Origin of the sequence: Undibacterium sp. RTI2.2 (assembly GCF_035018705.1) — a bacterium.
Classification (GTDB): domain Bacteria; phylum Pseudomonadota; class Gammaproteobacteria; order Burkholderiales; family Burkholderiaceae_D; genus Undibacterium.
Genome location: NZ_JASJXN010000015.1, coordinates 57,672 through 115,016 on the forward strand (window position 1 = coordinate 57,672; position 57,345 = coordinate 115,016).

Annotated in this window: 60 protein-coding genes, 1 tRNA gene, 1 pseudogene and 1 riboswitch (2 of these 63 running past the window's edge); of the genes and pseudogenes, 21 read left to right on the forward strand and 41 right to left on the reverse strand. The window is 47.1% G+C overall.

The window, feature by feature from the left end; genetic code table 11:
- The 3 genes from QN395_RS10150 to QN395_RS10160 form a co-directional block, all read left to right on the forward strand.
- On the forward strand, positions 1-1,410 hold the 3' portion of the coding sequence (locus QN395_RS10150) for a DUF1800 domain-containing protein (protein WP_322119690.1). 396 nt of this gene lie to the left of the window's left edge; 1,410 of the gene's 1,806 nt are visible here — the last part of the coding sequence; its start codon lies beyond the left edge, outside the window; the stop codon is at positions 1,408-1,410.
- A gap of 27 nt (positions 1,411-1,437) precedes the next feature.
- Positions 1,438-2,838: a DUF1501 domain-containing protein gene (locus QN395_RS10155; RefSeq protein ID WP_322119689.1), complete on the forward strand. Its 1,401-nt coding sequence runs from the start codon at positions 1,438-1,440 to the stop codon at positions 2,836-2,838.
- Positions 2,839-2,959: 121 nt separating this feature from the next.
- Complete coding sequence (locus tag QN395_RS10160; RefSeq protein WP_322119688.1) at positions 2,960-3,160, forward strand: hypothetical protein; 201 nt, start codon at positions 2,960-2,962, stop codon at positions 3,158-3,160.
- Between the two features lie 203 nt (positions 3,161-3,363).
- On the opposite strand, the gene QN395_RS10165 is transcribed toward QN395_RS10160, so the two are convergent.
- The 3 genes from QN395_RS10165 to QN395_RS10175 all read right to left on the reverse strand — a co-directional run bounded on the left by QN395_RS10165 (position 3,364) and on the right by QN395_RS10175 (position 5,723).
- Complete coding sequence (locus QN395_RS10165) at positions 3,364-4,353, reverse strand: ornithine cyclodeaminase family protein (RefSeq protein WP_322119687.1); 990 nt, start codon at positions 4,351-4,353, stop codon at positions 3,364-3,366.
- A gap of 160 nt (positions 4,354-4,513) precedes the next feature.
- Entirely contained in the window at positions 4,514-4,933 is a 420-nt protein-coding gene (locus QN395_RS10170) for an organic hydroperoxide resistance protein (RefSeq protein ID WP_322119686.1), read from the reverse strand.
- A gap of 304 nt (positions 4,934-5,237) precedes the next feature.
- Positions 5,238-5,723, reverse strand: a complete 486-nt coding sequence (locus QN395_RS10175) for a MarR family transcriptional regulator (protein ID WP_322119685.1) — start codon at positions 5,721-5,723, stop codon at positions 5,238-5,240.
- A gap of 200 nt (positions 5,724-5,923) precedes the next feature.
- Between QN395_RS10175 and pyrF the strand changes: the two genes are divergently transcribed.
- Positions 5,924-6,745 (forward strand): orotidine-5'-phosphate decarboxylase, encoded by an 822-nt coding sequence (pyrF, locus tag QN395_RS10180; protein WP_322119684.1) that lies wholly within the window; start codon positions 5,924-5,926, stop codon positions 6,743-6,745.
- Positions 6,746-6,832: 87 nt separating this feature from the next.
- Here the strand turns inward: pyrF and QN395_RS10185 are convergent, their stop codons facing one another.
- The 6 genes from QN395_RS10185 to thiL all read right to left on the reverse strand — a co-directional run bounded on the left by QN395_RS10185 (position 6,833) and on the right by thiL (position 12,442).
- Positions 6,833-7,741 (reverse strand): EF-hand domain-containing protein, encoded by a 909-nt coding sequence (locus QN395_RS10185; protein WP_322119683.1) that lies wholly within the window; start codon positions 7,739-7,741, stop codon positions 6,833-6,835.
- A gap of 192 nt (positions 7,742-7,933) precedes the next feature.
- Complete coding sequence (locus tag QN395_RS10190) at positions 7,934-9,061, reverse strand: ATP-binding protein (protein WP_322119682.1); 1,128 nt, start codon at positions 9,059-9,061, stop codon at positions 7,934-7,936.
- 3 nt (positions 9,062-9,064) lie between these two features.
- The gene (locus tag QN395_RS10195) at positions 9,065-9,961 is read right to left on the reverse strand and encodes a response regulator transcription factor (protein WP_323491935.1); all 897 of its coding nucleotides are present in this window, start codon (positions 9,959-9,961) and stop codon (positions 9,065-9,067) included.
- 73 nt (positions 9,962-10,034) lie between these two features.
- On the reverse strand, positions 10,035-10,520 hold the full coding sequence (locus QN395_RS10200) for a CinA family protein (RefSeq protein WP_322119680.1): 486 nt from the start codon (positions 10,518-10,520) through the stop codon (positions 10,035-10,037).
- Between the two features lie 386 nt (positions 10,521-10,906).
- A complete protein-coding gene (locus QN395_RS10205; RefSeq protein WP_322121620.1) occupies positions 10,907-11,374 on the reverse strand; it encodes a phosphatidylglycerophosphatase A in 468 nt (155 codons plus the stop codon).
- 99 nt (positions 11,375-11,473) lie between these two features.
- Positions 11,474-12,442 carry a thiamine-phosphate kinase gene (thiL, locus tag QN395_RS10210; RefSeq protein WP_322119679.1) on the reverse strand — a complete coding sequence of 323 codons (969 nt, stop codon included), beginning with the start codon at positions 12,440-12,442 and terminating at the stop codon, positions 11,474-11,476.
- A gap of 715 nt (positions 12,443-13,157) precedes the next feature.
- On the opposite strand from thiL, the gene QN395_RS10215 reads away from it, so the two are divergent.
- The 3 genes from QN395_RS10215 (at position 13,158) to QN395_RS10225 (ending at position 14,756) form a co-directional block, all read left to right on the forward strand.
- The gene (locus QN395_RS10215) at positions 13,158-13,427 is read left to right on the forward strand and encodes an EAL domain-containing protein (RefSeq protein ID WP_323491940.1); all 270 of its coding nucleotides are present in this window, start codon (positions 13,158-13,160) and stop codon (positions 13,425-13,427) included.
- 90 nt (positions 13,428-13,517) lie between these two features.
- Positions 13,518-14,024, forward strand: a complete 507-nt coding sequence (locus QN395_RS10220) for an N-acetyltransferase (RefSeq protein WP_322121618.1) — start codon at positions 13,518-13,520, stop codon at positions 14,022-14,024.
- Between the two features lie 99 nt (positions 14,025-14,123).
- The gene (locus QN395_RS10225) at positions 14,124-14,756 is read left to right on the forward strand and encodes a response regulator transcription factor (RefSeq protein WP_322119678.1); all 633 of its coding nucleotides are present in this window, start codon (positions 14,124-14,126) and stop codon (positions 14,754-14,756) included.
- 80 nt (positions 14,757-14,836) lie between these two features.
- On the opposite strand, the gene QN395_RS10230 is transcribed toward QN395_RS10225, so the two are convergent.
- Positions 14,837-15,277, reverse strand: coding sequence for a response regulator transcription factor (locus QN395_RS10230; RefSeq protein ID WP_322119677.1), 441 nt, complete (start codon positions 15,275-15,277; stop codon positions 14,837-14,839).
- Positions 15,278-15,498: 221 nt separating this feature from the next.
- Between QN395_RS10230 and QN395_RS10235 the strand changes: the two genes are divergently transcribed.
- Positions 15,499-16,887 carry a CHASE3 domain-containing protein gene (locus QN395_RS10235; RefSeq protein WP_322119676.1) on the forward strand — a complete coding sequence of 463 codons (1,389 nt, stop codon included), beginning with the start codon at positions 15,499-15,501 and terminating at the stop codon, positions 16,885-16,887.
- Positions 16,888-16,890: 3 nt separating this feature from the next.
- On the opposite strand, the gene QN395_RS10240 is transcribed toward QN395_RS10235, so the two are convergent.
- The 5 genes from QN395_RS10240 to argA all read right to left on the reverse strand — a co-directional run bounded on the left by QN395_RS10240 (position 16,891) and on the right by argA (position 22,108).
- Positions 16,891-17,712 carry a Crp/Fnr family transcriptional regulator gene (locus QN395_RS10240; protein WP_322119675.1) on the reverse strand — a complete coding sequence of 274 codons (822 nt, stop codon included), beginning with the start codon at positions 17,710-17,712 and terminating at the stop codon, positions 16,891-16,893.
- Positions 17,713-18,261: 549 nt separating this feature from the next.
- A complete protein-coding gene (locus QN395_RS10245) occupies positions 18,262-18,921 on the reverse strand; it encodes a response regulator transcription factor (protein ID WP_322119674.1) in 660 nt (219 codons plus the stop codon).
- Positions 18,918-20,315, reverse strand: coding sequence for a cache domain-containing protein (locus QN395_RS10250; RefSeq protein WP_322119673.1), 1,398 nt, complete (start codon positions 20,313-20,315; stop codon positions 18,918-18,920). The genes QN395_RS10245 and QN395_RS10250 overlap by 4 nt, the downstream gene beginning before the upstream one ends.
- Positions 20,316-20,468: 153 nt before the next feature.
- Entirely contained in the window at positions 20,469-20,741 is a 273-nt protein-coding gene (locus QN395_RS10255) for an oxidative damage protection protein (protein WP_322119672.1), read from the reverse strand.
- Between the two features lie 56 nt (positions 20,742-20,797).
- Positions 20,798-22,108 carry an amino-acid N-acetyltransferase gene (gene argA, locus QN395_RS10260; RefSeq protein ID WP_322119671.1) on the reverse strand — a complete coding sequence of 437 codons (1,311 nt, stop codon included), beginning with the start codon at positions 22,106-22,108 and terminating at the stop codon, positions 20,798-20,800.
- 261 nt (positions 22,109-22,369) lie between these two features.
- On the opposite strand from argA, the gene hrpA reads away from it, so the two are divergent.
- Complete coding sequence (gene hrpA / locus QN395_RS10265) at positions 22,370-26,251, forward strand: ATP-dependent RNA helicase HrpA (RefSeq protein ID WP_323491941.1); 3,882 nt, start codon at positions 22,370-22,372, stop codon at positions 26,249-26,251.
- 78 nt (positions 26,252-26,329) lie between these two features.
- Here the strand turns inward: hrpA and QN395_RS10270 are convergent, their stop codons facing one another.
- The 3 genes from QN395_RS10270 to QN395_RS10280 form a co-directional block, all read right to left on the reverse strand.
- Positions 26,330-26,683: a hypothetical protein gene (locus QN395_RS10270; protein WP_322119670.1), complete on the reverse strand. Its 354-nt coding sequence runs from the start codon at positions 26,681-26,683 to the stop codon at positions 26,330-26,332.
- A 527-nt stretch (positions 26,684-27,210) separates the two neighbouring features.
- Complete coding sequence (xth, locus tag QN395_RS10275; RefSeq protein ID WP_323491936.1) at positions 27,211-27,975, reverse strand: exodeoxyribonuclease III; 765 nt, start codon at positions 27,973-27,975, stop codon at positions 27,211-27,213.
- A 248-nt stretch (positions 27,976-28,223) separates the two neighbouring features.
- A complete protein-coding gene (locus QN395_RS10280; RefSeq protein WP_322119658.1) occupies positions 28,224-29,723 on the reverse strand; it encodes a leucyl aminopeptidase in 1,500 nt (499 codons plus the stop codon).
- A gap of 49 nt (positions 29,724-29,772) precedes the next feature.
- On the opposite strand from QN395_RS10280, the gene lptF reads away from it, so the two are divergent.
- From lptF to QN395_RS10295, 3 genes are read left to right on the forward strand one after another with little or no spacing between them, the layout of a single operon-like run.
- A complete protein-coding gene (gene lptF, locus QN395_RS10285) occupies positions 29,773-30,915 on the forward strand; it encodes an LPS export ABC transporter permease LptF (RefSeq protein ID WP_322119657.1) in 1,143 nt (380 codons plus the stop codon).
- Entirely contained in the window at positions 30,912-32,042 is a 1,131-nt protein-coding gene (gene lptG / locus QN395_RS10290) for an LPS export ABC transporter permease LptG (RefSeq protein ID WP_322119656.1), read from the forward strand. The genes lptF and lptG overlap by 4 nt, the downstream gene beginning before the upstream one ends.
- Before the next feature lie 2 nt (positions 32,043-32,044).
- On the forward strand, positions 32,045-32,419 hold the full coding sequence (locus tag QN395_RS10295) for a CbiX/SirB N-terminal domain-containing protein (protein ID WP_322119655.1): 375 nt from the start codon (positions 32,045-32,047) through the stop codon (positions 32,417-32,419).
- 65 nt (positions 32,420-32,484) lie between these two features.
- Here QN395_RS10295 and cobA read toward each other — a convergent pair whose 3' ends face one another.
- From cobA to QN395_RS10335, 8 genes are all read right to left on the reverse strand, one after another.
- Positions 32,485-33,204, reverse strand: coding sequence for a uroporphyrinogen-III C-methyltransferase (gene cobA, locus QN395_RS10300; protein ID WP_322119654.1), 720 nt, complete (start codon positions 33,202-33,204; stop codon positions 32,485-32,487).
- 15 nt (positions 33,205-33,219) lie between these two features.
- Positions 33,220-34,560, reverse strand: coding sequence for a sulfate adenylyltransferase subunit 1 (locus QN395_RS10305; RefSeq protein WP_322119653.1), 1,341 nt, complete (start codon positions 34,558-34,560; stop codon positions 33,220-33,222).
- A complete protein-coding gene (gene cysD / locus QN395_RS10310; RefSeq protein ID WP_322119652.1) occupies positions 34,560-35,495 on the reverse strand; it encodes a sulfate adenylyltransferase subunit CysD in 936 nt (311 codons plus the stop codon). Before cysD ends, QN395_RS10305 begins: the two co-directional genes overlap by 1 nt.
- 73 nt (positions 35,496-35,568) lie before the next feature.
- Entirely contained in the window at positions 35,569-36,318 is a 750-nt protein-coding gene (locus QN395_RS10315) for a phosphoadenylyl-sulfate reductase (protein ID WP_322119651.1), read from the reverse strand.
- The gene (locus QN395_RS10320) at positions 36,315-36,848 is read right to left on the reverse strand and encodes a DUF934 domain-containing protein (RefSeq protein ID WP_323491937.1); all 534 of its coding nucleotides are present in this window, start codon (positions 36,846-36,848) and stop codon (positions 36,315-36,317) included. The genes QN395_RS10315 and QN395_RS10320 overlap by 4 nt, the downstream gene beginning before the upstream one ends.
- 23 nt (positions 36,849-36,871) lie before the next feature.
- On the reverse strand, positions 36,872-38,578 hold the full coding sequence (locus QN395_RS10325; protein WP_322119649.1) for a nitrite/sulfite reductase: 1,707 nt from the start codon (positions 38,576-38,578) through the stop codon (positions 36,872-36,874).
- Positions 38,579-38,614: 36 nt separating this feature from the next.
- Positions 38,615-39,388 carry a sulfite exporter TauE/SafE family protein gene (locus QN395_RS10330; RefSeq protein ID WP_322119648.1) on the reverse strand — a complete coding sequence of 258 codons (774 nt, stop codon included), beginning with the start codon at positions 39,386-39,388 and terminating at the stop codon, positions 38,615-38,617.
- Positions 39,389-39,567: 179 nt separating this feature from the next.
- Positions 39,568-39,789 (reverse strand): hypothetical protein, encoded by a 222-nt coding sequence (locus QN395_RS10335; RefSeq protein ID WP_322119647.1) that lies wholly within the window; start codon positions 39,787-39,789, stop codon positions 39,568-39,570.
- 93 nt (positions 39,790-39,882) lie between these two features.
- A riboswitch (FMN riboswitch) is annotated at positions 39,883-40,069 on the forward strand.
- Positions 40,070-40,193: 124 nt separating this feature from the next.
- Here QN395_RS10335 and ribB point away from each other — a divergent pair.
- Positions 40,194-40,823 carry a 3,4-dihydroxy-2-butanone-4-phosphate synthase gene (gene ribB / locus QN395_RS10340; protein ID WP_416200161.1) on the forward strand — a complete coding sequence of 210 codons (630 nt, stop codon included), beginning with the start codon at positions 40,194-40,196 and terminating at the stop codon, positions 40,821-40,823.
- Between the two features lie 126 nt (positions 40,824-40,949).
- Positions 40,950-41,150 (forward strand): hypothetical protein, encoded by a 201-nt coding sequence (locus QN395_RS10345; RefSeq protein WP_322119645.1) that lies wholly within the window; start codon positions 40,950-40,952, stop codon positions 41,148-41,150.
- A gap of 199 nt (positions 41,151-41,349) precedes the next feature.
- Here the strand turns inward: QN395_RS10345 and QN395_RS10350 are convergent, their stop codons facing one another.
- Positions 41,350-41,841 (reverse strand): pilin, encoded by a 492-nt coding sequence (locus QN395_RS10350; protein WP_322119644.1) that lies wholly within the window; start codon positions 41,839-41,841, stop codon positions 41,350-41,352.
- A gap of 276 nt (positions 41,842-42,117) precedes the next feature.
- Between QN395_RS10350 and QN395_RS10355 the strand changes: the two genes are divergently transcribed.
- Both QN395_RS10355 and QN395_RS10360 read left to right on the forward strand, forming a co-directional pair.
- Positions 42,118-43,128 carry a peptidylprolyl isomerase gene (locus QN395_RS10355; protein WP_322119643.1) on the forward strand — a complete coding sequence of 337 codons (1,011 nt, stop codon included), beginning with the start codon at positions 42,118-42,120 and terminating at the stop codon, positions 43,126-43,128.
- 28 nt (positions 43,129-43,156) lie between these two features.
- Positions 43,157-43,615, forward strand: coding sequence for a hypothetical protein (locus tag QN395_RS10360; RefSeq protein WP_322119642.1), 459 nt, complete (start codon positions 43,157-43,159; stop codon positions 43,613-43,615).
- A 183-nt stretch (positions 43,616-43,798) separates the two neighbouring features.
- Here the strand turns inward: QN395_RS10360 and QN395_RS10365 are convergent.
- The 6 genes and pseudogenes from QN395_RS10365 to QN395_RS10390 all read right to left on the reverse strand — a co-directional run bounded on the left by QN395_RS10365 (position 43,799) and on the right by QN395_RS10390 (position 47,001).
- A pseudogene (locus tag QN395_RS10365) lies at positions 43,799-44,263 on the reverse strand (DUF2269 family protein).
- A gap of 116 nt (positions 44,264-44,379) precedes the next feature.
- Positions 44,380-44,820 (reverse strand): SDR family NAD(P)-dependent oxidoreductase, encoded by a 441-nt coding sequence (locus QN395_RS10370; protein WP_322119641.1) that lies wholly within the window; start codon positions 44,818-44,820, stop codon positions 44,380-44,382.
- A gap of 53 nt (positions 44,821-44,873) precedes the next feature.
- A complete protein-coding gene (locus QN395_RS10375) occupies positions 44,874-45,404 on the reverse strand; it encodes a hypothetical protein (RefSeq protein ID WP_322119640.1) in 531 nt (176 codons plus the stop codon).
- Positions 45,401-45,898, reverse strand: coding sequence for a cell division protein (locus tag QN395_RS10380; RefSeq protein ID WP_322119639.1), 498 nt, complete (start codon positions 45,896-45,898; stop codon positions 45,401-45,403). The genes QN395_RS10375 and QN395_RS10380 overlap by 4 nt, the downstream gene beginning before the upstream one ends.
- A 76-nt stretch (positions 45,899-45,974) precedes the next feature.
- Positions 45,975-46,397: a thiol-disulfide oxidoreductase DCC family protein gene (locus QN395_RS10385; protein ID WP_322119638.1), complete on the reverse strand. Its 423-nt coding sequence runs from the start codon at positions 46,395-46,397 to the stop codon at positions 45,975-45,977.
- A 76-nt stretch (positions 46,398-46,473) separates the two neighbouring features.
- Positions 46,474-47,001 carry a GbsR/MarR family transcriptional regulator gene (locus QN395_RS10390; protein WP_322119637.1) on the reverse strand — a complete coding sequence of 176 codons (528 nt, stop codon included), beginning with the start codon at positions 46,999-47,001 and terminating at the stop codon, positions 46,474-46,476.
- A gap of 534 nt (positions 47,002-47,535) precedes the next feature.
- Here QN395_RS10390 and QN395_RS10395 point away from each other — a divergent pair.
- The 3 genes from QN395_RS10395 to QN395_RS10405 are packed head-to-tail and all read left to right on the forward strand — an operon-like array spanning position 47,536 to position 49,263.
- Positions 47,536-47,958 carry a hypothetical protein gene (locus QN395_RS10395; protein ID WP_322119636.1) on the forward strand — a complete coding sequence of 141 codons (423 nt, stop codon included), beginning with the start codon at positions 47,536-47,538 and terminating at the stop codon, positions 47,956-47,958.
- Positions 47,959-47,963: 5 nt separating this feature from the next.
- Entirely contained in the window at positions 47,964-48,581 is a 618-nt protein-coding gene (locus QN395_RS10400; RefSeq protein WP_322119635.1) for a hypothetical protein, read from the forward strand.
- 52 nt (positions 48,582-48,633) lie between these two features.
- Positions 48,634-49,263: a hypothetical protein gene (locus QN395_RS10405; RefSeq protein ID WP_322119634.1), complete on the forward strand. Its 630-nt coding sequence runs from the start codon at positions 48,634-48,636 to the stop codon at positions 49,261-49,263.
- Between the two features lie 74 nt (positions 49,264-49,337).
- On the opposite strand, the gene QN395_RS10410 is transcribed toward QN395_RS10405, so the two are convergent.
- The 8 genes from QN395_RS10410 to QN395_RS10445 all read right to left on the reverse strand — a co-directional run bounded on the left by QN395_RS10410 (position 49,338) and on the right by QN395_RS10445 (position 56,263).
- Positions 49,338-49,499, reverse strand: a complete 162-nt coding sequence (locus QN395_RS10410) for a hypothetical protein (RefSeq protein ID WP_322119633.1) — start codon at positions 49,497-49,499, stop codon at positions 49,338-49,340.
- 123 nt (positions 49,500-49,622) lie between these two features.
- Positions 49,623-49,934, reverse strand: coding sequence for a hypothetical protein (locus tag QN395_RS10415; protein WP_322119632.1), 312 nt, complete (start codon positions 49,932-49,934; stop codon positions 49,623-49,625).
- Between the two features lie 486 nt (positions 49,935-50,420).
- Positions 50,421-51,464 carry an aldo/keto reductase gene (locus tag QN395_RS10420; RefSeq protein WP_322119631.1) on the reverse strand — a complete coding sequence of 348 codons (1,044 nt, stop codon included), beginning with the start codon at positions 51,462-51,464 and terminating at the stop codon, positions 50,421-50,423.
- A gap of 101 nt (positions 51,465-51,565) precedes the next feature.
- Entirely contained in the window at positions 51,566-52,618 is a 1,053-nt protein-coding gene (locus tag QN395_RS10425; protein ID WP_322119630.1) for a quinone-dependent dihydroorotate dehydrogenase, read from the reverse strand.
- A gap of 166 nt (positions 52,619-52,784) precedes the next feature.
- Positions 52,785-53,507: an arginyltransferase gene (locus tag QN395_RS10430; protein ID WP_322119629.1), complete on the reverse strand. Its 723-nt coding sequence runs from the start codon at positions 53,505-53,507 to the stop codon at positions 52,785-52,787.
- 41 nt (positions 53,508-53,548) lie between these two features.
- Positions 53,549-54,277: a leucyl/phenylalanyl-tRNA--protein transferase gene (gene aat, locus QN395_RS10435; RefSeq protein WP_322119628.1), complete on the reverse strand. Its 729-nt coding sequence runs from the start codon at positions 54,275-54,277 to the stop codon at positions 53,549-53,551.
- A 28-nt stretch (positions 54,278-54,305) separates the two neighbouring features.
- Positions 54,306-55,496 carry a YbfB/YjiJ family MFS transporter gene (locus QN395_RS10440; protein WP_322119627.1) on the reverse strand — a complete coding sequence of 397 codons (1,191 nt, stop codon included), beginning with the start codon at positions 55,494-55,496 and terminating at the stop codon, positions 54,306-54,308.
- Between the two features lie 197 nt (positions 55,497-55,693).
- Positions 55,694-56,263, reverse strand: coding sequence for an NUDIX hydrolase (locus QN395_RS10445; protein WP_322119626.1), 570 nt, complete (start codon positions 56,261-56,263; stop codon positions 55,694-55,696).
- A 240-nt stretch (positions 56,264-56,503) separates the two neighbouring features.
- Between QN395_RS10445 and QN395_RS10450 the strand changes: the two genes are divergently transcribed.
- Both QN395_RS10450 and QN395_RS10455 read left to right on the forward strand, forming a co-directional pair.
- A tRNA-Met gene (locus QN395_RS10450) sits at positions 56,504-56,580 on the forward strand.
- Positions 56,581-56,714: 134 nt separating this feature from the next.
- A protein-coding gene (locus QN395_RS10455) for a site-specific integrase (protein WP_323491938.1) crosses the window boundary here: on the forward strand, positions 56,715-57,345 show its 5' portion. 365 nt of this gene lie beyond the right edge of the window; the window shows 631 of its 996 coding nt (coding positions 1-631); its start codon is at positions 56,715-56,717; its stop codon lies beyond the right edge, outside the window.

A 57,345-nucleotide genomic window follows, 5' to 3' on the forward strand; every position in this document is an offset into this window, starting at 1 on the left:
TTGCCTGCATCGACTGCCCGGTTTGATTGGCTGGTAGCTAAGGGGTTTAATGCCGCTACTTATCAGAACTCAGAAGCGGGTTTTGATTCTGCTGCGTGGTCCAAGCTACTTTCATCTCCCGATACATTACGACAGCGCCTGACCTTTGCTATTTCTGAAATCACGGTAGCGGCGATTGATGGTTTGATCGGAGGTGGCTGGCGCGCCTTTTCGGCGGCTGCCTATCTTGATTTATTAGAAACCAATGTGTTTGGTAATTATCGTACTTTGTTACAGCAAATTTCGACCAGCGCTGCGATGGGACAGTTTCTGACTTTTCGCGGTAACGTTAAATACAATCCGGCCACCGGTGCGCTGCCAGATGAAAACTATGCACGCGAATTAATGCAATTGTTCAGTATTGGTTTGCTAAAGCTAAATCAAGATGGTTCGGTGCAGCAGGTCAACGGCGTCTCGCAAGAAACTTATGTTCTGAGCGATATCACCGGGTTGGCAAGAGTGTTCACAGGCTGGGACTTTAATCTGGATGCGTTGAAAACCACCACGCCAGATTTTTTACGTCGGCCAATGACACAAATACCCGCTCGTCACGAGCTGGGTGAAAAAGATTTTTTGGGCATCACTATCCCGGCAGGTACCAATGGAGTCGATAGTTTGCAAATGGCCTTGGATGGCATTTTCGCACATCCCAATATTGCGCCCTTTATCAGCCGCCAGCTAATACAGCGCTTAGTTACAAGCAACCCAAGTACAGCGTATATACAACGTGTTACGACCGCATTTAGTAATGACGGCACCGGTGTCAAAGGTAATTTAAAAGCAGTCATCAAAGCAATTTTGCTAGATACCGAGGCGCGTAGTGATGGCGGGATTACCGATCCCAACTTTGGAAAATTGCGTGAGCCGATTTTGCGCTTTACCGCCTGGGCCAGAGCATTTAATGCCAGCTCGGCAACCAATGCCTGGCAAATTGGCGACACTACAAATCCCGCCACCGCATTAGGACAAAGTCCTTTGCGCTCGCCATCGGTATTTAATTTTTTTCGCCCCGGTTACGTCCCACCTAACACGGGATTTGACAGCGCATCCTTAGTCGCACCAGAGTTTCAGATCACGAATGAATCAACCGTCATCGGCTATGTCAATTATATGCAGCGTGCGGTCAGTACCGGGATTGGCGATGTAAAAGCCGATTACAGCAGCTTATTACCATTGGCTGACAACGCGCAATCCTTGCTGGACGAATTGAACTTGGTTCTGGTTGCCAGCCAGTTGAGCAGCACGACATATAGCCTGATTCTCAATGCGATTAATGGCATGCCAAGCGGTAGCGACGCGGTGCGGTATAACCGGATTTATGCAGCGCTGACGATGATCCTGGCGTCGCCAGATTTCATTGTACAAAAGTAGTCCATCTAAAAAAAGCAAAGGGAAATCATGAAAAACATTATTCGGATGGATGCATCACGCCGGGCATTTTTAAAAAAGGCCAGCGCCTTGTCATTAGCTGGTGTCGCTACGCCATGGGCGATTAATTTAGCCGCGATGGCAGAGGCCTCAGCAGCGAATGCGACCGATTACAAAGCGACTGTTTGTATTTTTTTATACGGTGGCAATGACTATGGCAACACGCTGATACCTTATGACACCACCAACTACTCTTTGTATCAACAACTGCGCCCAACCTTGTGTTACGCCCGCGACAGTTTGAGCTCCACAATTCTGGTGCCGAAAGTCGCCCCCGTCGATACCGCAGGCGTGAGCCGGCAATATGCGTTGGCACCAGAGCTGGCACCATTGCTACCGATTTTTAATGCAGGGAAAATGGGCGTGATGCTGAACGTCGGCACCTTAGTACAACCGACGACCAAGCTGCAATACACCAATAAATCGGTGTTATTGCCACCTAAATTATTTTCACATAATGATCAGCAATCGGTATGGCAATCGTCGGCGCCAGAAGGTGCGGTGTCTGGCTGGGGCGGACGCATGGGTGACTTGTTTGAGTCCAGTAATGGCAATACGACTTTTACTTGCGTCAACGTATCTGGCAACGCAGTCTATTTGTCGGGTAACACAGCAGTGCAATATCAGGTTTCTACCAGCGGTTCTGTCCCCTTAAATGCCAGTACCAAGCCCTTGTTTGGATCAGCCGCATGCTCGACTGCGCTGCAAACACTGATGACACAAACGGGCAGCAATTTATTTGCGACAGAATACAACCGGGTGACCAGACGATCTATGGATGCCAACCAAATTCTGACTAGCGCCTTAGCGGGTGCGCCGGCTTTAACGACGGTTTTCCCGACGAATAATAATTTGGGTGATCAGCTCAAAATGGTGGCAAAAATGATTTCTGCTGCCAGTAGTTTAGGCGCAAAACGGCAAGTGTTTTTTGTATCTATGGGGGGCTTTGATACGCATGACGGTTTGCTCGACATCCACCCAGGTTTGCTGACCAGTGTGGCAGATGCGATGTCGGCATTTTATAAAGCGACCCAAGAATTAGGTGTGGCGAACAATGTCACCAGTTTCACCGCGTCTGATTTTGGGCGAACATTAAGCGGCAACAACGACGGTTCAGATCATGGTTGGGGCAGCATGCATTTTATGATGGGGGGCGCAGTCAATGGCCAAAGTTTTTATGGCACACCACCGATTGTTGCTAGCGACGGGCCAGACGATGTAGGCCAAGGACGCTTGTTGCCAAGCACCTCGGTAGACCAGTACGCGGCAACGCTGGGTAAGTGGATGGGCGCGTCGGATTCTGACTTGCTGACGCTATTGCCGAACCTGCATAATTTTGATGCGAGTAAACGTAATCTTGGATTTGTGTAGATGGCTAGGGACTGAATTTAAGAATGAGTTGATGAGTGCGGATAACATCATGCTAGAGTCCTGTCTTAGCGACTTCCTGTTTTAAAGGGACGCTTTATTTTGACTACAAGGGTGATGACAAATGGCAAAGAAAGAAGAAATAGATCCAGAAACCGCTGCCCTCATCGCATGGTGTACTGAGGTAGAAGGTTTTCTGGTCAAAGGCGGCGCGACTTTGCGTCAGGCACAGGATCATATTGAAGAGGAGATCGATTGGTTTACTGATTTATTCTTTGATGGTTTGACGCCAGAGCAGGCGGCTAAAGAAGCATTGAGCGAGTAATAAAGATAAGGGGAGATTTTAATATACTCCCCTTATTTTTTTATAAATATGCCTTATTGTCCATAGATTATATGGACAATGTAAATATACTAATATCCAGTATGTGTAGATTGTCAGCGAAAAATAGTGATCGCTGCGCTCCCAAAAGTAAGATTTTTTAGTGACACAACTTGTCGTCACCACTGACAAAAGTTCGCTCCTAATTATTCGATACCACGCTGATGCACTTGCCAGGCTAAATTAGCACCGCATAAATCCTCTATCGCCGTCCCCACAGATTTAAATACCGTGATTTGCTGATCATCACTGCGCCCTGCATGCTGCTGGCTGACCAACTCTGCCAGCTCGGCGACGATGGCGCTGCGTTGCAGGCTGCCGTTGCTCAAAGTTTGGGTCAGGTCGCCGGCTTCCGCGATCGCACCTTCGTAGGTGTCTACAAACACAGTTGCTTTGGACATCAGCAGATCGTCAACCTCCCGCATGCCAGGAGTAAAACCGCCGACCAGATCGATATGAGTTCCGGCTTTGACCCATTCACCCATTACAATCGGCGTGGTGCTGGTGGTGGCGCAACTGATCACATCTGCTTGACTGACAGCGCTTGCCAGATCGGTGGCGATGCTAAGCCGGATATGCGCAGGTAATTCTGTCTGTGCTTGAATGGTCTTAAGGGTTTGCGCCGCTTTATCTGTCGACCGGCCCCAGACCGTAATTTGTTTGATTGCCCGTACTTGGCTATGGGCGCAGGCAAGGTAAGGAGTTAGGCTGCCGGTACCAACCATCAACAGATGTTCGCTGTCAACACGTGACGCATAGCTGGATGCCAGCGCAGATGCGGCTGCCGTGCGCCGTAAGGTTAACTCCTCACCATCGATCAATGCCAGCGGCACACCACTCACGGTATCAAACAATATAAATACCGCATGCACAGAGGGCAACAAGGTATTTTGCGGAGCCACTGTTACCAGCTTCACACCGGTCGTGCCTTGTGGCTGCCATACCGGCATCAACAGCAAAGTAGAAACCGGCTGTTCAGACAAGCTATATACATGCCTTTTTGGCGCAATGATGTTGCTGGCAAATGCAAGTTTTAAAGCAGGTATCAGATCAGCATAAGTCAAAGTCTGCTGCAGAGTTTGCTTGTTGATGTAGGGAATGGTGCTGGGAATCTTATTGGACTCGGTATTGGACATGGATGACAGCCTTGTTTGGCGATTGGTTTAGTCGCCTTGGTTGTGACAGTAATCCTTCATTCTAGCAACATCGGAGACAGGTAATAAAAAAGACCGGACAATTAAAAAAGCCCGAACGACTCGGGCTTTAACTGACATTTAATTCGATCCAACTTACTTTTTACAGCACAGTGACTTTGACATCAATATTGCCGCGGGTTGCATTTGAATATGGGCAAACTTCATGCGCCTTAGCAACCAGGGCTTCTGCAGCTGCGCGATCCATGCCAGGGATGGAAACATTTAATGCGACTTCTAAACCAAAACCGCCTTTGTCATTTGGGCCAATACCGACTAAGCCGTTGACGGATGTATCCGCTGGCAATGCTACTTTAGTTGCAGCGGCGACAAATTTCATTGCGCCAATAAAACAAGCGGAATAACCAGCAGCGAACATTTGCTCCGGGTTAGTACCTTCGCCGCCTGCACCGCCTAGTTCTTTAGGTGTGCTCAGTTTAACGGCGAGGTGATTGTCGTTACTAGCTGCTGTGCCATCACGACCACCAGTTGCTGTTGCGTTTGCTGTGTAAAGTACTTGCATGTGATTCTCCGGTTGGATTGGACTAATGAGTTTAGTCCAAATAAATAATTGATCAAGCTGAAATAAATGTTGCTGCGACTAATGTTCGATCTACTTACTCTGAAATTCTAACTACGTCGTTTTGGCATTATCGCTGCCAGTGAAAATATAATAGTACACAATTAAATTGTGCGCAATCTAAATTTACAGAAATATTTAATAAACTTATTTAAAACCGGTATTTAAAAAGCATATTTAAAAATCTGACCATGCAAATATCTCAAGCAATTCTTTTGGGTAATATTTGTTGAACAATACTGCTCGGTTAGCCTAAGTTGCTCTCCGTTAAATCACCTCTGATTTGCGATAACTGAGACCGCAGATTGATTAAGGTTTCTTTAGTTTGTCCACTGGCGCACATAATTTGCAGAGGGATTTCTTTGGCAGCTTTTTTTAGTTGCTTACCTTGTTTAGTTAGCGTGATCCTGACCTGGCGTTCATCGACCTCGTCGCGTGTACGCTGCAGCAGATCGGCGGCTTCCATCCTCTTTAACAGTGGCGTTAACGTGCCGGAATCCAGGAATAGCGCCTCGCCTATATCTTTGACTAGAATACCGTCATGCTCCCACAGCACGATCATGACCAGGTATTGCGGATAGGTCAGGCCGATTTTTTCTAACAAGGGTTTATACGTCTTGGTCATCGCCAGGGACGCAGAATACAGCGCGAAGCAAAATTGATTGTCTAGCGCTAGTAAATCGACTTCAGTAGTAGTACTGTCTTTAGAACTATTTTTAGAGGTATTTTTCATTGCTGTATTAATACGCTGATGATGGTGGATCTGAATGTCACGTCTTGCCAGAAATTGCATAAAGTGTGCATGAATTATCGGCGCTCCGGGTCAGATTATCAAATAAAGACTTTAGCGTTGCCACGATGCAGCGGCAGGTTTGAGTAAGTCCTAATAATGTCACACGTTATAATGCAGACTATTTCATATTAAGGTAAATCGTGACGTTCATCGAAAAACTCTCCGCCGCGTGGGCGAAAAATAATTCTTTGTTGTGTGTCGGGCTTGACCCTGATGTATCTCGCTTCCCCGCAGAGATCGCGCAGCAACCAGATGCAATTTTTGCATTTTGTAAAACTATGATTGATGCGACCGCGGATCTGGCCTGTTCATTCAAGCCACAAATTGCGTATTTTGCTGCCTTGCGGGCAGAAGATCAGTTAGAAGCTATTTGCCGCTATATCAAAACAACCTATCCGGCGATCCCGATTATTTTAGATGCTAAGCGTGGCGATATCGGCGCAACCGCCGAGCAATATGCGCGTGAAGCATTTGAGCGCTATGACGCCGATGCTGTGACAGTCAATCCGTACATGGGTTTTGATTCAGTCGCGCCTTACATGGAATGGAAAGACCGTGGCGCGATCGTTTTGTGCCGCACCTCCAATGCAGGCGGATCGGATTTACAGTTCTTAGATGTCGGTGGCAAACCGCTGTATCAGCATGTCGCCCAATTGGTAGCCGACAAATGGAATACTAACGGCCAATGCGCCTTGGTCGTCGGCGCAACTTTTCCTGCGGAGCTGGCGCAAGTACGTCAGATCATTGGTGATATGCCTTTGCTAGTGCCGGGGATCGGTGCGCAAGGCGGCGATATTGCAGCGACAGTGGCCGCCGGTAAAACGGCTGGCGGGACTGGGATGATGATCAATTCGTCCCGAGCGATCTTGTATGCCAAACCGCAAGCCGAGGAAAACTATAGCCGAGCTGCGAGACGGGTTGCGATGGAAACCAGAGATGCGATTAATGCCTGTCGTATTTAAGTAAAAGCGTTTGATTGAAGAGTTAAAAAGGGAGCCTGGCTCCCTTTTGTCATTACAGCTTATCGGTCTTAAAAACAGACTTACAGCCTAAGCACTGACAGAAATACTACTTCCAGAGCCGGTATTGCCAGACTGAAAAGGATCGGAGTAGGCTTGCAATAACTGCAATGCCTTTCTGAATAAGGTGGCATCGCTGCTGGTGCTGGCGTTGCCGCTACTGTCGGAAGTGGTGCCGGTTGATCCCGTGCTGGACGATGCTGCATTGGACGACGTTGCCGCTATTCCAGTAGCGCCCGTGGCATTGGTGCTGCTGGCGGTACCTGATGAGCTGGTACCCGACGTTGCTGAGCTAGATGTTACGTTTAGCTTGGCCTCGGCGGCGGCTAACAGTTTCTCTGCATAGGCTAAACTCTCTTTGGTTGAAACCGTGCCATCTTCATTAGTGTCTGCCGGGTCATAGGTTTTTGTCGCACTGCTGCTGGCGGTTGCACTGGCAGCGCCACCGCCACCACCGCTTTGTTCGCCAGAATCAGCTGATTGAGCCTGACCAGAGCCCGCGCTTTGGGTTGTTGGTGGAGGTGGGGCTTGATTGCTGACATCGCTAGTGCCTGCACCAGAAGTGCGGCGGGCGTTGAACTGGCTTTCTAGTTCATCGCTGAGTTTTTGCAAACCAGAGCTGAATTCCTGTTTAGTGACTTTACCATCGCTGTCACTATCTAGTTTTTTGAAAAGATCGCTAATCTCGGTCGTGCTGCTTGAGCTGCTGCCAGAAGCGGTAGTGGCATTGGAGGAGGTCGTAGCGGAAGTGGCGGAGGACGAGGAAGATAGTTTGCTAAAAGCCGACTGCAAATCAGCTTCGCTTAAATAGCCCTGATTATTGGTATCAAGCTTACTAAAAACATCGTCCGCAATCTGCGTCGGGTCTGGCTTTTGTTTTTGTACATTGCTGGAATAATTATAGGCCGAGGTAGTGCCTATGCTTCCTATTGAACTCATGATGTCGCTCCCTTCTGATTGATGACGTTAGTAAGCAAAGTGCTGCGAAAAAACTGATAGTGCCAGTTTCTCGCAGTGATGTTGCTTAGCTGTGTCTGCTTTGTATCAGAATCGACATATTTAAAACGAACACAAGAAGTTGAGTATGTTCAGAACAATCACTCAATAGAATTTAATTAGAATAATTTTTTGCTAAAAAGGCAATTTTCTCGGCAGGCTGATTTGCGCAGTCAGGCCGCGGCGGCCAGTATTATTGAACAAAACTAAATCGCCAGCATGCTGGCGCGCGATTTCTCTGGCGATACTTAAGCCCAGGCCAACACCGCCGCTATTTCTATTTCGTGATTCTGATAAACGGACAAATGGTTCAAACACCTGCAGTAACTGATCTGGCGGAATACCTGGTCCATCGTCGACAACCTGGATTAAAAGTTGATCGGGACTATCGTGCAAAATAACCTCGACTTCTTTGCCATGACTGAGCGCGTTTTCTAAGAGGTTAGAAATACAGCGGCGCAAATCAGAAATAATCGCAAAGAGTGGCTGAGCATCGCCTGAAAAATGTACCTGATGTCCTTGCTCTTGTGCATTATCAACCAAGGCTTCCACCAAAGCTTGCACGTCCAATAATTGTCCCGCTACGGTCGCTTTGCCATTACTGCGCAGGTACTCCAAAGTCGCATCCAGCATCAAGCGCATTTCTTCTATATCTTGTTGCAATTTATCTTTGGCGGCATCGTCGTCCAGATGCTCTATCCGTAATTTCATGCGGGTTAAAGGTGTACGCAAATCATGCGACACCGCAGCTAAAAAGCGACCTCGCTCTTCTAATTGCAATCGAATCCGTTCCCGCATTTTATTAAACACGTTGGCTGCCTGACGCGCCTCTGCTGGGCCGGTTTCCAGCAAAGCTGGCGCATTCAAATTGTCACCAATCTGGCTTGCGGCATGTGCCAGACTTTGTATCGGTTTTGCCAAGTTGCGTGAGCCATACCAGGCAGCAATTGCAAGAATTAAAAATTGCATAGACATACTCAGAAAAAATCCCAACATCGGTCCCGGGAAGTGATCCTCGTGCGGTGGCAGATGCCTTAGCGAAGCCAGATTATCGGGCGGTACCGTTTGTATTTGTGCAGAAAGCGGTAACCTGTTTTCTGCACGCGGATGTGGAAAACGGTCACCCAAAAATACAAATAGCAAGATGAAGGTCATGATATGACTGACGATCACCGCGCCCATTGCCAATCCGAACAAACGCGTAAAAATCGTATCAGAGAAAAAACGACGTAATCCCAATCTTGTTGCCGATGTTGTCGTCATTATTTAATTCGAGGAAGGATGAGGCAAGGATGGCGATGGCAGCAGTGTCGCTGTAACTGTTTTCGATGTAGATGCAGATGCCGGTGGCTGAAACATATAGCCTTCGCCGCGTATAGTTTTTAGCATTGATGGTTGGCGCGAATCCTCACTGAGTTTTTGCCGTAGTCGTGAGACCAGCAGATCGATACTACGATCAAATGCCAAAGACGATTTGCCACGTGCGATATCCAATAACTGATCGCGGCTAAGAACTTGCCCCGGGCGCTTTACAAAAGTGAATAGCAAACGGAACTCTGCATTGGACAGCGGCACCACTAAATTGTCGGGTGTATTGAGCTGGCGCGTGTGGCAATTAAGACGCCAGCCATGGAACGTAATTTCTTCTTCGGTACGGTTATTGTGCGGGCTAATTTGGTTGCTCAGGTTGGTCTGACTAGTCTGACCAACCTGTGTCCGGCGCAAAATCGTATGGATACGCGATACCAGTTCCCGGGTATCAAAGGGCTTCACTACGTAGTCGTCTGCACCAAGCTCTAAGCCAATAATTCTGTCGGCAGATTCGCCGCGTGCGGTCAACATCAGGACGGGGATTTGGCTGTCTTTGCTATTTCGCAGACCTCGCAATAAAGAGAGACCGTCTTCATCAGGCAACATCAGATCAAGCAAAATAATATCGATCTGGGTAGTCGCTAATTGTTGACGCATCGCTTTACCATCGGCGACCGTGATGCAGCGGATACCAAATTTTTCTAAATAGCGTGCTAACAGTTCACGGATGTCAGCATCATCATCGACCAGCAGGGCATTAATGTGCGGCTCCGGCAGCGTTGCCTGCGAGTGGGCTTTACTGGCGTTGGGGCTCGTTGTGAGTGCATCAGTGTGTATATTAGTCGTAGACAAATCGATTTCCTTCACACTATCTTTGACAGGACTTGCGCTACATTATTCCGGCGAAGTTCTTTAAAATTTTTTGCTACGCTTCTTTAACATAGCGTAGCAACTTATCTAAAGCATGCACTATCGTTTGCTCACGTACAGCGTGACGATCACCGCTAAATACTTTGCGTTCAGTATGCGTGATGCCTCCAACCAGCCAGGCAAAACAGACTGTGCCAACCGGCTTGCCCGGTACTGCACCGCCCGGACCAGCGATGCCCGTGGTGGAGAGCGAGACATGGGCCTCAGAATTGGCTAGCGCACCTTCTGCCATGGCCGCGGCAATTTCTTCACTGACCGCACCGTGCTGTGCAATCAATGCGTCGGAGATATTTAATAATTCCGTTTTGGAGGAGTTGGAGTAAGTGATAAAGCCGCAATCAAACCATTCCGAGCAACCAGCGATTTCGGTAATGGCTTGGCAAACGCCGCCGCCAGTGCAGGACTCTGCGACCGACAATAAAAGTTTTTTGGATTGCAGGGCTGAGCCGACTTCGGTAGCGAGTTGAATAGCGTTTAGCATGGCATGGTCTCCTGAGGTGAATTAGCTCAATTAGTCGAATAAACGAATCAAGTTGATGAATTACTTTACCACTTTGTCCATGCGCATTGATAGCGACTTGATGAAGTTTCAGCTTTGTAAAGTGGATTTTTACAAACGGGCAAAATCAGATCTTTAGCTAACACTACTGGCTGAAACAGTTTGCCTGTAGACGTTGAAAGAGCGTAAAAAAGTACGTATTTGGAATACTTTTTTAGTTTTTATAACAAGGATTGGATTGAGATGATTTTATATACTCATGGTGAGTATATTTTATTGTCCAGGTAATATCTGGACAATTAGCCATATTTATTAAAAGTAAGGGGGAGTATATTCAATTTAATGAGGAGTTTAACGCAATGAAGCCGTCAGATTACTCGCCACAGAGCAAATAGCAACAAGGTATAAAACGCGGCCAGAATATCGTCCCACATCACACCAAAACCACCTTTGAGCTGGCGATCAAAATAGCCTATCGGTGGTGGCTTGACCATATCAAATACCCGGAACCAGAAAAATGCCCAGCATTGGGTAGAAAAACTGGCAGGCGTGACAAACAGCAATACCAGCCAAAACGCGATGATCTCGTCCCACACCATGCTGCCATGATCTGCCACGCCCATATTGCGCCCGGTTACCTGGCATGCCCATACACCTACTACAAAACCCAGCACAATAATCCACGCCCATGAGCTTGGCGTGAAAAAATCTGGCCAGCGCGTGCTCAGCACATTAAAACTTAGCCAGGCGAATAAGGTACCGCTGGTACCAGGCATGATGGGCGAGAGTCCGCTGCCAAAGCCTTGCGCGAGGATATGTGCCGGATGGCTTAGCATAAAGCGTGCGCTTGGTTTGACTGTTTTTATGCCGTCGGTGCTAGAGGTGCTAGAGGTGCTAGAGGTGTTAAATATGCTCATGGACTGATTCTGTCTCGGCTATGGACTACTAAAATGATCAAAAGAGGTCAATGATAAAACTAACGGCTGCCCGCTGGCATCCAGCAAGCGTAAGCCAAGATCAGTCTCAATCCGGCCAACACGTGTGACCGTAGTCTGGCTGTGGCGTCCCGCCTCCGCAACCGCATCGCGTTGGCTAGCAGGGGCGGTAAAACATAATTCGTAATCATCACCACCCGCAAGACAAAACTCGCGGCGCTTGGTTTGATCTTGTTTGCGCAGTGCCAAACCTGCTGGCAAATCATCCACCGCCAAGCTGGCACCAACACCAGATTTTTTTAGAATATGCCCAAGGTCGCCGATCAAACCGTCCGAGATATCCAATGCCGCATGCGCAATACCCTGCAATGCCGTGCCCAGCGCAATACGTGGTGTAGGCTGATGCATGCGTGGTGCGGCAATCGCCAGATCAGCGTCACTCAAGCGCATCTCACCCCAATAGTGCGCCAATGCCAGACGCGCATCGCCTAAAGTACCAGAAACCCAGATGTCATCGCCGACCTGCGCAGCATCGCGGCGCAAAGCTCGTCCGGGCGGTAATTCACCAAAAATCGTGATGCAAATTGTCAGCGGACCTTTAGTTGTATCGCCACCGATCAAAACACAGTCGTGTTGCTCCGCCAGCGCCAGCAAGCCGCCAGAAAATTCTGCCAACCAATCTGGTTTTGCTTCTGGCAAGGCTAGCGCCAGGGTAAACGCAACGGGTTTGGCACCCATCGCTGCGAGGTCAGACAAATTCACCGCCAAACATTTATGCCCCAGCATGCGCGGATCGGCGTCAGGAAAAAAGTGCCGGCCTGATACCAGCATATCGCTGGAAATCGCCAATTGCATGCCGGGTGAAGGCTGGAGTAAAGCGCAGTCGTCACCTATCCCCAGCGCAATCCGGCGGTCGCTGCTGGCGGGTGTGACGAAATACTGTTGGATAAGGTCGAATTCAGAGAGCATGCCGGATTGTACCGAATCCCTTTTGTTGATCAAGTGAATAATGATTAGCGATTTACTCACTTGAGTCTGGCTCACCAAAGCCAAATTAGTTTCATTGAATTTCTTACTTCAGAAATGAGCTAACACATCCAGATTGATGTTGTAGTTTGTACCCAAATGAATGAATATAAACTTTCCGTAGGGAAAAACCTGAATCTTCGGGTTAGAATTCGACGCACTTGATTATTGTCGAATATGCAACTTTATTTAAAGTTTCAATGCGATTTAAAGTTTAATCCGCAATCAAATTTTTAATTCGACAAGCGAGGCTATTTTTTTACACTATTCGTCACCCGGTCACCCATTGGGGTACGTTGCAGTTGTTATCCACATCCCGATACCTACTGACTTTATTGATTCGTGTACAAACTAAAAAACTATTTCCGTACTTGGCGACTAAAGGGTGTGTATTTCCGCCTTTATTTTCCGTTGGCATTATTAATCGTTCTTGTTTGTGGGTTTAGATATTATTTGTTGATCGGGGCCGAAACGGAAGATGTTAAGCAGCGTTGTTCTAACGAGATGCGACAAGTAAGTCATTTCTTAATAACCTCACTGAAAGAGTTGTCGACCAAGCATCAATCCAGTTAGATAGCACAATTAATCTAGCGCGAAACAAGTAGTAGCGACCAGATTATAAAAACACCTGGCAAGATAAATATGATCAATCTTAAAAATCGATCAGAGTTTTGTCAGAAACATGCTAGAAGACCAAGAAGACCTTGCGTTAATCAGTGCGGTTATCGGCCTTGCTGATGCTTTTAAACGCGAGGTAATTGCCGAGGGTGTTGAGACAGCAGAGCAGGGCGTCTCCTTAATGCGACTTGGTTGTGATTATGCGCAAGGGTATGTCATTGCGCATCCCATGCCAGCGCACACAGTAGAGTCTTGGGTAAGAACATATAGACCAGCATCTGAGTGGAGTCTGCAAGCCAAACTTGCCTAGCGGAGTGTTGGCGCAATGTTGGCTTAAGGACGGCCGCTATGCAGTAGGATGTCGGTTACTAATTTTTTTGATTAAATGACCTTAATAATGATGATCTCTATACGTCGCTACCTTGCAACTGACTGGAACAGTATTTGGCCGATCTTGCAGACTACTTTTGCGCAAGGTGATACCTATGCTTATGATACTCAAAGCACCGAGGCAGAGATACATAGCGCGTGGATTAAGACACCTGCCGCTACTTATGTCGCCTGCGCAGCAGATGGACAGATATTGGGTACTTATATCCTCAAACCCAACCAGCCAGGTTTAGGTAGCCATGTCTGCAATTGCGGTTATGTGGTCGCGCCAGATGTACAAGGCAAGGGTGTCGCTTCTGCAATGTGTGAACATTCGCAGTCAGAGGCAATCGCGATGGGGTTTCTTGCTATGCAATTTAATTTGGTGGTGTCTACCAATGAGCGCGCCGTGCGCCTTTGGCAGCGACTGGGCTTTAGCGTGATTGGTACTCTGCCTCTCGCTTTTAAACACCGTCAACTTGGTTATGTTGATGCTTTTGTGATGTTTAAGACCTTGGTAAGTCCACCATCTGATTAGATGTGGACAGGATTATGCGCTGATAGACCAACACACCTTAAGACAGCCAGTGCATAATCCTGAGTGCCTGCTATAGGTTAAATATTCTCAAGGACTACAATGATACGTGTTGCCATTTGTGATGATCATCAAATTGTTCGTGCTGGATTTAAGCAGATTTTTTCTGAGGTAGCCGATATTGAGGTCGTGGCTGAGGCAAGTACCGGTAGAGAAGCGTTGGATATTGCGCGGAATAAGTTGTGCGACGTAATGCTGCTCGATATCAGCATGCCAGATCAGAGTGGCATTGATACTTTGCGCACCATCAAGCAAGGGCAGCCAGAATTACCGATTTTGATTTTAAGTGGTTACCCAGCTCAGCAATACGCGGTCAATTTATTCAAAATGGGTGCCAACGGTTATCTGAATAAAGAGTGTGACACCGACGAGCTGATTAAAGCTGTTCGCACGGCCGCGACCGGACGGCGTTATGTGAGTGCAGAGGTGGGAGAAATATTGGCGCAGGGCTTTGATCAGGATGTTACTGCAGCTTTACACACAGAATTATCTGATCGGGAGTTTCAGGTATTTTTGCGCTTGGCGAAAGGAGAATCGGTGTCTGATATCGCGCTTGTTTTATCGCTTAGTGTAAAAACGATCAGCACCTACCGTGCTCGCGTGATGGAAAAAATGCACTTGCATTCAAACAGTGATCTGACGTATTACGCTTTAAAAAATAATTTGCTGGATTAAAAATTACTTAAAAAAATCGTCAGCTATCTCAATAAATTTACTTGTATCGCAAGCTTGTTTTCCCATTAATTTTCAAGACTTTAATGTAGCAAGTCCCGAATACGGCTTACCAGCAAATCCATCTCACGCGACTTATCAAAAAAATCTTCAGCACCGTATTTAAGACTGTGGGTTCGCAATGCTGGCGTAGGATGATTGGTAAATACAAAGCGCTTTCCGTAATCACGAGCATCATTTTGTAAGGCGGCTAACACGGCTAAGCCATTACCTTCGCTCAAACTGATATCTACAATCGCAACGTCCCATTCACTAGCCCTCAATTGCTTTAAAGCGTCTTTTTCGTTCTCAGCAAAACCTACCACTTCGATCTGTTCCGTGTCATGCAACATGTCGATCAGGACAGTACGGATTCGCTGAGAATCCTCTATTAAGAACACTTTAAGTTTTTTCCTTACATCCATAATTTCGACCTCACGTAACATCGCTGAAGATGTTGACGATTTTTCAGTTATTTGCTGCATTGCGGCTCCAATTCGCGATTTCCATTTATGATCTCGCTTTAGAGTCATTGTAAACAGGGTGATAAGTGCTTGCAATCAGCGTAAACTGAAGATGATGTAGGAGTGTTCCTACGTGCAGATTTTTCGTACTATTTCGTGCTTAGTTTTATTAATAATCGCCAGCTAAAATTTTAAAAAAACGCATAACAGTCGCCACATCCATAGCAAATTAGGATATTCGTGTGAATAAAACTTCCTCCACTTCACTGCCGCTGTACATCACAGCTTTATTTGTCGTTTGTTTAATTACCTTGATTGGTAACGCGATATCTGATTATCAAAATCTGCAAAAGCTGAAAAATAATACCGATTGGATCGAGCACACCTGGAATATTAAAGATCATTTAAAAAATGTGAATTTGCTCATCATGGATGCCGAGAGCAGCATGCGTGGTTATTACTTGTCAGGCGATGAGGTATTTTTGGGGCCGAAGAAAAATGCCGCTATTCAGCTTAATCAGGAATTTCTGTTACTGAATAGTTTAGTCAAAGATAATCCAGCTCAAATCAAAAACCTATCTCAGTTGCGCGAGATGTTTGATCGGAAAATGAAAAAATTTGATCAAGGTATTGCGCTATATAAAGATGGTGGTTTAGATGAGGTTGTTAAGGTAATTCGGCTAGGTGAGGGCAGAGAAATCATGGATGAGATCCGTCTTCTGGATGTCATCATGGAGAAAGAAGAATTGGAGTTATTATCTAATCGCCGTACTCAATTTTTTAATGAGCATAATCAGGCGCTATGGATAGGTAATCTGATCAATATCATTGCTATTCTGGTGCTAATGCTTTTTTATCGGCTGATACAAAAGAGCTTTGCAAAACAAAGAGAGGTGGAGGCAGAATTAAAAACGACAAACGATAATCTTGAGTCTACGGTCATGGCACGTACTGAACAGCTGTCAGTTTTGTCGCATCATCTGCTGCGTGTATCTGAGGAAGAAAAAGCAAAATTAGCCCGAGAACTACATGACGAAATGGGGGCTAGCCTGACCGCTATCAGTATGGATGTATCAATGTTGACGGAGAAATTAAAGATCAAAGAGCCAGCTTTGTCTCTTCAGCTACAAAGAGCAAAAACCACCTTGTTAGAAGTGGTTGATCTTAAGCGTCGCATTATCGAAGATCTGCGTCCCAGTATGTTGGATAACCTTGGTCTGGCAGCATCCATACAAAATTATTGTGACGAGGCGGCGCGTATCGCTGGCTTGCAACTGGTGATGGATATTGATGAGGATATCGACAGAATAGATCCAGCCTGGTCTATTGCTTTATTTAGAATCGCGCAAGAATCGCTGACGAATGTGATCAAGTATGCCAAAGCAAAAAAAGTCACAGTCAGTTTAAAAAGAGAGCGGTCGGTACTGTATTTACAGATTTTAGATGACGGTATTGGTATCTCTATTGACGCTATTAAAAAGCCGCGCTCACATGGATTGCTGGGGATGCGTGAGCGTACTCTGCTATTGGGCGGAACGTTTACGATCAAACCAGGTAAGGACGATACGGGTACATTAGTTGAGGCGCGTATTCCCTACCCGGGACAAAGTCCTGCTAGCGAAATGATCTGACGGCTATCGTTTGATTGCCGCGTTTGCCAGCATTAAATCGAAAGCATGTCTGGCGACTTTGTAGCATTCGCCAGCATGTGCTTCCAGGCCTTCTCTATCCAATACCGTGATGCTGCCGCGACGATATTTTAACAAGCCGGCATGTTGTAACTTGCCAGCGGCCTCGGTAATGCTCTCACGGCGTACACCTAGCATATTTGAAATTAACTCATGCGTTACTTTCAGCTCATTGGTCGGCAAACGATCTAACCGGTCTAACAACCAACGGGATAATTGCTGGTCTACAGAGTAGTGGCGACCAGATACAGAATTTTGTGCCATCTGTGCGAATAAGGCTTGGGTATAACGCATCATCAAAGACTGTAATTTGTCGCCTTGATTGCAAGCTTCTTTTAAGACCGACGTTTTTAAACGATAGGCGTAGCCTGTGCTTTGTACCATCGCCGTACCCATGGCACTTTCGCCCATCAGTGCAGAAATACCGACCATACCCTCATGACCGATCACGGCAATCTCTGTTACGCCACCATCTGCCAGTACGTATAAGAGCGCAACGATGGCAGTAGTTGGGAAGTAGACATAAGAGAGCTTATCGCCGTAGTCATGCAATTTTTGATCAAACGACAGATCGACAAATTCTAAGTGCGGCAAAAGGAAGGCTAATTCTTCAGCGGGCAATGCTGCCAACAAATCATTTTGAATTGGACCGATAGGACGTGGATTCAATACTGCATTGATGGCGAAATCATGTTTCAGCAAAGAGCGTTGTAAGCGTGGCGCTACATCTGCTTTGATGGAGATTTCAGTGCGCAAGGATTCAGTCATTTTTAGCCTCTCATTTAAATTATAACTTACGCAAAACCGCCCCAGCTGCGTTGCAGCGACTAGCCGTACTAAAGTACTGTCGTCGTCGCTACGTCTTGCTAGGACAATTTTGCGTAAGTCCTAAAATCACATAAGTCGTATCAAACTTGGTCAAAGTTGCTGCAAACATCAACACGTCTGGTGTCAGTGCATGAGTTGTACTTTATGTGTTTAAAGTAAGAGTTGCCATCGGAATAAGGGGCGTACTTTTGTACGCAAAGAGCCTGGGATGTTGTCAGCGTTGTCTTACAGCATACGCAGGGAGAATAGCATCAGAGATTGTTTTTGCCGAGAAAATATCTGGCGTTTTAACCTGTTAATTTAATATACTCCCATCTAAATTGTTTTAAAATAGCGCATTGTCCAATGATTATATGGACATTAAAAATATACATAGTGGTAGTATATTATTATCTTGTCTAATTATTGAACTGGTTTTATGCGCTTTTAGCACTGTATTTTGTTGCCGTGTAATGTCAGATTCTTGATTGGTGCGTGTAGGACCCAGCTTTAATCCAGCGTCTGAGTTACCTGAGTTAGCGCAAAGCGGATCAAATCTGCTTGTCCTTCAATATGTAATTTGCGTTTGATATTGAGTCTGTGCGTTTCTACCGTTCTGACACTTAAGTTGAGTTCGCGGGCGATGTGTTTATTGGATTTGCCTGTAGCGATGCTTTTGAGTATGCCTTGTTCTCTTTGGGTCAGCATCTGCGCCGCCGAGGGCGCAGCGGATTGTTTTTGTAAACCTGAGCTGAAATACCGCTTACCCTCCATCACATCATGGATGGCCGCGATGATCTCTTCTGCTGGCGCATCTTTTAAAACATAAGCACGTGCGCCAGCTTGCATGGATTGGCTGACATATTCTGCTTTCTCATGCATGGATAACATGATCACTGCGATTTTTGGATAATCCCTGCTTAACTGTGCAGTCAAACTAATACCGTTAGCAGAATTTGCCCCCAAATTGATATCCATCAGTATCAGATCAATGGGCAAGTTGGCTGCCAGTTGCAGCGCCTGCTCAGCATGAGCTGCTTCACCAATAATATGGAAATGCGGAATTGTTTCCAGCCTTGCTTTAAGGCCGTCTCTGACTAGCGGATGATCATCTACCAGCAGCAGATTGATGAATTTTGTGGTGGCCTGATCTGGCGTTGCTGTGTTCATGATGAGTTCCTTGCGATGCTGGTGATGCGGGCAATAACTTGGGTGCCGCTGGCGCTGGAATGCAATTCTAACTGGCCGTTGACGGTTGCCAGTCGCTCTCGCATATTGCTTAATCCTATACCGCGTTTGGGGTGACTGGCGATACCTTGTACGTCAAATCCGGCACCATTATCCTCGATCATTAAATCGACAGAATGTTTGTCGCCCCGTAAAGTAATCTGCACCTGTGTCACCTGGCCAGCATGTTTGTGGATATTGGTCAAAGCCTCTTGGGCGATGCGGAATAAGACCGTATTACTGATGTCGTCCAAACCATCGCAGTCGCCATCGCTTAAAAAGTTGACTGGCAGGCCAGTGTCTTGGGTAAATTCTTCGCTTAAATGCTCAAACGCTGCGGCGAGTCCTAGATCATCCAGCATTGCAGGGCGCAGATCGTGGGAGATTCTTCTGACCTCGCCTAATGCATCGTTGAGTTGGGTTGTGGCGCGCATGAATGAGGATTTAGCAGATATATTTTTAGACCCGTTCTCAGAGACGGGTTCTAATTGCTCCGCATCCAGCTTGGCTAAGCCTGATTCGATTTGCAATTTGACCGAGACTAATAACTGACTCAATCCATCATGCAGATCACGCGACAAACGGGCGCGTTCATCCTCTTGCGACCGGACTACACTTTGCGCCAGCACCTTGAGTTTTGCCTCTGCTACGCGAGATTCGCTAATGTTTAATGCCAGGCCAGAAGCGGCAATCAACAAGGCGCTGGTGATGGCAATGCCGGCAATCCAGAATAGAGTGCTTTGGCTATTTTTAGTATTTTGTACTTCGATTTTATTCAAAGCATTATTCACGTCATCGAGATAAATACCGCTACCCAGCATCCAGCCCCAGCGTTCCAACGGTATGACATAACCTAGTTTGGCGGCGACCTTGTGGGTGGAGGGTTTTTCCCACAGATAACGCACTACGCCGCCACCTTCCTGCGCTTTAGCGATCAACTTCCTGATGGTGAAATTACCCTCAGGATCTTTCATATTCCATAAGTCCTGGCCAACCAGATCGCTCTGGCGTGGATGCATCAAATTTTTGCCATGCATGTCATATACATAAAAATAACCATCATCGCCAAAATCTAGCTTGGCTAAAATTGCCTTGGCTTCTTCTTGAGTGCGGAGATCTTGTTTTTCTGCATTGTATAAATTCGATATCGCAGCAGCACCCAAGGTGACATAGTGTTTTAACTCAATCTCTTTACTCGCCAGATAAGCTTGTTCCACAGTCGTGCGCTGTTGCTCCGCAAGCAAAGTGGTCTGATAAAAAACCGCCATCGCAATCGCTGCCAAGGAAAGCAGCAGAGGGGTGATTGCAAACAGGATAATTTTTTGCCGGAGCTTCATGGATATGAATTTAATTTATTCGAAGGATAGAGTTTTAACATTAGCGCTAAATAACAATTTTAAGTGTCAATTTTAAGCATCAAGGTATATGAAAAAAGCCCCGCAAGGATGCGAGGCTTAATATGTTTTATCTGGACAGCTAAGCCGGTGGGCTTATTCAGTCGGTGGTACATAGCCAGTTGCGGCATCTGCGCCATCGCCAAAGAAATGTTTTTCCATTTGTGTTGCCAGATATTTACGGGCGCGGGTATCCGCTAAATTCAGACGGTTTTCGTTGACCAACATCGTCTGATGTTTAAGCCAGGCTGCCCAGGCTTCTTTGGACACACTTTCGTAAATTTTCTTACCGAGTTCGCCCGGATACGGAGGAAAATCTAAACCTTCAGCTTCTTTGTCTAATTTAATGCAGTGGACCGTACGGGCCATGGTAAAACTCCTATCAATCTTTTAAATAACAACCGAGGTTACAACAATGTCCCAGATTATAACTGCTTAATTAGTACCAACGATTTACGCTGCCAGTTATACATTTTTTGGCGGTTCTTCGGCAGATCATCAACGGTCGCTTTGACAAAACCGCGTTTTAAAAACCAATGCTCAGTTCTTGTCGTCAGTACGAAAAGTGAATGGAAACCAGCCCGTCTTGCCCGTTTTTCCATATGTTTGAGAATTCGTTCACCGTCGCCCTGGCTTTGCACATCGGGATTGACCGTCAGGCAAGCCATTTCTCCCATTTTTTCCATCGGGAAGGGGTACAGTGCTGCGCAACCAAAGATGACGCCATCATGTTCAATCACGGAGAAGTAATTAATCTCGCGTTCGATCAGCTCACGGCCGCGTTTGACCAGTGTACCGTCGGCCTCTAGAGGTTCGATCAGTTTGATAATGCCGCCGACATCTTCAATCGTGGCTTCGCGCAGGCTTTCCAGATTTTCATAACTGACCATCGTACCGACGCCATCATGCGTAAACAACTCTAGTAAGGCAGAACCATCCAGTTTGTACGGCACGATATGCACCCGAGGCACGCCACTGCGTGACGCCTTTACAGCGTGTTCCAGATAAAACGAAGAATCCGCCGGCAGATAATTCGCTTTGATTTCTTGCTCAGCCTGTACCGATGACAGCTCGCGCATCTCATCATTATCTTTGTCGAGCATCATCGGTGTTTCGCTGATAAAGATGAGCTTATCTGCCCTCAGTGCGGTCGCTGTTGCAACCGCAACATCCTCCATGGTCAGGTTAAATGCTTCACCAGTCGGCGAAAATCCCAGTGGACCAAGCAATACCAGACTCCCAGCACCCAGAATGGCATGGATGGTCTCGTAGGCGACTTTGCGCGCAATCCCAGTCAAGCCAAAATCAACACCATCCACAATACCAATCGGTTTAGCAGTGACAAAATTACCAGAGATAATCCTGATCGCGGAGTGTGCCATTGGCGTATTTGGCAAACCTTGGCTAAACGCAGCCTCAATATCCAGTCGCAACTCTCCTGCAGCCTCTTTGGAGCATTCCAGTGCTGCAGTGTCCGTGATGCGTATGCCGTTGTGAAATTTGCCTTCCACACTGCGCAGGGCCAATTGTTCTGCTACTTGCGGTCGTGAGCCATGCACGATGACAATTTTGATCCCCAGTGCATGCAAAAGCGACAGATCTTGCGCCAGTACAGGCAAAGCGCCCGCCATAACCAGTTCACCGGGGAAGGCGACCACAAAGGTTTTGCCACGGAAGGCGTGAATATAAGGCGCGACTGAGCGCAGCCATTGAACGAATTGAACAGGATTTTCCATGGGCAGATTATAATGCGCTCCGCTATGTCTGCTAATAATTCATCCAAAAATTCTCCCAAAAAAGCCACGACTGATTTACGTCAATTGCGTGATAGCCTGCGTCAGGCTCAACAAGTGCACCAAGAAGTGAAGCCAGACGCGGTTAAAATCCCCGCTGTGCCGCCACCAAAGCCAGTCCAGCCTGCGCAAACTCACCCAACGACCTCAGATCTTCGAAGGATTGCTCCGCCTACTAAAACTAGACAGGGTGAGAAAGCCGCTATGCGGGAGCAAGTGCTACCGTTCCGCAACCCGCCGCCGGTCATTACTTACCCCGAAGAATTACCAGTTTCCGGCAAACGTGCCGAAATCGCTGAGGCTTTACAAAAGCATCAGGTCATCATCGTTTGTGGTGAAACCGGATCGGGCAAGACTACCCAGTTGCCAAAGATTTGTCTTGAGCTGGGACGCGGTCTGAACGGCTTGATTGGTCACACTCAGCCACGTCGTATTGCGGCCTCATCAACGGCCAAACGGATTGCGCAAGAGTTAAATTCGCCACTGGGTGAGCATGTTGGCTTCAAGGTACGTTTTAATGACACTTTGACCAAGGGTGCCTACGTCAAACTGATGACGGACGGTATTCTGCTGGCAGAGACGCAGACTGATCCGCTGCTTAGACAATACGACACGATCATCATCGATGAAGCGCATGAGCGCAGCCTGAACATCGATTTTCTGCTTGGTTATCTCAAGCAGCTACTACCCAAGCGCCGTGATCTGAAAGTTATCATCACATCGGCGACGATTGATGCGCAGCGCTTTGCCAATCACTTTGCTGAAGATTCTGCCAATCCGGCCGGATCGGAGCCTAAGCCAGCACCGGTGATAGAAGTATCCGGTCGCTTGTATCCGGTAGAAGTGCGTTATCGGCCAGTGCAAGAAGATGAAAAGGATAAAGAACGCGACCTGATGACAGCGATTACGGATGCGGTCGATGAGTTGTGTCGTGTCGGGTCTGGCGATGTACTGGTGTTTTTGCCAGGAGAGCGCGAGATCCGCGATGCTGCCGAAGCCTTGCGCAAACATCATCCAGACCATGTAGAAATTTTACCGCTGTTTGCCCGCTTGTCGGCGCAAGAGCAAGAGCGCGTATTCAAGGTCAGCAATGCGCGACGCATCGTGCTGGCGACAAACGTCGCAGAGACATCGCTGACGGTGCCTGGCATTCGCTATGTGGTTGATACCGGTCTGGCACGCGTCAAACGTTACAGCTACCGCAATAAGGTCGAGCAATTACAGATCGAGCCTGTTGCCCAGTCTGCGGCTAATCAGCGCGCAGGTCGTTGCGGCCGTGTCGCTGCGGGTGTCTGTATACGTTTGTATGAAGAGACCGATTATATCCAGCGGCCAAAATTTACAGAACCAGAAATTCTACGCTCGTCCTTGGCTGCTGTGATCTTGCGCATGAAGTCGCTGCATTTGACCGACGTTGAAACCTTTCCGTTTATCGAGCCGCCGCCCGGTCGTGCCATTGCGGATGGCTATCAGTTGCTGCAAGAATTAGGCGCGATGGATGAGGGCAATCAGCTCACGCCTACCGGCAAGCAACTCGCTAAATTACCGCTCGATCCCCGCGTCGGACGCATGATTCTGGCAGCGCGTGATCATCATGCGTTGAGCGAAGTACTGATCATTGCTGCCGCTTTGTCGGTACAAGACCCGCGTGATCGTCCGATGGAGGCGCAAGCTGCAGCGGATCTCGCTCACAAAAAATTCGCGGATGAAAAATCAGAATTTAACTCGTATCTCAAAATCTGGAAATGGTTTGAAGACGCGATAGAGCACAAAAAAACCAATCGTCAGTTACAAGATAATTGCCGCGCGAATTTTCTCTCGCAAATGCGGTTGCGGGAGTGGCGCGATGTCCATAGTCAATTGCTGACGATCGTGAAAGAACAAGCATGGCGCATGAATGAAGCGCCAGCGACGTATGAACAATTACACATGGCGCTGCTGACTGGTTTGCTTGGTAATATCGGCTACAAGTCGGATGAAGAGGCACATTATCTGGGTGCACGCGGCATCAAGTTTTATATCTGGCCGGGTTCTACTTTAGCGAAGAAGGCAGGACGTTGGGTGATGGCGGCAGAGCTGGTCGACACCACGCGTTTGTATGGCCGCTGCATCGCCCAATTGCAACCAGAATGGCTGGAGAAAATCGGCGGTCATCTACTGAAAAAATCCTACGGTGAACCCCGTTGGGAAAAACGTACCGGACAAGTCTCCGCATTCGAACGTGCAACTTTGTATGGCCTTGTGGTGTATAGCCAACGGCGTATTCAATATGGTTTGACGCATCCAGCCGAGGCACGTGAAATTTTTATCCGTGATGCGCTGGTCGGTGGTGAGCTGGATACTCGTTTGCCTTTCTTTGCACACAACCAAAAGCTAGTGCGCGAGATTGAAAACTTAGAGCATAAATCCCGCCGCTTGGATGTATTGGTGGATGATGAGTTGATCGCAGCGTTCTATGACAAATATATTCCTGCTGGTGTGTACAACGCTGTATTGCTGGAACAATGGCATAAGGACGCAGTGAGGGAAAATCCCAAGCTGCTGCACCTGAACAAAGATGAATTGATGCGCCATGAGGCAGCAGGCATCACGACGGATTTATTCCCTAAAACGATGCAAGTAACGGGCGTCGCGCTGCAACTCAGTTATCACTTTGAACCAGGTAGCCCGCGTGATGGTGTTACGTTAAGCGTGCCCTTGTTCTCATTGAATCAAGTATCTGCGGAGCGTAGCGAATGGCTGGTGCCCGGTATGCTCAAAGAAAAAGTGCATTTGCTGATCAAGTCTTTGCCGCAAAAAATCCGTCGTCATTGTGTACCGCTGCCAGATTATGCATCAGGTTTTTGTGAGCGCAATGAGTTTGGTACCGGTAATTTAATCGACGTGGTGATCGCAGATATCCGTGAGCAAACAGGTTTGCTGTGTAAAACGACGGATTTTAAGTCTGAGACTCTGCCGGTTCATTTGACGATGAATTTTAAGGTGGTTGACGAGCACGGCCGTCAGTTAGAAATGGGACGTAATCTGTCGACCTTACGCGCCGAGTTTGGCGGACAAGCGAGGGAGAGTTTTCAGCGAATTGCTTCTGCTGAAAAATTAGCCTTGTTGGAGTCCAGTAGCAATACGTCTAATGTGAAGGCGGTCGCTGCTCCTAATACTCATGCTGCAGCGAGCCGTACTCAAGTATCGTCCGCGACGTCAACGGCAAAAGCTAGCACGGTACAGCAAGCAAAACTGCAAGAGAATTTGACCGCCTGGACTTTTGATGAACTGCCAGAATTGCTCGAAGTACAACAGGGTAAACAAACGCTGATCGGTTATCCAGCGTTGGTTGATAAGCTCACGCATTGCCATATCGAGGTCTTCGACGATCCTGATGAAGCAGCTCGTGTGCATCGTACAGGCATGCGGCGTCTGTTCGCTTTGCAATTGAAAGAGCAAGTCAAATTTCTGGAGAAAAATATCCCGGGTTTGCAGCAAATGGGTATGCAGTACATGGTCTTTGGTTCGCAAGAAGAGTTACGTGACCAGATTATTCAGACCGCGATCGAACGGGCTTGTTTACAGCATCCTTTACCAAGTAATTCTGGTGAGTTTAATAAGCGCAGAGAAGAGGGCAAAGGGCGCTTAAATTTACTCGCCAATGAAATCGCCAGACTTGCCGCACTGATTTTGACCGAATATCATGGCTTACCAAAAAAACTGCAAGGCATTAAAGCGCATGCGCTTGCCGAGAGGGATTTGCAAACACAGCTGCAACAACTGATCAGCAAACGCTTTATTGCTGAGAATGACTTCACACAGTTGTCGCATTTTCCGCGGTATCTGAAAGCGATCACAGTACGCTTAGAAAAGTTGCGGGCGGACCCGGCACGCGACGCCAAATTGCTGGCTGAATGGAATAGCGTTGCCCAGCCCTGGCAAAGAATGCCGCGTAAATCGGGTGCCGATGCCGATCCTAAATTGACTGAGTTCCGTTGGTTGTTGGAGGAGTTGCGAGTCTCTTTATTCGCCCAAGAGTTGCGTACCCCGATGCCTGTGTCAGTCAAGCGCTTGCAGAAAGTGTGGGAGAGTTTGCAGCGCTGATGATGTGTAGACCGAAATAAAAAATGCCGACTTTTGTCGGCATTTTTTATTCATCGGTTTTTTTTAACTACTTTTTGATCAAGTCGATTTTTTTCTCAGGATCAGACTGACGATGGCGATCACGATCAGTATGGGCAATAAGGCAGGAAGAATCGCCAACAAGATCGCGCCGGCAATCACTGCAAATAACAACACCAAAAATATCGACACACCCGCCAGTACGACGCCTGTAATGCCAATGGCAAAAACCACCGCCAGTAGCCCAATCATGACGCCGCCTGCCGCGATGCCAACCCCTGCAAAACCGTGGACGGATTCGCCATCGATCATGATTGACGAGGTATCCATTGAAAAATAGGTAGCGCAGATCAGAGCCAGGATCGTCGCTAAAACGCTAAAAGTGACGAGGTAGTTGCGTGTGGAGTTTGTCATGATGGCACCCTTAAAAAATCGTTAAGAACATCAACATCTTCTGTGTTGATGCGATGAGTGCATGATAGGCAAGCAGCTGGCGATGCTCAATTCACTTGCGACAGACTGCAAGAAACGTGGTTTCAATGGAAATTGAGCAAGATGAGCGGGGCGAAAGAATGTTGAGTCGAGTCGGTGGCCAAGCGGATATTCGTATAAGTCGGGAATCATTCGTCAGTGATTTATTTCCGACCAGGATTTACTTTTGCAGGCGTAAATTCGACATTATTTTTATATACTCCCCTATATTTTTATAGAATATGCCGTATTGTCCAATGATTATATGGACACTCTATATATACTAATTAGGAGTATATATTAAGCCGAGATTTTCCTTTCGATGCACGAGAGGTGCCATTTGATTGCTGACGATGCGTTTCTGGTCATTTTTGACGTTCTTCGTTGCCCGGCTCGCCATGAGCGCCGTATTTACAACAAACTCGCGTCAAAATTATCTTGAAAAGCGCATCCGTCATCAGCTCAAATCCTCAATCCAGGGTTGCAATCACCGGTGCGTGGTCAGATGGTTGCTCCCATTTACGCGGTACTTTGTCGATGACGCAAGCGGTGCAACGTGCTGCCAGCGGCGCCGACAACAGAATATGGTCGATACGCACACCTTTGTTCAAGCGGAAACCCAACTGGCGATAATCCCACCAGCTAAAAGATTTATCTGCCTGTTCAAACATTCTGAAACTGTCTTTCAGACCCAGATCAACCAATGCTTGCAACGCGGCGCGCTCCGGTGGAGAGACTAAATTCATCCCTTCCCAAGCAGCGGGATCATGCACGTCCCTATCTTCGGGGGCAATGTTGTAGTCACCCAGCAACGCTAATTGCGGATATTGTTGTAACTCTTGTTGTATCCATTGATGCAGTGCGGCGAGCCAGCTTAATTTGTAGGGATATTTCTCCGAGTCCAGCGCCTGTCCGTTCGGCACATACGCACAAACGATGCGTACCCCTTCGATCGTGGCGGCAATGATGCGTTGTTGCTCATCAGGGAACAGCGGATTGTTTTTCTGCACATCGCTGATCGCATGGCGCGAGATGATGGCGACGCCGTTGTAGGTTTTTTGTCCGGTAAAAGCCACGTGATAACCCGCAGCCTCAATCTCCGCCTGTGGAAATTTATCATCCGTGAGTTTGGTTTCTTGTACGCAGAGTATATCGACGGGATTGCTCTCTAGCCAGGTCAATACTTGCGGTAAGCGAACCTTAAGGGAGTTAACATTCCAGGTGACTAATTTCATGATGGATATCCTGCTACAAGGTTAGGTGGTTGGTGTGGTTGGCGTAATGTTGACGTTGTCTGACTACAGAGTTATTAATGAGTCGAAAAACGCTAAGTTTAACGAAGACCCTAAGTGCTAAATAAAGTGCAAAATAAAATGCTAAATAAAAAGCGTGCAATGCTAAGGCAAGGCACGCTTTTCGTATTTTCGTTCAAACTAGGGAAGACGTTATTTTCTCAACGAACTCCCTTCAAGCTCCGACGGATTTAGCCAGCACGATTGATTAAGAACATTGTCAGCAGAGGAACTGGGCGACCAGTAGAGCCTTTGGCTGCACCTGATTTCCATGCTGTACCAGCGATATCCAGATGCGCCCAAGTATATTTCTTGGTGAAGCGTTCAAGGAAGCATGCTGCAGTAATACTGCCGCCAGCCGGGCCACCGATGTTCGCCATATCAGCAAAATTCGATTTCAGTTGCTCGTTATAAGCTTCTTCAATCGGCATACGCCATGCGGTATCACCGGTTTGTTTACCAGCGGTCAGCAATTCAGTCGCCAGCGCATCGTGTGCCGCGTCATGGCGTGTGAACAAGCCAGTGTTGTGATGGCCCAAAGACGTGACGCAAGCGCCGGTCAGTGTTGCGACGTCAACTACGGCGGATGGCTTGAAACGCTCGGTGTAAGTCAGTGCATCGCACAAAATCAGACGACCTTCTGCATCCGTGTTCAAAATTTCTATCGTTTGACCAGACATGGATGTAACGATATCGCCCGGACGTGTGGCGCTGCCAGAAGGCATATTTTCGCAAGTTGGGATGACTGCGACGACATTCAGCTTCAACTTCATTTCGCCAATCGCACGCATGGTGCCGAGGACAGAAGCCGCACCACCCATGTCGTATTTCATTTCATCCATACCAGCGCCGCCTTTGAGAGAGATACCGCCAGAATCAAATGTAATGCCTTTACCGACCAGCACCGTTGGCGCATCTTTGGCTTTGCCGCCCATGTGTTTTAACACGATGAACTTTGGTGGTTCGACAGAGCCATTGGTGACTGACAGAAAGCTATTCATTTTGAGCGCTTGCAATTGCTTGCGATCTAATACTTCTATGCCCATTTTGTAATCGGTAGCGATTTTTTTCGCTGTCGTTGCAAGATAAGTTGGCGTGCAGATGTTGGGAGGCAAATTCCCCAATTCTTTGGTTAAATCCATGCCGTTTGCCAGCGCAATGCTTTGTGCCAGGGCATTTTTTGCAGCAGTTGCTTCTGCTGCATCAACACCGAAAGCGACTTTTTTAACGCCAGTGCTTGTAGTATCTTTTTTGCTTTTGAGGCCGTCAGCACGGAAAATCGATTCGTGGAAGGCGATGACAGCAGTCCGTATTGTCCAGGCAGTATCGCGCTCTTTAACGGATGGCAGAGCTACTGTTGCGTCATTTGCGCCGAGGTTTGCCAGCGCACGTGCGGCTGCATTTACCGCCTGCGTAAAGGCTTTTTCTGATATGGTAACGTCTTCTTCGCCCAAACCAACGAGTAATATGCGTTCTGCTGCAATATTTGCAATATTACGTAGCAATAATGATGAGCCAATTTTGCCAGTGATATCGCCGGATTTGAGTGCTGCAGCGATCTCGTCTTCGCTATCTAATGCGGAAGCTGAGGCGGATAATTTTTTGTTTTCGAATACGCCTACAACTACGCAGCCAGTTTTGGTGGCATTCACAGTGCTTTTGGCGTCGAATGTTTTTATGCTAAAGTCCACGTATTACTCCTCTTTGTAAGTCTCGTAAAAAACGATATTATAACCCTCCATGATTTTTCAGCGCGCGCTTCGACGTGAATTACTCAGTGCCGCAGGCGCTGTCTTCACGATTCTCTTCACTATCACTGTTACTTGGATGTTGATCAAAATCCTCGGCCTCGCCGCCGGTGGCAAAGTCGCATCAGCAGATGTGGTGCAATTAATAGGATTTTCTGCCTTGCAGTATCTGCCTATTTTATTAATTTTGACCGGTTTTATTTCGGTCTTAATGGTCGTAAGTCGATCTTATCAAGATTCCGAAATGGTAGTCTGGTTTGCATCAGGTGTAAGTTTGAGCAAATGGGTTACTCCAGTCTTACTGTTCGGTTTACCTATTATTGTATCGACTGCGGTACTTAGTTTAGTCGCTACACCATGGGCAAATCGTCAAAGTACAGAATTGAAAGAACGATATGAAAAGCGAGAAGATATCGCAAAAGTGTCCCCCGGGAAATTCCAGGAGTCTGCGTCAACTGACCGCATCTTTTTTGTCGAAGGTGTAGCAGGCGATCTGAGTAAAGTGCAAAATATTTTTATAAATACCTTCACTAATGGACGGTCCAGCATCGTGGTTGCCAAGGAAGGCAAAATGGAAATAGATGCCCATGGCGATAAATTTCTATTGATGAGTCAGGGACGCCGTTACGATGGCTTAGCTACGGAGCCAGATTTTCAGATGATGCAATTTGAACGATATGGCATTTTAGTTTCTGCGCAGACCACGGCAGAAATGGGCGACAAATCGGCGAAGTCACTCCCTTTAAAGCAGTTGTTAGACAACCCGACCAACTTCAATCGCGGTGAGTTATTGTGGAGAGTCTCTTTGCCTTTGATGAGTATCGTTTTGTTGTTGATGGCTATCCCGTTGGGATTTGTTAATCCAAGGGTAGGTCGATCCGCGAACGTGATTGTGGCTCTGTTACTCGTGATTATGTATTTGACGTTCGTTAATATTATGCAAGCAACTGTTGTTCAGGGACGTTTCAGTTTTGGAAAAGCGTGGTGGCCACTGCATTTATTCGCGATAATATCGGTGATGTTGATGTTGTCGTGGCGTTTAAATGTCAACAGCAACTGGCATCCTTCAGTGCTATGGTCAAAAGCTAAATTTGCGTTGCGTCGCAAAGACCATCAACAACAGAGCGCACTATGAGAGTTTTACAGCGTTATTTTGGCGTAGAGATTATTCGCTCTGTCCTGTTTGTGATGGTGGCTTTGCTGGCTCTTTTTGCATTTTTCGATCTAATGGGAGAACTTCAGTCGATCAACAACACTGGTTATCGGCTGCAACAGGCTGTGCAATATGTATTGCTAGGTTTGCCTGGTTATCTTTATGAATTTATGCCAATTGCCGTCTTGATTGGCACCATCTATGTGCTTGCTCAATTCGCATCTAACTCTGAATTTACCATCATGCGGGCAGCTAGTATGTCTACCGGAATGGTTGGCAGCATGCTGGCAAAAATTGGTTTGTTATTTGTCGTGATTACTTTTGTTTTTGGTGAATTTGTCTCGCCCGTGACTACCAAGCTGGCTGAAAAAATCAAACTCAGTGCACTAAATAGTTCTGTGACCCAAGAATTCAGGTCTGGTTTGTGGACGAAAGATTTGCTGCGAGAGCATGGGTTAACTGGCAACGTGATTGGGTCTCGTTTTTTAAACGTGAAACAAATCCTGCCTAAGGGACAATTGGTCGGAGTTAAATTGCTAGAATTGGATCAGCAATTCCATTTAAGTACAGAAATTTTGGCAGAAAATGCTGAATACATGGGCGGCAATGTATGGCGCTTGTCCAATGTCAGTCAAACCTCGTTTCCAAAAAGTTTATCCACACCGGATATTGCCGCTGTATCTAACAAAAAAATGGCAACGATGGATATTATTTCAGAGATTACGCCTGATATTTTATCCGTGCTATTTGTAGATCCAGACCGGATGTCGGCATTTGATTTGGCCGCTTACACCAAGCATCTTGCGGACAACAAGCAAGGCACCAAACGTTATGAAATCGCCTTTTGGAAAAAGTTAACCTATCCGTTTGCCACACTGGTAATGATGGCCTTGGCTCTGCCATTTGCTTATCTGCATGCGCGAAGTGGTGGTATAAGCTTAAAAATATTTAGTGGCATCATGATTGGCTTGGTGTTTTATCTCACTAACAGCCTGTTCTCCCATGTTGGCATGTTAAATACCTGGCCTGCATTGGTGACAGCCTTAGTACCTAGCATCATATTTTTAATACTGGCAATAATTGCACTCTGGATGGTGGAAAGACATTAATCGTGACGATCAAAAAACAAGCTCAGATTTTATTCGCGCATGGTGCACGTGATCCACGTTGGGCAGCACCTTTTCAACGCTTGCAGCAAATGACTCAGGCTAGTTTGCCCGGTGTCACGGTTGCCTTGGCGTTTCTAGAGTTTATGACGCCGAGCTTGCCAGATTTGGTCAAGCAGATGGTAGACAATGACATTACAGAAATAAGCATCGTGCCTATTTTTTTGGGGCAGGGCGGTCATGTTTTGCGTGATTTGCCGATATTGCTTGATCAGCTAAGATCGGACTATGCGGGCCTGACGATCAAGGTCGCAGAAGCTGTCGGCGAAGACGCCATGGTGTTAGCTGCAATTCGTGACTATTGCATTAAAGTGATGTAATTTAAGGTATGGTCGGACTAGATGTGTGGCTAGAGTCAGGGCTAGCGGCAGGCTCAGATTCTGGGCTAGGTTTGGCCGAATCTGCTTCTCATCGCTTCACCTATCATCACCAGCACCGGTCCTTCGCGATCGCTAAGACCATCCTCTAATTCTTTTAATTGCAGTCGCAAAATACGTTCATTTGGACGACTGCAATTTTCTATCACGACGACTGGTAAGTCCGGCTGATAGCCTGAAGCCAGCAATCTCTGTGCTGTTAATGCAGCTTCTTTGCCGCCCATGTATTGAATCAAGGTATCGCATTCTGGTATGCGAGTATCTGATGTTTCGCCCGGTGCTGTGCTTGAGGTAAAGAAAGCAACGCTGCGGGCGATGCCACGTTTTGTCAACGGCTGGCAGGCGCTGGCTGCGGCGGCAACGGCAGTGGTGATGCCAGGCACAATGGCATATTCAATACCCGCTTGCTCCATAGCCGTAAGCTCTTCATCGGCACGCCCAAACAACATAGGATCGCCGCCTTTAAGACGCACCACAAGGCTGTAGTGCTGTGCACATTCAAGGATTTGTTGATTGATTTGCGATTGTGCGGCAGAGCGTTGGCCACTACGTTTACCGACTGAAATTTTTACCGCTTGCGGGCAAAGTGCCAGCATTTCTGGCGTTACCAGGGCATCATGCAAAACAACCTCTGCTTGCGCCAGCAGGCGAGCACCGCGTACGGTAATGAGGTCAGCAGCACCGGGGCCAGCACCAATTAAATAAACTTTGCCGCCCGGTTTCTGCATAATAGTTTTGTCAGCTTAGACTGTAGATTCAGTTAATTTGATCATACCAGCCGCCACTGTCTGGTGGGTCACTTCATCAATTAAAATAAACGCACCGGTCGAACGCAAATCATCGTAGGCATCGACTGCCAATGGCTGCGCCACGTTGATCGTGACGGTAGCTATATCATTGAGTTTTAGCGTTGTTGCGGTGCGTCGCTCCTGCGTGTTGATATCTAATAAGGTATCAATCGCCGTTACCTTTGCCGCTACTTGTTTGGTCGTGTGTTTAATCCAATATTTGCGGCCAATATCCATCGCATCTTCTGATAACCAGCACAAATCGGCTTGCAATGTTTTAAGCTGAGTTGCGGGGCGACTAGCAGCGGCCAGCATGTCACCGCGTGAAATATCCAGATACTCGTCCAGCAAGATCGTCACAGACTGACCAACCACTGCAAATGGTAAAGAACCATCCAATGTCAAAATCTCTTTGACGGTCGCAGATTGTCCGCCAGGCTGTACTACTAATTTGTCACCGACGCTGACTTTCCCAGCTTCGATTCGACCCATATAGCCACGGAAATCATTGGCTTCGTGACCGTTATGACGCGCTACCAGTTGTACCGGAAAACGGAACGGCTCGTCATGGCAATCGTCATACACGCTGAGTGATTCCAGTAACTCAATCAAGGTCGGGCCTTGATACCAAGCCAGCTTATCACTCGCCGTAACGACGTTATCACCAGCCAACGCAGAGAGCGGAATCGGGTGAATATCTTTCAGGCCCAATTGTTGTGCGAATGTTTGGTAGGCAGCGACGATGCGATCATAAACAGTTTGGTCGTAATTAACCAAATCCATTTTATTTACAGCAACAACCACATGTTCGATTTGCAGCAAGTGCGCAATAGCCGAGTGGCGTTTGGTTTGTGTGAGTAAATCCACGCTGCCGTCATCACCTAATTTGACCTTAGAAACGTCAATCAAAATGATCACAGCATCAGCGGTGGATGCGCCTGTCACCATATTGCGTGTGTATTGCTCATGTCCCGGGGTATCAGCAATAATGAACTTGCGCTTAGGCGTTGCAAAATAACGATAAGCAACGTCGATCGTAATACCTTGTTCACGCTCGGCTTCTAAGCCATCGGTCAGCAAGGATAAGTCAATGGTGTCACCGACAGTACGTTTATGTTTGGCACGCGACATGGCATCTAACTGATCAGCAAAAATACCCTTACTGTCGAAGAGTAAGCGACCAATCAGCGTACTTTTGCCGTCATCAACTGAGCCTGCGGTGATGAAGCGTAGTAGCCCGCGTTCTCTGGTAGCGTCAGCTAAAATGGGTGCCACAGCCGTATTCAAAGTAGCCATTAGAAATATCCTTCTTTTTTACGTTTTTCCATTGAGGATTCTGATGTCTGATCATCCATGCGGGTTGCACCGCGCTCAGTGATTTGGGTAATCGCTGTCTCTGCAATGATGGCATCTACTGTCGCAGCGTCGGATGACACTGGGCAGGTGCAAGAGATATCGCCGACGGTACGGAAGCGGACCACTTGTGTTTCTACCGTCTCGCCATCGCGTGCTGGTGTCAACTCTGTCAAAGGGACTAATAAGCCATTGCGTGGAATAACCTGACGCTCATGAGCAAAATAAATGGATGGTAATTCCAATTTTTCACGTGCGATATATTGCCAGACATCCAGCTCGGTCCAGTTAGAAATAGGGAACACACGCATGTTTTCGCCAGGATGGACGCGAGTGTTATACAGGTCCCACAATTCTGGTCGTTGCGCTTTTGGATTCCATTGACCGAACTCGTCGCGGAAGGAAAATATCCGTTCTTTTGCACGCGCTTTTTCTTCATCACGGCGCGCACCGCCCATACAAGCGTCAAATTTATGTGCCGCGATGGTTTCCAGTAGTGTCACAGCCTGGGCTGCATTACGAGAATCGGTTAAGGGATTCCGTAATCGTACGGTGCCGCGTTTGATTGAGTCTTCCACCGATCCAACAATCAATCGCTCACCCAGTTCAGCTACTTTCTTGTCGCGGAAAGTGATGACCTCGGCAAAGTTATGACCCGTATCAATATGCACTAAAGGGAAGGGGAATTTGCCCGGGCGAAAAGCCTTCTCTGCGATACGCAGCATCACAACAGAATCCTTGCCGCCAGAAAATAGTAAGGCAGGATTAGCGCACTCAGCAGCGACTTCACGCATGATATGGATGGCTTCGGATTCTAGCCAATCCAGATGGCGATTACTCGCTGCATCGATAAATTGTTTTTCCACGACTGTATTCATAATCTTCTTTTGACTGTTGGGCTATGACTTTTGAATTACTACTGCTTAGCTATCACTATTTATTTATCTATCTTCAGGCAACAGATTTAATTCTGATGAGCTTGCCATCAACCACATGTAAACCACATTCTTTTGATTCAGGATTTTCCCACCACCAGCGGCCTGCGCGTACATCCTCACCAGGCGTAATTGCGCGAGTACACGGCTCACAACCAATTGATGGATAGCCTTTGTCATGCAAAGGGTTATAAGGCACATTATTACTGCGAATATAGTGCCAGACATCTTCCTCTGACCAATCGGCCAAGGGATTGAATTTTTGCATACCATGCGCCGCATCATCTTCTTGTACAGCGAGTTCTGTACGCGTTGTTGCTTGAGAACGGCGCTGTCCTGTCACCCATGCTTTATTGCCAGATAATGCGCGATTGAGTGGTTCTACTTTACGGATACGGCAGCATTCTTTGCGCATTTCTACGCTATCGTAAAACGCGTTTAAACCATTTTGCGCAACGTAATTTGCAACTGCTTCTGGTTCAGGCTTAAATAAATGAATCTCAGAGCCATAGACTTCTTTGATCTTGTCTAGCATGCCCAACGTTTCTGCATGCAAGCGACCTGTTTCAAGCGAAAAAATACCGATGGCAAGTTTGTTGCGCAAGATCAGATCGGTCAATACCATGTCTTCTGCCGCCAGACTAGAGGCAAACACAGCCGGGGAAAATTCTGTAGCGATGCGTTGTAGCGTGGCCTTAGTGTCTAACAATTTATCCGATAATTTACCCGACAATTTATCGGCTAGCTCATTTGTAAAATCGCTCATATGTGCTCCGTAGTCCTATGCTCACGACGGAATAGCGGGTTCTTCTCATCCCATGAGGTCTGATACTTTTCGCTGAAGTCAGTCAGACCTTTGATCGCGTCTTGAATACTGCGATCTTCACGCGTTGCAAAGGCATTAAATCCAACACGCTGCATATAAAATAACTGGTCACGTAACACATCACCGATTGCGCGTACTTCACCTTTAAAACCAAAACGTGATCTTAAATTGTAGGCAATCGAGTAACCACGGCCATCCGAAAATTTAGGAAAATCAACTGCCACTAACTTGAACAGTGATAGATCCTCTTTTAATTCCTTCGCTTGTTCATCACTACCAAACCAGATGGCAATATCTTGCGATTCTTGCTGACGTTTAGCCAATGATTCACGTTGCAATTGCCATACTTTTAGCGGCACAATGACTTTGCCCGTTGGAATGGCGACAGCATCTGGCGTCTCGCCCTCAGCTAGGCGTAATACTGCCCAGTCGTCCTGAACGATGGTCTTATCTTTGATTATTTCACGCATATAAATTCTTTCTCAAAAATAGATCAGTACGACACTGCCGCACCAGCATCTTCGCCGTAATGTTCCAGCGTTTTGATCGGTGTGGCATAGACATATTCTTTAAACGGCACAATACCTAAACGCTGAGCGGTATCAATAAAACGTTCGTTCTCAATACGGTCACGTAAATACACTTGGATAATACGTTCGATCACCTCTGGCATTTGTCCAGCTGAGAACGATGGGCCGATGATTTTGCCAATCGCGGCTTTGTTGCCCTGCGCACCACCAATCGAGACCTGGTAAAACTCGCTACCATCTTTGTCCACACCCAAGATACCAATATTGCCGACGTGGTGATGACCGCAGGCATTAATACAGCCCGACATATTGAGTTCTAAATCACCGATATCATGCAGATAGTCGAGATCGGCGAAACGGTCTGTAATATCGAGCGCAATCGGAATTGACTTTGCATTTGCCAGCGAGCAGAAATCACCGCCCGGGCAGCAAATCATATCGGTCAATAAGCCAACATTCGGTGTTGCCAGTCCATGCGCTTTTGCTTCTTGCCAGAGCGCGAATAAGGCAGATTCCTGTACATCAGACAGCACGATATTTTGTTCATGTGTGACGCGTAGTTCAGCGAAGCTATAACGATCTGCCAGATCCGCCATAAAATCCATTTGCTCCGCAGTTGCATCACCTGGCGGCACGCCTGGCTTTTTCAATGACAAGACTACGCTTGCATAGCCCGCAACTTTATGTGGTTTGACATTACGTTTTACCCAATTAGCGAAGGCTTTATTGTCTTGCTTATGTTGTTCATAGCTAGCATCAGTTGCAGGCAATGTGGAATACGCGGGCGTACTGAAGTAAGACGCAACACGCTGCAATTCTTCTTTTGTCAGAGTCGCTGGACCATCCTTTATGTCGGCCCATTCCTCTTCTACTTGCTGGGCGAATACATCAGCGCCGATGGCTTTTACCAGGATTTTGATACGCGCTTTGTACTTGTTGTCACGGCGACCGTATTGGTTATAAATACGCAGGATCGCTTCCAGGTAAGTCATCACGTGTTGCCACGGCAAAAACTCACGGATCACGCTGCCAAGTATCGGTGTGCGACCCATGCCGCCGCCAACCATAACTTTAAAACCGACTTCACCTTGTTCGTTATGCACCACCGTTAAGCCGATGTCATGCACTGCGATGGCAGCACGATCTTCTAAGGAACCATTGATGGCGATCTTAAACTTACGCGGCAAATACGCAAACTCGGGATGGAAGGTTGTCCACTGACGCAAAATTTCTGCATAAGGACGTGGATCAATGATCTCATCCGCAGCAACGCCGGCAAATTCATCCGAAGTGATATTGCGCATACAGTTACCGGATGTTTGAATGGCGTGCATTTCTACCGATGCCAGTTCTTCTAAAATGGTCGGCGTTTCTTCCAGTGTGATCCAGTTGTACTGGATATTTTGACGTGTCGTAAAGTGGCCATAACCGCGATCGTATTTACGTGCGATGTGGGCAAACTTACGCATCTGGGTAGAAGACAACATGCCGTAAGGTACCGCTACACGTAACATGTAGGCGTGGCGCTGCATGTATAAACCGTTTTGCAAACGCAGCGGTAAGAACTCTTCTTCCGTCAACTCGTTCGACAAGCGGCGACGTACTTGATCGCGGTATTGAGCGATACGTTCTTTGATAATTTGATGATCGTGTTGATCGTAGCGATACATTGTGAGGTCCTAAAAAAATACGCTCAAAATTACAGTTTAAAGAACCAGCTTAGCGGCAACAATAGTTAAGGTTGTAGCTAATAGTCCACGCAAAAATTTTTCTGGTACGGCACGCGCCGCCATGGAGCCTATCGTAATGCCAGGCAATGAACCTATTAACAAGGTACCCAGCAACTCCCAGTTGATTGATCCTAACCACCAGTGACCGACGGCAGCAATGGCAGTCAGTGGCACCGCATACGCAATGTCAGTCCCGGCAATGTGCGCAGCAGACATCCGTGGGTACAACATCACCAGCAAGGTCGCGCCAATTGCACCGGCGCCGATAGAAGAAACGGTTACCAAGGTGCCCAGCAAAACGCCAGAAACGATGGTCGCCGCAGCCAATTGCGTACCTTGCAATTGCTTCTCTGGATGGCGATTAAGCCATGCCAGCATTTTAGACTTAAACAGTAAGGCGACCACGGTCAACAGCACCGAACCGGCAATAGAATAACGAATAATCTGACCGATTTCTTTATCCAGAGCGCCAAAATGTTTCAGGCTCAGCGTAGCAATCAATGCTGCCGGAAGGGCGCCGTAACACAGCAAACGCACCACATGCCAGTCCACTGTGCCACGTAAGCGATGGGTAAAAGTGCCGGTCGCTTTAGTAATCGACGCAAATGCTAAGTCGGTACCGACCGCAACGGTAGGTGACACGCCAAACAGCAGAGTCAACAAAGGTGTCATCAGCGATCCGCCACCAACGCCAGTCAGTCCTACCAAAATACCTACTGCAAAACCGGACGCTACATAGCCTAAATCCATACTACCCCGTTCATATCACCATGTTGAAAGTAACAGCATAGTAAAGAATCTGAGCCTTAATCCAAACTACTTAGTCTTTATTTGCTTATATGTAGTTTTGACATATGGATAGACATTATTTGAATGATGTATATTTAATACTCTGATACTTAATCCAGCGAAGTTCGGATCATACATTGTCATGCGGCATCAAGATTTTTCTTTATATTTGATTGAGTTTGCTGTCTCTTTTTATTTTGATAATAGTTATACTCCATATGAGTACATTTTGATCGTCCATGTATTAAAAGGAGATTGGGGTATTTTTTATATAAATAATAGGGAGTATATTCAATAGATGACTGAATCTCTAGCATTTTTAACGCCTGTTCCAATCGCTGTTTGCTGTCGAGATGGTTCATGAGGGATTCAACAGGATCAACGATAGAAATCGTCGCTTGATCTTCAATTTTCCCAAATCTGTATAATCGTCAAGCCGACTAATTCGGTAAGTAGTACGTCTTCAGGGCGGGGTGAAACTCCCCACCGGCGGTAAGTTCAAACAAGTAGTTGATGCTTGAACAAGCCCGCGAGCGCTTGCAACGAATCACATTTTCGGAACAGTGAATTTGCGTTGGAAGGTCAGCAGATCTGGTTTGACTCCAGAGCCGACGGTCATAGTCCGGATGAAAGAAGATGCGCCACACTTAATGCACGCACAAGCACGTTCGTTTATTCGAGCGCGCTTGTGTTGCTTGCGTTTGGCTATTCAAAATCCCCTGAAACGTCTTTTGCACTTTTTTTGCGGAGCGTTTCTATTATGTTGATATCCACTGTAACAAGTTCCTTAGTTTTGCCTTTGGTTTTGCCACCATTCGCAGAACGTCTTTCACGTGCCTTATCTGATTTATCAGAGGGGCGACCTATTCTGTTAATGGATGATTTTGATCGGGAGAATGAAGCCGATCTTATTGTTGCAGCAGAAAAAATCACGACCGATAGCATGGCCAGATTGATACGCGATGGTAGCGGGATTGTCTGTCTTTGCCTTACGGATGAGCGGGTGAAGCAATTAGCATTGCCCTCGATGGTTGTGACGAACGACAGTCGCTTTGGCACTGCCTTTACCGTAAGTATTGAAGCTAAAATTGGCGTTACGACTGGCGTATCTGCGACTGATCGCGTAACTACTGTGAAAGCGGCAATTGCTGACCACGCTGTCCCTGGTGATCTGGCACGTCCTGGCCATGTTTTCCCATTGCGTGCGGTTGCTGGTGGCGTATTGACTCGCCGCGGGCATACCGAAGGCTCCATCGATTTAATGCAGTTGGCAGGCTTAAAGCCTGCAGCAGTGTTATGTGAACTGATGAATCCTGACGGCAGTATGGCGAAAGGAGCAGAGATTGAGTGTTATGCCGCTGCGCATGATCTTGTGATGCTAACGACTAACGATTGATGAGTTAGCGATATATTTGAGGGGAAAACAAAAAGGCTAGACTGAATTATTTACTGGATACATCATTGGGTTTGTGATGTATCCAGTTTCGCTTAAACTGGGCTTAGTTTTTATCTCATATTTAAAATGAACATCTTATCCAAGTTATTTTTACTGTCATTGTCTGTGGTGCCGGCCTTCAGTGCCAATGCAGCCCCTGCCGATTGGTACAAATGGCGCAGCAAGATTGATACGGCAGAAGTTTGCTCGCAAATTTCACCAGGAGCAGGATGGGAACGTACCAGCGGACCATTCAAAAATGCGCAATGTGAAAAATTGAAATACTAGGTGTTTAGCCCTGTAATGCAATGCGGCTGATTAACGATAAATCGTTCTGTTTTTTTATGCAGCAAAAAAAGATGAATTCATAAGGTCTCATTTCTTTCAAGGTCTTCAATCGGCGAGCGACGTTATAGCTCCTTAAAAACGAATTCAATACGCTTTCAACTGAAGATGAAAGACTTAGTGACACCTTATGCACACCTTATTATTTAGTCCGTTTCTGGCAACTAAATGACAACATCCCGGCCGGAACTGTTGTCTGATCAATGCCTAATGCCGTCATTTTTTCGGGAACATCTGCCCCGCCGCAGATCCACGCTACTGGAACGACTTGCGCATCTAAGACGACTGCAGGGCGCAGCGTTAGTAGTTTGCCTTTGATGGCATTGTTTGCCTGGTTGCCAAAGGTGACTGTGATTGCGCCATCCTGTACGTTCACATTACTCACAAAATTTCCGACCATTTTATCGGCACTAGGCAAACCAGCGGCGGCATTATCAGCCGGCATTTTTTGTGTAGCAGTCCATGCTGCTGCGATGGGTTTTTTTGCGACATCGGTGAGCGGAGTAATTGATTCGATTTGCTGCCTGACAAAGCGCAATTGTATCGACGGATATGCTATCGTACCCAAGATGCCAATAATCGCGATGACGACCATCATTTCTACTAAGGTAAATCCGGAGCGAGTAGGTTTCATAAAATGGCATACTTTTTCTAAATATTGATCATAACAAGTGCATCAGTTTATTAGCTCATTTATAGAAAATATTTTCAGTCAGCTTTATGTAGACCTTAGTTCAAATACACTATAAATTCTCTACAAATACACCTTGTATTTGTATGACTATGCATCCTTCTGGACACCACAGACACTAGACAAATTTCTACCTATCGCGTACCTTCAATAATCTTGCTTGGCAGGCAATTTCTATTAATAAGTCCATAGTATTCGTTATTTTTTCGGAGTCACGTTATGCACGCATCTGTACAAAGTTCTGTTCCGCATTCCTGTAAAAAAACAAAGCTGGCTGGCGCCGCATTAACTGCCACCAGCTTGTTGCTGTCAACTGCCTGGGTCAATACCGCGTTCGCTAGTGATACCAAGCCCTTGACAAAGACGCCCGCCACTACCTCCGCAAAAGCGGTTGCAAAACCCACCATGGCAGATCTAATTAAAGCTTCTGCGGCAACTGACTGGCGTCCACTTGATCCAAACAACACCTTGTATATGGATCTAGAAAAAGGACGGGTGGTGATTGAGCTTGCGCCCGACTTCGCTCCTGATCATGTGAAGAATATCAAAGCGTTGGTCAGCGAGGGATATTTCAATGGGCTTGTGGTCATACGCTCACAAGAAAATTACGTCGTCCAATGGGGCGATCCCGAAGATGAAAATCCAGCAAAAAAGCGCGAAGTCAAAACTGCCCGAAAAAATCTGGATCCTGAATTCACCGTTAAGTACGATAAAAAACTGCCATTTACACGCTTGCCGGATGCAGATGGGTTTGCCCCCCAAGTTGGTCATGCAGACGGCTTTCCGGCTGGACGTGATCCCAAAACCGGCACTGCCTGGCTGGCACATTGTTATGCCAGTGTCGGGATTGGCAGAAGCAACGAGGTAACGAGCGGTGACGGCAGCTCAATGTATATAGTAAGCGGCCATGCGCCACGCCAATTGGACAGAAATGTCACTTTGGTCGGCCGGATAAGGCAGGGGATAGAACTACTGACCACCCTGCCACGCGGTACCGGCCCTTTGGGTTTTTATAAAGAAACCGAGATCAAGACACCGATCAAATCCATCCGTATCGCTGCCGATGTGCCAGAAGCCGAACGGAGTAAATTGGAAGTCATACGCACCGATACGCCAACCTTTAAAGCAATCGTTGAAGCACAACGTAACCGTGGCGGTGATTGGTACAAAGTCCCCGCAGGCTATATTGATTTATGTAATGTGCCGATTCCTGTGCGGGCGATGCAGTAATCTCTTCTACAAATCAAAGAAACTACCTATGTTGAAAAAAACTATGGCGTGCTTGAGTATTGCCACCCTTATTTTTACCATGACAGAAAATATGGCACAAGCACAAGATGCTGAGCCATTAATCTCTAATCCTGTACAACTGGTTGATATGGCGGCAAGAGCTGCACCTGCAGGTGTCAAGGTAAACTTTACGATGGAAGTTAAAGCTATCGGACATCTGAAAGACAGGATTATCCTGAATTCAGAAGAAGATTATCGCGATCCGAAAAATATCTCAGTAGATGTGTATCCAACCGCTGAAGCGGAGTTGGTACACACTTTAGGTAATGATCTTGATCCGCTCATTAAAGGACATCGTATTCGCGTGCAGGGCACCATTAAGAGAGTAACGGTTTGGTTTTTTGAGAAAGGCGTTAAAACTGACAAGTATTATTACCAAACACATATTTTGGTAAAAAATGCAGATCAGATTAAAGAAATAAAATAAGATAATATAAGAATTACCCGCTGATTTGAGACGTTACATTAGCGTTTCAAATAGCCGAATTTTTTCTAAAATAGCTCCTGTACTTCACACACTTTTCGTTCGTATTTGTTGTCTTATTCGACGCAAGAAATCAAGTTAATTGTCATGATGTGTGAAGTCTTTAAAAAAGCTAAAAGAACAGTCTCAAACTGGTTTGTGCACCATCAACCAATATACAACAAGCAACTCGCCAAATGCCGGGAATCCCAACGCAGTCCGGATTTTTTCAAATAATCAGCAGCGGTCTGGTAATGCCAGATTGTTGCTTGCTGCCAGCGCTGCCATGTTGCGCATTTTTAACTGCAACCAAACTACGGGTAATCAGCAAACCGCTGCCAGAACATACAGCGCTAGTGACCAGATCATCCCGCTGGAACTGAGCGGAAAACCTGCAAGCCGTATCATCCAAAAACCAGAAAGTGGCTGGATAATCACCGCAGGTGTCGTGAACCACCAATCAGCGCGCACAACCCATTGCGTCACCAAGGCGATTGCCTGAACATTGCCGCTGCGATTGATAAAAAACAGGTAGAACGCGGTACCAAATTCAGTACCAAACATCAAGGTCGCAGACAGGATATGCAGCGTTTTTATGGCGAGATAGTCCATCTTATTTTTTCGTTTTTGTATTTTTTGTTGATATGGCGTTGACGGCATGCGAATTCGTTACGCGCCACATGATGAACATGATGAGCATCATGATCAGTAAGGGTAGTTTTTTGTTTTCAAACGCTGTTACTGCAAATCGTCTTCGGCAGCACCTTTGCTGCGCCAGTACCCGGTCGTGGCATCTGCGTGGCTACCCAAAGCAGAAACCTGAATAACCTGATCGATACCAAGCCGCTCGCATGCAGCAAACAAGGCGACGGCGCAGCCCGGTGCAGCACATCAAAATCACCAGCTTTGACTTCGCGAATAATTCCCACACAATTGATGACAACATCAATATTTTTTAAATGCGGCAACCAGGCTTGTTCTGTCGTCATGCCGACAAAATCAATCTCACGCCATTGGGAGCTTGTGGCCGACTTTGCAGATTTTTGGTTAACGGGCGTCGCAGTTGGTTTGTTGCGGCTTGCCGCAATCACCTTGTATCCACTTTGGAGCAAGGCCACCGCTACGTTGCTGCCTATCAGACCGGTCGCACCTAATACAAGTATGTTCATCTCTGATCCTTCTTCTTTTAGCCCCACTTTTATAATTGCAATGAATTAGCTCATTAGCTGGATGCGATTGAAAAATGCGCCGCTGACTTCGTACTTTGCATCGTCCACGCTGCCAACATATCTCGGACACCCCAGCCAAATACGCCGATGCTCATCAGACTTAATAACCATGAGGTAACGCCGTAGTGGACGTAATGCATCTGATCTGGCAATGTCGCCCAAGTCAATAAAACCGGAATCAGCAAGGAGCAATAAGCGCCACCGCCCATGCTCAGCGCCAGATGCATGACGCGCTCGGTGGCAGATAATGTGCGTGTGCGATCTTCTTCTACAAAATCCCAGGCGGTGAGCAAGACCTCAATCACCAGCACTGCTGCAAGAAGCCAGGCCCAGCTACCGTGCCATTCAAACCAGGCAAGTCCGGCAAAGACCACGGCATATAAAACCTCACGCACGCCGTGGATGGCTTGCTCCAGAATGGCGCTAGGTCGTTGCGGCAAGCCTTCTCGCCACTCGTGATTGATCAGTACATCCAATGCGCCTAAGACACCTTGCGCCACTAAAATCCAAAGAATGCTATTCATGATGCAGCCTTGGTCAATGTGGTTTGATCTTCGCGCCATAGCCAGATCAGCGGAGGCAACATCATGACTACCGCGAACAGGTCAACCCAGACATGGTTCCAGCAATCGGCTTGTAATGAGATCAGCATGTCTTGCGGTGCCCACACGACGATCCCGATAATGAGAGCTTTCCAGGCGAAGCTGCTACGTTGCTGGTCGCCAAAATAGACCAGTGCGCCCATCCAGATCGCGGTGGATTGCACCGTCGGCCCAAATAGCGATATCCACCAAACCTGCTGGGCACGTACTGTCGCGGCGCCCGATGTAGTCAAGGTATGTAAACTATTCCAGGCATCGCCCCAGAAGGCGAGTTCTATCCCGTGATGGTAATTATTGAAAATTGATGCATTGGCGATCCAGGGTAACAAAGCACCGACCAATAAATGCATCGCGGCAGCGGCGTACATCCACCTGACCAGCCATATTCTTTTTGTGTTTTTTGGTATGGAACTCATTTTATATCTCTAATTTCTGTATAGACAGAAATAACTGGTGAAAAAAAGGCGAAAAAAAGCGGAAATAAGGCGCCGATTACAGAAACGGATTCTCTCTGCGACATACGCCCTCATTACAAGCGGGTATTTTGTATCCCAATAAGGCAGACATCCGATAACGGTTACGGGCAAAACTGCGATATAGGCTAGACAGTGCAGGGCGCAGCAAGCGTATGCGCAAAGGTGCAACCATCCATGCACGGCCTACCAAGGTATAAGCGACCAGCATACTGTCTAGCCCAACCAACAGCTCACCTTGATCTGTCAGACTATGCAATTCCTGACCGAGTGCTTCCATGGTCACACCCAAAAAATCAGATGAGAAATCACCGGCGGCGATATCGGCAAACTCCAGATTGCCCGCGCTATCCCAAGTTTTTAATCTATGCATTTCTGCTGCGCAGAAAGGGCAATTACCATCGAAATACAGCGTTAGTTTTGGGGTACTTATGGCGCTCATTTTAGTAACTCCTTGAGTCAAAATTGTTTAGGATGTTTTTACTTGCGCATGTTTTTTTACGATAATGCTTGAGCAATCAATCATTACTGATCAGGCGCGCCACCTTGCCACCCATTTTTAAAAATCTCTTCAAGGTTGCCGGTGGTAGGTGCTTATAGTCTTCATAGGTAGCCGTCAGCATTTCCAAAAAAGCCAGCACTTGCTCCATTTTGGCTTTAGTCGCCGCTTCTAATCCTGGATCGTTTTCCGCTTCCAAAGCGCATTCCCGCAATACAGTCAGGGTAGGATCAATCTCGCGGCGTTTACGCTCTTCGCTAATGACACGGAAGATTTCCCACACGTCTTGCAAGGCCACAAAATGATCGCGGCGGTCGTCCAGCACATGAGTAATTTTTACCAGCCCCCAGCTTTGTAATTCTTTCAGGCTATTGCTGACATTAGAGCGGGCGACATTCAGCGTATCGGCAATATCCTCGGCTGGTAGTGGCTTATTGCTGAGGAAAAGCAGTGCGTGGATTTGTGCCACAGTACGATTGACACCCCAGCGTGTACCCATTTCACCCCAATGAAGGATGTACTTTTGCATAGTCGGTGTCAGTTGCATGGCATTTCCTTAATTTCTGTCGTTACAGAAATAATAGAAGTATTTTGAGGTCAAGTCAAAGCTTATCTTTGGTCTTTTTATTTTTGCCTAGATGTTTAGTGCTGAAGGCTTTATCCAAGCGACGGGGATCTTTGGGCTTAATACGTTAACCAGCGATTAGTAGTAATGTTGAATTACTCGGTAGGGGTATATTTAGACTGTCCATATAATGATTGGGCGATAAGGCATATTTCTATAAAAATATGGGGAGTATGCATATGACGCATAGCCTGAGTATCTAATCCAGTGATGCGTCTTTCGATCTCTGGAAATGCTGATTCGGAGGCTCTAAAAATTTTATCAGCACTGTAAATTTCGTTGATAGAATCAAAACCATCTGAGATACCAATTTCACTGACTAGCTAGGTATATTGTTGTTGAGTCTGACAGAGTAAAACGGCACCTTATTCGGTTTTCCAGCCCCGACAAACCGACGATATATTTCCCCTGTTTCCATTACATACTGAAGATGAATAAACATACATCGTCCAATATATGAGCGCAGCACTCACCGCCGACGATCTACTCCTGCGCGCTCCTGTGTGGGAGGCGCTTTCGGATTTTTGGCTTGATACAGAACTCCAGGATTTTCAATTTGACCATATTGCTCGCGTCATCGCTGCTTCGCCCTATTCGATTGAAGAGGTGATTGCTATTCATAACTATGAAGTTGCTCCCGCTGTTTCTGCAAACTTGGGAAGCATTGCCGGAGAATGGTCAGGGTTTGACAGCGAATGGTTGAATTCCAGATGCATACATTTTGCTTCACGCCGACAGTCGATTTGGTTTAAATCCAGAATTGCGCTGCAACTCCAGTTCCAATGGATCTTTACCGTGCGACGTTGGAGGCGGCTTATTCCGCAGATTCAATCAATTCGTCGTGTCGAAGCGAACTCGACACAGTTAACAAATAGGTGATCTAAATGGGTTTACTGATACTGCTATTTTTAGCTGTTATTTATGTGTTATTGGTCAGTCTGTTGATTAGCTACATTAAGCCGTGGTGGTTGCGACCGTTTGTCGCAATAATATTTATCGCGATCCCGACGGCAGACGCAGTCTATGGACGATATCGTCTTCATCAGATGTGCGATGCAGAAGGGGGATTAAGAATTTTTAGAGTAGTCGAAAATGTGCCTGGATTTTACGATCCAACATCATCACCTTCAGAAGAGAATGTTCGAAAATATGGGTATAGGTTTAGCGAGGGACTTGGAGCAGATAAAAAAATAGCGCGATTGAGCTTAGGTTCAGATGGCGCGATTGAGACCGAGATTGGTGATAAACCCGTTAGCAAGTATATCTATCAGTCACAACTCGGAGATTTAAACGGCAAGTACTCAAGAGTCGAACAAAGAATTGTTGTCATCGAAACAGGCGAAATTCTTAGCCGAGCTGTAAATATCAATTTTGAAGGCGGTTGGGTTGAGCGATTGTTAGCAGCCTTATACGACGCACGTGGCTCAGCGGGAAACTGCGGATCAACTATTACTTCAGATCTTTTTACCAACACACTTAAACCAATTAAACCAACAAAATAAATATTAAAAGATGACCGCTTATTTTCAATCACATCTAAAAAGGGTCACTTAAATGGGCTTACTGATATTGCTATTTTTAGCCGTTATTTATGTGTTACTGGCCAGTCTGTTGATTAGTTATATCAAACCGTGGTGGTTGAGACCGTTTGTCGCAATCATATTTATCGCCATCCCGACAGCAGACGCAGTCTATGGGCGCTACCGTCTTCATCAGATGTGCGATGCCGAATGGGGACTGAAGATTTATCGTGTCGTTGACAATGCGCCCGGATTTTACGATCCAATAAATTCACCTACTGAAGGGTGGATAAAAAAATATGGATATAAGTATATTGAGGGTAGAGGTCCTGGAGGTCAGTTGGCTAGAATGATACTCAAAGAGGAAGGCGTCATTGATATGGAGATTGGTGGTCAGCCAATTAGTAAATACGTGTATGAGTATAAGCATGGAAACATAAACGATATTTATTATCGTTCAGAACAAACAATATATGTAAAGGCAACCAACGAAATTTTGAGTCGAGCGGTCAATATTAACTATTCCGGAGGTTGGGTAGAACGATTATTAGCAGCCATCTATGGAGAGAGAGGATCAGCTGAAAATTGCGGAAAAGACGTAGGTATAGAAATCTTTACTAAAACACTGAATCCAATCCGATCAAGTGCAAACCAAAATAACTGACCTTTTCCCGCGCTCCAATTGTTCTTCAAATGTACAACCCTCTTTTGTAGTAAGTACAGCATGCGCTTATTAATTTAACGCGCGCCCTTGTGATCTTTTTGTCCGTCATTTTTATGGCGTCCTGCAACTTCGGTTTGTTCTGCTTTTTGCTTTTGGTTTTTTGCGGCTTCCATATCGGAAGGATGTGATTTGCCATTGTGTTGATGTTGGCTCGGAGCTTTTGTTTGCGGTTTCATTACTTGTTCCTTTGCTGGATGAAGATGGTTTGAGGACGGGTTGTCCTTTGCCACCGTTTTTTGTGATGACCGGCATGAGTCTGAATTAAACTGGTCATCACATGTTGCTCAACGACTCTGATATCAAGCGTTACTCATATCGTTCGCGCTGGGTTTGAAATGTTGTGGGCTGATGCGGAATTTTGCGCGCCTGTCGCCCATATAGGCACGTAAATCTTTGATGCTGACGTTAGAGATTTCATGCATACGGATCAACAGTGAAGCACCGACTGGTAGTCTTCGATGGCGGATTTTGCTGATTACCGGCGGTGCAACTTCTAACGCTCTCGACAGCGCGGCATCGTTTTTGAAGTGCAACTGGGTGATTAACGTATCCAATAAATTATCTGGATCATAGGTAAATTCCTTTGTCTTTAAGTCTAATAGATTACTCATCTAGTTCCTCCGTTGGTTGAGCCTGCGTTAGTGTGCATTTCTGCCTGGATGTCTACGGTGTTGTGCTTGTTCAACATGGATAGTCATCAACCTGTCTTGCCGATGATCTGACGAGACTCTTTATGGTGGTGAAACAGAGTCCATCTGTCATCTATCCGACGTTACTAAAATTCCTTCTGATCGAGTGAGTCGCGTTATTACAAAGCCTTGCAATACCTGGGTATTGCGATGTTTTGTGCTTCACGCGGCATCTGGATTTGAAGGATTTTTAGAACCGTCTAGTTGTCTTATAGACCTTAATTTTTACAGGCTCCGTGCGATATCACACATAACTGAGATTTTTATTTCGCGCTGGACATTGAGCTGCGGCACAAAAAATTTCCCTAGGGAATATTTTTGAGGTGAGGAAGGCACAGGCGAAAAAAATGCCCCGAAGGGCATTCAATGTTTTTTGCTGTAACTTTGTACTGGCAGACAGGAAGAGAGTCACTGCCCCGGATTAGACATTTCTGCATGAATCGCATTGATTTTGGTGATGACCTCATCCGACAAACGCAGTTCAAACGCATCGATATTTTCCTTGAGCTGCGTCAAATTCGTGGCGCCGATAATGGTGCTGGCGACGAACCAGCGTGAGTAGCACCATGCTAACGCGAGTTGAGCAGGTGTCATGCCGTTGGCGCGGGCGAGTTCTGCGTAGCGACGACTGGCTTCGAATACGGTCGGGCGCATGTAGCGTGGGCTCCAGGTTGCCGGGAAGCGGGTTAGGCGACCTGTTGCATTGGCATCTTCGTTATATTTGTTGGTGAGCTGACCGAAGGCGAGCGGGCTGTAGGCTAGCAGACCGACGTTTTCGCGGAAGCAGGTTTCATCCAGTCCTTGCTCAAACCCGCGATTGACTAGGTTGTAGGCATTTTGGATAGAGACAATGCGGTTGGCGGATTGTTTATCGGCTTCTTTGATAAACTCACTGACGCCCCAAGATGTTTCATTCGAGACGCCGATCTGGCGCAGTTTGCCGTCTTTGATCAGATCATTGAGCGCGCCCAGCGTATCGGCGATGGCTGCCGAAGGACGTTCTAGCTTTGGGTCAAAAGACTTTTGGCCGAAGATCGGTGCGTTGCGGCTAGGCCAGTGTAGTTGATACAGATCGATGTAATCCGTTTGCAAGCGTTGCAAGCTGGTCTCGACTGCGGCACGGATGTTGGCGGGTGTCAGATCGGTATCGCCATTACGTATCCAGCCAAAACCGCGTGACGGACCTGCTGCTTTAGTGGCGAGAATAATCTCTTTGCGCTTGCCGGATTTTTTGAGCCAGGTGCCGATGTAACGTTCAGTCGAACCTTGGGTTTCGGCACGCGGCATGACTGGGTACATCTCTGCGGTATCAATAAAATTAATGCCGCGTTCTAATGCGTAATCGAGCTGGCTATGTGCTTCGGCTTCGGTATTTTGTTCGCCAAAGGTCATGGTGCCAAGACAGATTTTGGACACTTGCAGATCGCTGCTGCCGAGTTGAGTTGTTTGCATAAGTTGACATCCTCAGAACGAAAAATTCAGAATGAAAAAAGAGATTAAGGTGCTTTCTCAACCTGAGCTAAAGTTGAGCCAAGGTTGAAATAAGCATGACTTTAGCGTGATTTTGAATTTGCTTTCAGTGCTGCCGCGCATTCCCTGACTAATGCTGGGCCACGATAAATTAGGCCGGAATATAGTTGTACCAGGGCGGCGCCCGCATCGATTTTTGCCTTGGCGTCCGCGCCGGAAAAAATCCCACCGACGCCGATAATCGGTAAGGCATCGCCTAATTCGGATTTGAGTGCGCGGATCACTTTATTCGATAATTCAAATACTGGTTCGCCAGATAATCCGCCTGCCTCTTCAGCATGTTCTAGGCCTTTTACCGCGTCGCGGGTGATGGTGGTGTTGGTGGCGATGACGCCATCAATTTTGTGGCGCAGCAGGGCTTGGGCGATATTTTTGATTTGCTCGCTGTCCATATCCGGCGCGATTTTTAATGCCAGCGGCACATAGCGCTTGTAATGATCGGCAAGTTTTTGTTGCGCTTCTTTGAGCTGCGCCAATAAGGCGTCGACTTCGCTGGCACCTTGCAACTGGCGTAGATTTTTTGTGTTGGGCGATGAGATGTTGACCGTCACATAGCTGGCATAGGGATAGACTTTTTCTAGGCAAAGTAGATAGTCTTCTGCTGCGCGTTCGATCGGGGTATCGGCATTTTTACCGATGTTAAGTCCGAGCACACCTTGCTTGTCCTGATAAAACTGCGATGCCTGCACATTGCTGATAAACGCGTCCACGCCGCCATTATTAAAACCCATACGGTTGATGATGGCATTGGCTTTTGGCAGGCGAAACATGCGTGGCTTCGGGTTGCCAGCCTGGGCGCGTGGCGTGACGGTACCGATTTCAATCGAGCCAAATCCTAGCCCGGCCAACCCATCGATATACGCGCCATCTTTGTCCAGACCCGCCGCAAGTCCAACGGGGTTGGGGAACTGGATGCCCATGACGGTACGCGCATCATTGGCGGGTTTGGCGATTAGTTTGGTCAGACCCAGGGTGGCAGAGCGTCGTAAGGCCGGCAAGGTGAGGTTGTGCGCTTGCTCCGCATCCATCGCAAACAGGACAGGGCGAGCCAAGGCGTAGAGTAATTTATCAGGCATAATTTTATTGTTTTTGGGGGAGTATTAGCACAAAATGGTTTGATTGTCCAGAGAATCATTGGACGTTAAAAAATACACGGGTGAGTATATGTTTCTGTCAAGGCTTATAAAAATTTGTCTCGGCGAGATGCTGTAAGGCAGCCGGGGTGATGTTGGGTAAGTCCCATCATAAAGCTTTCCACTCACCTTGTATCAAGCCGTCTAGCGGTTTGAAATTGGTCTTGTAAGCCATCTTAGGACTGGCGGCAATCCAGTAGCCCAGATACAGATAAGGCAAATTCAATTCTATGCATTGCTGAATTTGCCACAGCACATTGTAGGTGCCGTAAGACGCATTGCTGTCATCCGGATCATAAAAGGTATAGACCGACGACAAGCCGTCACTCAGGATATCGATGATGCTGACCATACGCAGCACATCTTGCTCGTCGCGAAACTCGACCAACCGAGTGTTGACACGACTTTGCAGTAAAAACTGCGCATATTGGTCACGACTATCCTGATCCATTCCGCCGCCGGCATGCCGCTGATTTTGGTAGCGATGGTAGAGCTCATAATGCTCGTGCGAATAGGTCAATGAGGCGACCCGGGCGACCAGTTTGCCATGCTTGCTGTTAGCGCGACGCTGACTACGATTGACGCTAAATTCATTGACGCGGACGCGTACCGGCGTACATGCCTGGCAGTTGTCACAATGCGGGCGATAAATAAATATGCCACTACGGCGGAAACCGTTTTTAATCAGTTCTGAATACGTATCGGCATTGATGAGATGTGCCGGGGTCGCGACTTGCGAGCGCGCCTGCAAGCCATCCAGATAACTGCATGGATAGGGCGCTGTCGCAAAAAACTGTATGCTAGAAAAAGGTAATTCGTTCAGCTGTGTCACGGCATTTTTACCATTACGTTTTTGATCAGATCATTTCAAGCTTATTTGGTAAATAACTTTTCAGTCGTCCAATCCAGGATGGGCGGCATTGCTATTGCTTGTTGCAAGTGAAGAATAAATTCGCTGCGAGAGATCGGTTTGGCGCCCAAAGACGCTAAATGCGCAGTCTGTTGCTGGCAGTCTATCATTTTCACATCGTTTTTACGTAAGAAAAATACCAGGTGCGCCAGAGCGATTTTAGAGGCATCGGTGATCCGTGCAAACATCGACTCACCATAGAACATACGACCGATGCACACACCATATGCACCGCCGACCAGTTGCCCGTCTAGCCAGACCTCGGTCGAATGGGCAAAGCCTTGCTGATGCAATCCGACATAGCCGGCGATGATGTCTTCTGATATCCAGGTACCGGTTGAGATGCCATCGCCATCTCTGCGTGGACCGGCACATGCCCGCATAACTTCCTCGAATGCGCTGTCGAAGCGGATTTCCCAGCGCGGATCTTTGGCGATTTTTTTAAGCGTCTTTTTTAGGCTGTCAGACAATTTAAAATCGCTGACTTTTAAGACCATGCGCGGATCAGTTGACCACCATAAAATAGGCTGACCTTCAGAAAACCAGGGGAAGATGCCGTGCTGGTAAGCGTTGAGCAAACGTTCTGGCGATAAATCTGCACCGGCCGCCAGTAAACCAGCTGCGCCATCAATCTCTAGCAACGCGGTTTCTATTTCCGGAAAAGGGGTGTCAGTATCTAGCCAAGGGATCATGCTGCTTGTTTGCTGTGATTTGCTTTAGTCATGCTGGTAGCTTACGGAGAGTTTCGCGCGATTCTAAGGCTTTTAACATCATTAATAGTACGGTACCAATCGACAGGGCGCCAGCCGCCAGATATAAACCCGATGCGTAGCTACCTTGATGTAGTGCGAACCAAGCGGTAATGATAGGCGCGATGATTTGTGCCACGCCATAAGATATCGTCATTTTCCCCATCATTTTTGCCGGACGCGTTGGATAGTAACGTCCCGCCATCGTCAATACCAGACTTACCATCCCGATAAAAGTACCGCCAAACAGCAATGCCCCCACGACCGATGCAGCGAGTCCACCCACCATCACTGGCAACAAAATACCGATGATTTGCAATGCCGCCGCCAGGATCAGCGCATTCAGATCACCGGTCCGGCGCGCCATCAAATCCCACAGTATGCAGGCGGGCGTGGCCGCAAGACCAATCACCAAAAATATCATGGTTCCTTTACCCGCCAGCCCGGGCAAGTGGTCAACAATGGCGACGATAAACGTCGCACTGACAACGTAACCGACACCAGTGCAAAAATAAGCCGCCATGAATAATTTTAAAAATAAGCTGCTGGGCGGGTGGTCTTCCATCTTTTGGCCAGAATTGGTCAAGCTGCTGCTATCCGGCGCGGGCAGCCAGCGTAATGCAGGGACTAGCAAAAGGCATCCGATCATAGCAAAAGCAAACCATTGTTCGCGCCAGTCTAGCCAGTGACTCATTACGGCGACTGCCGCCGCGCAGCCAGCAATACCAATTCCAAGACCAGAAAAATGTATGCCCAGTTCGCTACGATGATTGTGGCGGATCAGCCAGTTTAAAATCAGCCCTGTCCCTAGCAACATGCTGGCGGCGCTACATAAACCTGCCACATAGCGAGAAATTGCCCAAACGGCAAAATGATCGCTCAGCCCCATCAGGATCGTACTGAGCACGGCAAACACCATGCCGATCCGGTACAGCCGGTCTTTCAGCCGCAAGTCACTGATTTGCGAAGCGATTAAAGCGCCGCTTAGGTAGCCGGCGTAGTTGAGTGCCGCCAGCCAGCCGGCTTCAGATACCCCGAGTCCGGCTTGCTTTTGCATGATGGGTAGCAAAGGTGTGTAGGCAAAGCGTGCCACGCCAACCGCTAAGATCAAACTGAAAATACCAGCGCTGAGTACCTTAAGACGTTCCGCCTGTTGCTGCATGGTTTGCCTATGTTGGGTGATGCTACGAATGCTTGATATGTCGAGCAATGCATGGGTGCATGCATTGCGCGTTGCCTTGAATAGTAAAAGTGAAATTATTATTTACTTAGAAAGTTTAAGTGATGAATTGTTTTGATCTGGATCGGCTATCACCAAAGCAGATTTTTGTGAGTTTAGCTTTTAATTGTTGGACATTGTCAGTCGCTGCGCATAGGTTTGAAAATGTCATGCTCATGCAACGTATATTGGCCGCCTGACTTGAGCTTGGCAAAATCCTCAAAGAAGAACTTGAGCGTATGGCTTACAGTGGGGAAGGCGATGTCTTTCCAGGGAATATCTTTTTCTGCAAACAGAGCGACTTCCAAGCTTTCTACACCTGCCAAATAGTCCAAATCTAATAGTGTCGCCCGATAAAACAAGTGCACTTGATGCACATGCGGCACGTTGAGGATTGAAAACAATTCATGCAATTGAATATGTGCACCAGCTTCTTCTACAGTCTCCCGCTGCGCAGCCTGGGAGGTAGTCTCATTATTTTCCATAAAACCTGCAGGCAAGGTCCAGTAGCCATGACGAGGTTCGATGGCTCTTTTGCATAGCAGGATTTTGATTTCACCGTCTTGCTCCCAGACTGGAATGGAGCCAACGACCATTTTCGGATTTTGATAATGGATTGTTCCGCAAGCAGGACAGACAAAGCGTTCACGCGTGTCGTCAGCAGGAATCTGGATTACAACAGGGGTGGCGCATTCGGAGCAAAATTTCATGGCACAGAAATATAAAAGAATGGACGATGGGATGATGTTGATAACCAATTTTTAAGGAGTGTATCACCGTCAGTCACGATGTTCTTCATTCATAAAATTGAAACAGAAAGTGGCAAATTTTGTCTACACCTGAATTGCGTGAAAATGGTTTTAAAGTGCTGGCAACATCGACGATGCTCTTATAAATCCAAGATAGGCATTGCGGACAAGGGCAAAATCGGATATAGTGTTGTTCTCAGACGCGGGGTGGAGCAGTCTGGCAGCTCGTCGGGCTCATAACCCGAAGGTCGTAGGTTCAAATCCTGCCCCCGCAACCAATAAAATCAAAGGCTTACAGAATTGCTGTAAGCCTTTTTGCATTTAAAACGATTTATTGCTGCAATTTTGCTGCACTTCCGTTTGAAATGCCGGTGTCTATACCCTGTTCCTCAACCTCAATTGGAGCAGAAGTATGGCAACGATCAATAAACGCGGTCCGTATCAATATCAAGCCATTGTCCGGTGCAAAGGCTATCCTACCCAAACACGCACTTTAGAAACCATCAAAGCAGCCAACGACTGGGCCAGAGATGTCGAGGCAAAAATGCGACGTGGTGAGTTTAGCGACCGTTCAACCGCAGAAAGTACGACTCTCGGCGATGCACTAGAACGCTATCGCTTGGAAGTAACGCCCGCTAAGCGCGGTCATGTCAAAGAAAATTACCGTCTTTTGCAGTTGATGCGACACCCTCTGGCTTTACGTCCACTCGCCAGCCTACAAAATGTCGACTTTTCCACTTACCGTGACCAGCGACTAAAAGAAGTCGCTCCGAAGACAGTACAACTAGAACTTTCCGTATTCTCTGCTTTACTCAATACAGCCCGCCGTGACTGGTCAATTTCGGTCGCCAACACGATTACTGATATCCGTAAACCAAAACTCCCCAGAGGCCGCTCCCGGCGTCTGGTTGGCGATGAGGAGAAGCGCCTGTTTGATACTGCTAGTAAGAGGGAATCATCTGACCTAAGTTTATTAATCGTACTTGCTATCGAAACTGGTATGCGTTGCGGAGAAATGGTGTCCTTAACTTGGGATCAAATCG

Coding starts and splice junctions, on each gene's coding strand:
- QN395_RS10155 (WP_322119689.1), top strand. CDS start 1,438: ATGAAAAACATTATTCGGATGGATGCATCACGCCGGGCATTTTTAAAA.
- QN395_RS10160 (WP_322119688.1), top strand. CDS start 2,960: ATGGCAAAGAAAGAAGAAATAGATCCAGAAACCGCTGCCCTCATCGCA.
- QN395_RS10165 (WP_322119687.1), bottom strand. CDS start 4,353: ATGTCCAATACCGAGTCCAATAAGATTCCCAGCACCATTCCCTACATC.
- QN395_RS10170 (WP_322119686.1), bottom strand. CDS start 4,933: ATGCAAGTACTTTACACAGCAAACGCAACAGCAACTGGTGGTCGTGAT.
- QN395_RS10175 (WP_322119685.1), bottom strand. CDS start 5,723: ATGAAAAATACCTCTAAAAATAGTTCTAAAGACAGTACTACTACTGAA.
- QN395_RS10185 (WP_322119683.1), bottom strand. CDS start 7,741: ATGAGTTCAATAGGAAGCATAGGCACTACCTCGGCCTATAATTATTCC.
- QN395_RS10190 (WP_322119682.1), bottom strand. CDS start 9,061: ATGACGACAACATCGGCAACAAGATTGGGATTACGTCGTTTTTTCTCT.
- QN395_RS10200 (WP_322119680.1), bottom strand. CDS start 10,520: ATGCTAAACGCTATTCAACTCGCTACCGAAGTCGGCTCAGCCCTGCAA.
- QN395_RS10205 (WP_322121620.1), bottom strand. CDS start 11,374: ATGCTAAGCCATCCGGCACATATCCTCGCGCAAGGCTTTGGCAGCGGA.
- thiL (WP_322119679.1), bottom strand. CDS start 12,442: ATGCTCTCTGAATTCGACCTTATCCAACAGTATTTCGTCACACCCGCC.
- QN395_RS10220 (WP_322121618.1), top strand. CDS start 13,518: ATGATCTCTATACGTCGCTACCTTGCAACTGACTGGAACAGTATTTGG.
- QN395_RS10225 (WP_322119678.1), top strand. CDS start 14,124: ATGATACGTGTTGCCATTTGTGATGATCATCAAATTGTTCGTGCTGGA.
- QN395_RS10230 (WP_322119677.1), bottom strand. CDS start 15,277: ATGCAGCAAATAACTGAAAAATCGTCAACATCTTCAGCGATGTTACGT.
- QN395_RS10240 (WP_322119675.1), bottom strand. CDS start 17,712: ATGACTGAATCCTTGCGCACTGAAATCTCCATCAAAGCAGATGTAGCG.
- QN395_RS10245 (WP_322119674.1), bottom strand. CDS start 18,921: ATGAACACAGCAACGCCAGATCAGGCCACCACAAAATTCATCAATCTG.
- QN395_RS10250 (WP_322119673.1), bottom strand. CDS start 20,315: ATGAAGCTCCGGCAAAAAATTATCCTGTTTGCAATCACCCCTCTGCTG.
- QN395_RS10255 (WP_322119672.1), bottom strand. CDS start 20,741: ATGGCCCGTACGGTCCACTGCATTAAATTAGACAAAGAAGCTGAAGGT.
- argA (WP_322119671.1), bottom strand. CDS start 22,108: ATGGAAAATCCTGTTCAATTCGTTCAATGGCTGCGCTCAGTCGCGCCT.
- hrpA (WP_323491941.1), top strand. CDS start 22,370: ATGCGGGAGCAAGTGCTACCGTTCCGCAACCCGCCGCCGGTCATTACT.
- QN395_RS10270 (WP_322119670.1), bottom strand. CDS start 26,683: ATGACAAACTCCACACGCAACTACCTCGTCACTTTTAGCGTTTTAGCG.
- xth (WP_323491936.1), bottom strand. CDS start 27,975: ATGAAATTAGTCACCTGGAATGTTAACTCCCTTAAGGTTCGCTTACCG.
- lptF (WP_322119657.1), top strand. CDS start 29,773: ATGATTTTTCAGCGCGCGCTTCGACGTGAATTACTCAGTGCCGCAGGC.
- lptG (WP_322119656.1), top strand. CDS start 30,912: ATGAGAGTTTTACAGCGTTATTTTGGCGTAGAGATTATTCGCTCTGTC.
- cobA (WP_322119654.1), bottom strand. CDS start 33,204: ATGCAGAAACCGGGCGGCAAAGTTTATTTAATTGGTGCTGGCCCCGGT.
- QN395_RS10305 (WP_322119653.1), bottom strand. CDS start 34,560: ATGGCTACTTTGAATACGGCTGTGGCACCCATTTTAGCTGACGCTACC.
- cysD (WP_322119652.1), bottom strand. CDS start 35,495: ATGAATACAGTCGTGGAAAAACAATTTATCGATGCAGCGAGTAATCGC.
- QN395_RS10315 (WP_322119651.1), bottom strand. CDS start 36,318: ATGAGCGATTTTACAAATGAGCTAGCCGATAAATTGTCGGGTAAATTA.
- QN395_RS10320 (WP_323491937.1), bottom strand. CDS start 36,848: ATGCGTGAAATAATCAAAGATAAGACCATCGTTCAGGACGACTGGGCA.
- QN395_RS10325 (WP_322119649.1), bottom strand. CDS start 38,578: ATGTATCGCTACGATCAACACGATCATCAAATTATCAAAGAACGTATC.
- QN395_RS10330 (WP_322119648.1), bottom strand. CDS start 39,388: ATGGATTTAGGCTATGTAGCGTCCGGTTTTGCAGTAGGTATTTTGGTA.
- QN395_RS10335 (WP_322119647.1), bottom strand. CDS start 39,789: ATGAACCATCTCGACAGCAAACAGCGATTGGAACAGGCGTTAAAAATG.
- QN395_RS10345 (WP_322119645.1), top strand. CDS start 40,950: ATGAACATCTTATCCAAGTTATTTTTACTGTCATTGTCTGTGGTGCCG.
- QN395_RS10350 (WP_322119644.1), bottom strand. CDS start 41,841: ATGAAACCTACTCGCTCCGGATTTACCTTAGTAGAAATGATGGTCGTC.
- QN395_RS10355 (WP_322119643.1), top strand. CDS start 42,118: ATGCACGCATCTGTACAAAGTTCTGTTCCGCATTCCTGTAAAAAAACA.
- QN395_RS10360 (WP_322119642.1), top strand. CDS start 43,157: ATGTTGAAAAAAACTATGGCGTGCTTGAGTATTGCCACCCTTATTTTT.
- QN395_RS10370 (WP_322119641.1), bottom strand. CDS start 44,820: ATGAACATACTTGTATTAGGTGCGACCGGTCTGATAGGCAGCAACGTA.
- QN395_RS10375 (WP_322119640.1), bottom strand. CDS start 45,404: ATGAATAGCATTCTTTGGATTTTAGTGGCGCAAGGTGTCTTAGGCGCA.
- QN395_RS10380 (WP_322119639.1), bottom strand. CDS start 45,898: ATGAGTTCCATACCAAAAAACACAAAAAGAATATGGCTGGTCAGGTGG.
- QN395_RS10385 (WP_322119638.1), bottom strand. CDS start 46,397: ATGAGCGCCATAAGTACCCCAAAACTAACGCTGTATTTCGATGGTAAT.
- QN395_RS10390 (WP_322119637.1), bottom strand. CDS start 47,001: ATGCAACTGACACCGACTATGCAAAAGTACATCCTTCATTGGGGTGAA.
- QN395_RS10395 (WP_322119636.1), top strand. CDS start 47,536: ATGAGCGCAGCACTCACCGCCGACGATCTACTCCTGCGCGCTCCTGTG.
- QN395_RS10400 (WP_322119635.1), top strand. CDS start 47,964: ATGGGTTTACTGATACTGCTATTTTTAGCTGTTATTTATGTGTTATTG.
- QN395_RS10405 (WP_322119634.1), top strand. CDS start 48,634: ATGGGCTTACTGATATTGCTATTTTTAGCCGTTATTTATGTGTTACTG.
- QN395_RS10410 (WP_322119633.1), bottom strand. CDS start 49,499: ATGAAACCGCAAACAAAAGCTCCGAGCCAACATCAACACAATGGCAAA.
- QN395_RS10415 (WP_322119632.1), bottom strand. CDS start 49,934: ATGAGTAATCTATTAGACTTAAAGACAAAGGAATTTACCTATGATCCA.
- QN395_RS10420 (WP_322119631.1), bottom strand. CDS start 51,464: ATGCAAACAACTCAACTCGGCAGCAGCGATCTGCAAGTGTCCAAAATC.
- QN395_RS10425 (WP_322119630.1), bottom strand. CDS start 52,618: ATGCCTGATAAATTACTCTACGCCTTGGCTCGCCCTGTCCTGTTTGCG.
- aat (WP_322119628.1), bottom strand. CDS start 54,277: ATGATCCCTTGGCTAGATACTGACACCCCTTTTCCGGAAATAGAAACC.
- QN395_RS10440 (WP_322119627.1), bottom strand. CDS start 55,496: ATGCAGCAACAGGCGGAACGTCTTAAGGTACTCAGCGCTGGTATTTTC.
- QN395_RS10445 (WP_322119626.1), bottom strand. CDS start 56,263: ATGAAATTTTGCTCCGAATGCGCCACCCCTGTTGTAATCCAGATTCCT.